The sequence below is a fragment of the Burkholderia sp. AU38729 genome, from assembly GCF_020419725.1.
Taxonomy (GTDB): domain Bacteria; phylum Pseudomonadota; class Gammaproteobacteria; order Burkholderiales; family Burkholderiaceae; genus Burkholderia.
In genome coordinates, this window is sequence record NZ_JAIZQO010000006.1 from 284,070 (window position 1) to 341,740 (window position 57,671).

A 57,671-nucleotide genomic window follows, 5' to 3' on the forward strand; every position below is an offset into this window, starting at 1 on the left:
CCTGCCGGTGCCGCGCGCGGCGGACCGATGTGGCTGGCTCGCTTACTTTTTCACCCACACGTCGTACGGGTTCTCGGGCATCTGCGCGAACGGGCGGAAGCGCAGGCCCTGGACGGCCTTCGCGGCGGCGATCTGGTCCTCCGGTTCGTACAGCGGCACCGCGTACGCCTGCTCGTTGATCGCGAAGTGCTGCAGCTCGCCGTACAGCGTCTTGCGCTCCGCGACGTTCTGCGTGCGCGCGGCCGCCTGCAGCCAGCGCGTCAGTTCCGGCGCCGCCGCGCGGCTGTAGTTCAGCGCGCCGCCGCGATCGACGGGCAGGTAGTGGCCCTCGATGTCGATGCCGTCCGGCGGCGTGTTCGAGTTCGCGATCGAGCCGAACTTGCCGGTCTTGCGCGCCTCGACGTACGTGCCGTCGTCGACGTACTGGATCTTCAGGTCGACGCCGAGCCGCTGCCGCGCCTGCGCCTGCAGCGCCTGCAGCAGCACGTCGCGCTGGTCGCGCACGGTCGCCTGCGCCTGGATCACCGCGATCGTCAGCCGTTCGCCGTTCTTCGTGCGGTAGCCGCCGCTGTCGCGTGCGCGCCAGCCGGCCTCGTCGAGCAACTGGTTGGCAAGCTTCGGATTGTTGCCGTAGGTCTTTTCGATGCGCGCGTCGTAGAGCGGGTCGATCGGCGACGTGATGCCCCATGCGCGCGTGCGCTCGCCGCGATAGATCGACTGCACGATGCCGGTCGTATCGAGCCCTTCGAGCAGCGCGCGGCGCACCTTCACGTCCTGCGTGGGGCCGTAGCCGACGTTCAGGAACAGCGAGTACGGCGTGCCGGTGTTCAGCGCGTGCTGGTAGGTGAAGTCCGGGTTCTTGCGGATCAACGCCGCGTCGTTGCCGGATACGCCTTCGATCACGTCGACCTGGCCGGACAGCAGCGCGCCGGTGCGCACCGACGATTCCGGCAGGAACCGGTAGACGATCCGGTCGAGGTAAGCCGGGCCTTGATGGCCCGCTGTCGGCGGCGCCCAGCGATAGTCGGGATTCCTCGCGAATTCGATTTCCTGCCCCTTCACGTAGCGGCGCAGGATGAACGGGCCGGTGCCGGCGACGTCGGTGCCGCCCGACTTCAGGCCCGGCCGGTCGAACGCGTTCGGCGACAGCAGCGCGAACCGGCCGGCAAAGGTCAGGAATGGCGCATACGGCGCGTCGAGCGTGATCACGACCGTGCGCGCGTCCGGCGTCTTCACGTCCGCGACGTGCAGGATCTGCCCCGCGAGCTGGCTGCCGCCCGAATAGGCCGGATTGCGTGCGTTCAGGAAGTTGCGCGCGACGGCCTGCGCGTCGAGCGGCGCGCCGTCGCTGAACTTCACGCCGTCGCGCAGCGTGAACGTGTAGGTCTTGCCGTCGGGCGACACCTTGTAGCCGGTCGCGAGCCACGGCACGAAGCTGCCGTCCGGCTTGCGCGCGAGCAGGCTCTCATACACGTTGCGCAGCAGCAGCTCGACCTTGTCCTGGCCGTTCAATTGCGGATTCAGCGTGCGCGGCTCGGATTCGACGCCCCAGGTCAGCGTGCCGCCCGTGACGGGCGTGCCCTGGGCGAACGCCGCGGGCGGCAAGGCGAGGGCGAACAGCAGCGCGGCCGATGCCGTGCGGCGCGACGCGCGGAGCGTGGAATCCGGAAAAGCGAAGGTCATGCGGGGCAATCCTTTACAAGTGGCATGGCGGGTGGAACGGGGCACGACGAAGCGCGGTGCGGGACAGGTGTCGAAACGGCGCGCGTGGAACGTCATGCGCTGGCGCGAAGACGCTCGACGCCCTGAGCGGCATCCGCCGCCGGCGGTTCCCGGTAGAGATCCGGGATCAGGATCTTTCTCAGCCAGACGAGCGGCGTGCCGAGCGTGTTCGTCGAGCGGTCGAACGCGACATAGCCTTGCCGCTCGTAGTACGGCTGCAGCCACGGATGATTGGTCGCGGTCGCGAGATAGGTCGCGGGCGCCTTGACCTGTCCGGTCAGGAATTGCGCTTCGACGTGGCCGAGCAGGGCGAGGCCGAGCCCCTGCCGCTTGAACGCGGGCGCCACCGCGAACCAGTGCAGGAACGGATACGGCGTGCGGGGGCGCTCGCCGGATACCCACGGGAACCGCACGGTCAGCGTCGCGGCAGGCGCGCGGCGGCCGTCGGCGTCCGCGCGCTCGAGCACGAAGGTCGTTTCGCGCGCAACGGTCTGCGCGACGTGCTCGATCGGCGAGCGAATGATGTTGAAGTGCACGCCCTGCGGCACGAGCGGCGCATACGCGTCCTGCAGCAATGCATAAAGGGCCGGCACGTCGTCGGCGCCGGCAATGCGGATCGTATCGGTCATCGTGCGGCGCCTTCGAGATCGGGTTGACGGGTGACGGCGGCGGTGTGCGGTGCATGCGGCGTTTCTTCGGTCGCGCGTCGTGACGCCGCCAGGTCATTGCCGTCAGCCGATGCACCGGCCAGCAGCCGCAGCGACACAATCCTCGGTGCTGCATCGGCAAGCGGCGTGTCGACGACGAATTCCGCGATCCCGTGGCGGCGATGCAGCACGTCGAGTTCGCGCAGCACGTCCTCGCGCGTGCCGTGCACGATCCGCGTCTCGCGGGCGTCGATCCGATGCGGCCCGTCGCCCGCCTGACGGATGTACGCGTGCGCCTGTTCGAGACTGCCGACGTTGACCGCCGGCGTGTCGCCCACTTGCACGCGAAAGCCCTGATGCCCGCTCGCGAGTCGCGCGGCCGCTTCGCGCGTGGCGGCGACGATCACGGATACGGCGAGCAGCGGCGTGCGGCCCCCGGATGCGCGGCGGTATGCGTCGAAGCTCCGTTCCAGATCGGCGGTGGCTGCGTTGAGGTGCGACGCATAGACGAACGCCCAGCCGAGCTGGGCGGCCAGCGCGGCGCTTTCGGCGCTCGCGCCGAGCAGGAACGGTTGGGCGGCGACGGGCGGAAACGGTGTCGCGTGCAGCGTGGCGGCTTCGTTCTCCGCGTCGCCCGGCGGCGTGTGGTTACCGTCGAGATGGCGCTTCAGCTCGGCGGCGAGTTCGGCGAACGACGCGCGTCGCGCCGGGTCGTAGCCGGCTTGCAGCGCGCGCGTCGACAACGGCAGCCCGCCCGGCGCCTTGCCGATGCCGAGATCGACACGATCCGGTGCAAGTGACGCGAGCAGGTTGAAGTTCTCGGCGATCTTGTACGGGCTGTAGTGCTGCAGCATCACGCCGCCCGATCCGACACGAATTCGGCGAGTGTGGGCGAGCACATGCGCGATCAGGATTTCCGGCGACGGGCACGCGAGCGCGGCCGTGTTGTGATGCTCGGCGAGCCAGTAGCGGTGATAACCCGCGTCGTCGGCGAAGCGGGCGAGCGACACGCTGCGCGCGAGTGCGTCGGCGGCGGTTTCGCCCGGTGCGACGGGGCTCTTGTCGAGCACGCTCAGGCGAAACGGGAGGGCGGACAATGCAGCGGCGGAATGAGGGGCGTCGGACGTCATGAGGGTGCGACCGGCGCGGTTCGAAGCGGCACGATCAACGGGTTAGGCATGCCGGATTATTTTTCGACGCCGTTTGCCCGGTCAAACAATCAAGAAGAATATCGAAAGCCGAAAATATTCGTTCCGGCCCACCGGGTGGCTTGCGTTATGGTCGATGGCTGCGCGCCTTGCGGCGCACGCATGGACCCCGCCGGACGCCCCGGCGCGCGATCGTCGGCAGCATGGTGCCGGCGCGGGTCCGTCGATCGAACGCAATCGTGGGGAATACGAATGAACGAGCGAATCATGTCAACCGGCCGACCTGACGCGCATGCCGGAGCCGCATCATGAGCGAGACACGCAGACGGCTGAAGACGCTCGTCGGTGCCGCGAGCGTGCTGGCTGCGCCGGGCGATGCGGATCCCGCGCAAGGCATGCGTCGCGCGGCGGCGCTCGCGCGCAAGGCGGAAGCCGAGAAGATCACCGGCCTCTTCACGGCCGACCTGTTGCAGGCCGATCCGGCCGGGCTCGCCGGCAGCACCGGCAGCCAGGAGCCGATCGTCGCGCTGGCCGCGCTGAGCCAGGCGACGTCGTCGATCGGGCTCGTCGCGACGGTGTCGACCACGTATCACCATCCGTACAATCTCGCGCGGCTGATCGGCACGCTCGATCACGTGAGCGGCGGCCGCGCCGCGTGGAACGCGGTGACGTCGTCGGTCGGCGAGGAGAATTTCGGCGACGCCGCATTGCCCGACCCGGAGCAGCGCTATGCGCGCGCCGCCGAATTCGTCGAAGTCGTCAACGCGCTGTTCGACGCGAACGCTCCCGACGCGGTGCGACGCACGCCGAGCGGCGGCGTGTCGGTCGATCCGCTCAAGCTCGGGCCGATCGATTATCGTGGCGCGCACTTCCAGGTGCAGGGGCCGTTGAACGTGCCGCCTTCGCCGCAGCGGCGTCCCGTGCTGTTTCAGGCGGGGCAGTCGGCGAGCGGCGTGACGCTCGGCGCGCGGTTTGCGGAAGTCGTCTACACGTCGCAGCCGACGCTCGAGGATGCGCGCACGTTCGTCGGCGAACTGCACCGGCAGGCGGCGGCATTCGGCCGGGCAGGGCGGCTGCCGCTCGTGATGAACTCGTTCCACTCGGTGATCGGCGAATCCGACGCCGACGTCGCGCGACGGCTGCGCGACAAGCATGAACGCATTGATTACGAGCAAGGCCGGCTGAAGCTCGCCGACATGCTCGGCGGCGGCGTCGACCTGCGCGACCTGCCGCTCGACCAGCCGTTGCCGGGATCGCTGCTGCCGGCGATCGACAGCGTGCATCGCCGGCGCGGCCGCGTCGCGATTTTCGTCGGCTATGCGCGGCAGCGCCTGACGTTGCGCGAGCTGATCATCCGCGCCCAGGAAACCGGCCACTGGTTCGTCGCGGGCACCCCCGAACAGCTCGCCGATGCGATCGAAACGCGTTATCGCGCGGGGCTCGTCGACGTGCTGTCGCTGCACGGGCTCGGGCAGCCCGACCAGGAGGACCTGCTGCTCAACGGGCTGCTGCCCGAATTGCGCCGGCGCAACCTGCTCGATACCGATTACCTCGGCGACGATTTCCGCACGAACCTGGGATTGCCGGCCTTGCAGCGCGAGACCGCGACGGCTTGAACGGCCAAACGGCGAGCAGGCGGCGCGTGTACGATGGCGGGACGGCGCTTCCGCCATCCTCGCGCCGCAACATCGACGCAAGGATGCTGATGTGAATCACGAGATCACGACGCTCGCGCAACTCGAGGCCATCTACGGGACGCCGCACGAACGTGCACTGTGGAAGGAAATCGACCACCTGAACGACGACTACCAGGCGTTCGTGCGCGCGTCGCCATTCGTCGCGCTGTCGTCGGTCGGGCCGCACGGCACCGATGTTTCACCGCGCGGCGATGTGGCGGGATTCGTGTCGATCGTCGATCCGAAGACGCTCGCGCTGCCGGATCGGCCGGGCAACAACCGGATCGATACGCTGCGCAATATCGTGGCCGATCCGCGCGTGTCGCTGCTGTTCCTGATTCCCGGCGTCGGCGAGACGTTGCGCGTGAACGGCCGCGCGACGATCAGCGCCGAGCCCGGCTTGCTCGCGCGCTTTGCCGTCGACGGGAAGGCGCCGCGCACGGTGGTGCTGATCCACATCGACGCGGCTTATTTCCATTGCTCGAAGGCGATCGTGCGTTCGCGGCTCTGGGATTCGGGTACTCGGATCGAACGTGATCAGCTGCCGAGCGCGGGTGCGATGCATCGGCGATTAAGCGGCGGTACGTTCGACGGCGAATCGTACGATCGCGACCTCCCGGCGCGCACGGTCGCCGGGCTGTACTGAGTGCGCGAGAGGCGATCCGCGCGCGCATCGGTGCGGATCGTCCGCCCGGATCGGGCGTCGCATTTCGCGATCGCATTGAACGACTGAAGTCGGATGAGACCCGGCGGCGGAGGCCGGGAACGGCTACTTCACGCGCCGGCATCTGCCTGTTGTTCGCCCGGAAACCGCGACCCGCAGCGATACCTGGCCGCGGGCCGCGCTTCGATGCGCGATCACGCAGCCGTCAAGCGTGACGCCGCGCACCGCATTCGCCGCAGAACAGGTCGTCGGCGGCCATCGGCTTGTGGCACTGCGCGCAGGCTGAGGCATCGTCCGCGGCGGCCGATTCCGCATCCGACGCCGGCAGCGATGCCGTCCCCGCTGCGGCCGCCGTGCTGGCAGCATGCGAGTCGCGTGCTTTCGCAAGGTGATCGGCCGCGCGTTCGCGTGCCTGTTCGGCGTGGCGTTTCGCGTCCGCGACGTGCTGGCTCAGCTTCTCTTCCGTTGCGGAGAAATCGACACCGCTGACCGTCTGCAGATAGATGAGGCACGTGCCGTTGACGAACGTCAGGAATGGAATCACGAGACCGATCGCGATCAGCAGGCCGTTGCCGAAGCCGTACGCGCCCAGGTAGGCCATGCTGCGGTAGTCGAATCCGCCTCCTGCCGCATCCATGCCAAGGCCGTAGGTGCTGGCATGCCGGCCGAGGCCGCTCATGCCCATCAGGCCGCCCAGCGGGCTGGTGCCGGTTGCCGCCGAGATCGACGATGCGATCGCGGCGCCGGTGCCGAGAATGCCGAACACGATGGCGGACAGGACACCGACGAGCAGCAGCAGCCCGAACATCCGGACGATCACGCCGAGCAGCTGGCGGCGGCCGATCTGCAGCAGGCGCGCGGCGGTCTGCAGCGTCGAGTTGCCTTGCCAGATGGCGGGCGCGGCGAGCGGATAGCCGACGTACCCCATGCCGGCGAAGATCGCGCCCGCGGCGATCGCCGCGACCGGATACGCGATCGCGTACAGCAGCGGGCCGACGCCGGGGATCTTGCAGATCAGGAACACGATCAGCAGCGCGAGCAGCAGCAGGATCCAGCCGACCACGAGCAGCACGCCGATGCCGACGAGGCGATGGACGCTGAACGTCGCCTGCAGCAGCGCATCGACGAATCCGACCGACTCACCCTGTGCATCGCGCATCAGCACGATGCCGACCGCGGAATAGCCGATCAGCGAGATCGCGAGCGTCGCGATGACGAACAGCAGGCCGAGCACGGGGCTGTGACCGATCACCTGGATCGTGAGCATGACCATCAGCATGCTCGCGACGATTGCAAAGGCGCACATCGCGAGTGCGCGCCAGTTCGTGACGGCCTCGGCGGCGCGCAGCAGGCCGAACTTTCCCGACACGGGGGCTTGATCGAGCGTTGACATCGTTGAATCTCCTTGCAGGTGCGGGCCGGTCAGTGAGCGGTGGGGGCGTCGAGCAGCGCGACGACGGTGACGCCGTCGACCTGCGCGAGCTGGATGCTGGATTGCCGGGTCGAGCCCGGCTTGCCGTTCAGGTAGACCTGGCTTTTCAGCGTGTACGTGCCTTGCGGCGCACCCGACGGCAGTTTCAGCGTGAAGCTGTTGTCGAATTCGCCGCTGCCCGGCGTCGCGTTGACGATCTTCTCGCCGCGCTTGAACTGCTCGCCCGACGGCGCGTAGACGGTCACGACTTCCTTCACTTCCTGGACGGGCTCGTTCGTGCCGGACACCGCGCGAATCTGCGAGGCCAGCTTGATCGGCTCGCCGGCCTTGACCGCCGAGCGCGGCGTTACAACCGTGGTGTAGGCGTCGATCTTCGCGTAGGGCGGCAGGTTGTTGCGGTTGTTCGCGCGGTAATCGCGATCGACTTCGGCCGCCGTCTTCGTCTGCCGCGTCGCGACTTCGATCACGGCGCACGCGGCGAGCCCGGCAACCGCGCCGCCGATCGCGCCCTTGGTGCCGCCGATCAGCGCACCGACCAGCGCGCCGCCGGCGCCGAGCGCGGTACAGCGCAACACGGATTCGGACGAAATCCCGCCGGTGCCGTTCTGGGTGGCGCAGCCGCTGGCGAGCAAGGTGACCGCGCAGGCCGCGGCGAGGGTCTTCTGGATTGTCATGTCGGTTTTCTCCGGCGCTTCATTCAAGTGTGCTGTTGTTGCGCAGTGCATCCATCTGCCGCGCCTTTGCCTTGGCGATCAACGTCTTCGCCGGACGGTTGCCCGGCTCGATCGCCAGGACGCTTTCCGCTGTCGCGATCGCCTTGTCGTACTGGCCGTGCGTCAGGTCGCCCTGCGCGCGTTTCAGCAGGCCGTCGACGGCGGGCGCGGCAGGGTTGGCCGCCGCGGACGGGCGGGCCGGCGGTGTCGGGTGCGGCTTGTTGCGCGGCGCCTCTGCAACGGTGGCGGGGGCCGGGGTGGTCGGCGTGGGCGTGTCGTCCTGCAGTTTCGCGAAGGGCGACGGTTGCTGCGCGTTCGCGGATGCCGGCGGCGCGTTCGACGCTGGTGGCGTCGCGGGTACCGGGGCCGTCGTGACATTCGTGACGACGGCCGGGCCCGACGCGGGCGCGGTCATGGCGGCGGCCGTATCGGTCGGCGCGGACGCCGGTGCGTCGGGCGGTGTCGTCGCAACAGTCGCGCCGGTGGAGGCGGAACCCGGTTCCGTGATGTCCGATGCGGCGTTGGCCGTGAACGCAGGAACCGTGGATGCAGCAACCGGTTCGGGCGTTGCAGGTGCGCTCGCCTGGCGGCCGTGCCACCAGAACGCACCACCCGCGCAGGCGACGGCGACCGCGACGCCGGCTGCGACGATCTTGAGTCTTGCAGACGTAGCGTCGTTCGTCGTCGGGGTCTGCGGTTTCGGCGGCGGCACGACACCGGAATGGGGACGCATGGGTTCGGCCGACGCCGACGTTACATCGTCATCCGGTACGTCGTGAAGCTTGGCAGTCGCATCGACCCCGTCTGTATCGTCGTCGGCGAGTGCCGCAGCGGTATTCGTCGATACGCCCGCAGGAGCGGGTTGCGCATCCGTACCGACAGGCGAGGCTTGCGACGCAGCGACCGCGTCGCCCCGCTGGTCTGCCGCTGCGATAGGCGTGGCAGTGGCCGCGGCGTCGTGCGATTGCAGCGGTGCGTTCGCACGACCCGATACCGGATCGGCGATGTTCGCGACGTGCGCGAGGTCGTTCCCTGCAGTGTTCGCCGCGATCGATTCGACGCTGATGTCCGCTTGCGTATCTTGCGCGTCGACGGTGACGTAGGCAGATTCGTGAGCGGATCCAGCGGCCACGTGCGCGGGCTGCAGTGCGGGCTCGGCCGGCGGCGCGGGCACTTCCGCCTCGATCGCACCGGCGTCATTGACCGATGCGACGGGTGTCCCGCACTTGTTGCAGAAACGCTGGTTCGGCGTCAGCGCGGCGTGGCAGTTCCGGCACGGTGCGCAGGCCGCTTCGGTCCGGATGGCCACAACCGGCGTTCCGCATTGCTTGCAGAACTTGAGACCGCCGGGCAGATCGGTTCCGCAGTGGGTACACGCAGTCATAATTCAGTAATCCTATTCTTTTGATCGATCGACGTGACGACGCCGTGCGGGCATGCGCACGTTTGTCCGAATCACGGGATGGCGGCGTACCGGCCGCGTGCTACGAAGGCGAGCGACGCGGGACGGGCCGTTCAGCGCGCGATATCAGTCGGAATGGGTTCGGCCGCGCGGAAAGTGTCGGCGTAGAGAAGAAGAGATCCGGCCGACGTGATTGGAACGTGTGGCCCAACGGATCCGGATGCCCCGGTATTGAATGGCGAGTTCAAGCTTTCCCCGTATCAGTCGCCGGATTGAATCCGGCTGACTGTTTTCATTATTTCGATTGATAATACAAATGGTCTTCTGCAGCGGATATTACACTGAAATTACGCGGCTTTGCCATCTGTCAGGCACGTGACGGAGCGTGTATTCGCGTGCAAAGCCGACCGGATGCGCCGCGCGCACCGTCACCAGCCTGGTGGTGTATTCATCGCGGTGACCAGGCGGTTACCCTGCCTGCCGTGGCGCACGCAGTGTCGAGATTCACTCTACTTGGAATTTCCCTCGCTCAATGTTGACCTGTGAAGTGACTTCAAGGTTGTGGTCGAAACCGGTCCGCCAGCGTTAGGGTTGCTCTGTGGCTCGGTTCGGCCAGTTGCGGTCACTGGCCTATCCTACAAAGCGGCCACTGAAAAGGCCGGTTCGCTCTGAAACCTGCCGCACGAACTCAACGTTCCGAATCAATATTGAACCAAGGCCTCAAATAGCCAACAAGCCGGTCCTCGGCGAAAAAACGCTCAGCGACCGCGTTCTCCGGGAACGTGTCGCACCAAGAATAGCCCACGGCCTTATTGATGAGGGACAGTGGATCATCTTCCCTCGGGAAAATGTGCTCGATACCGAACCGCAATTGGCACGCCGTTGTCCTTGCTTTTCCTTTTTCGTTGTCCGTTGCTGCGTGATGTGCGCGGCCGGGCGTGCCACGCATTAGGTGCTGCCCGAATCGTTTCTTTAGATTGGTCGCCTTGCCAACGTATAGGCACGGATACGGAACGTCGCTCGGCCACCAGTCGTGGTATTCCACCTCGACCCGACTGTTGTTCGGGCCGTGTAGGCGAATGCGGCGATTGGCTGACAACAACTGCCCCTTATTCGCCATCCACCAGAAGGCATAGACACCGGCACTGTCTGGCACGACGATCTTGCCACTCGCATCCACGAGCATTTTCACCGGATGAACCGCTTCGTTTGCAACCATAGCTGCCGTTAGTGATTGCCATGCAATTTCCACCTCTCCGGCGCGATTTCTATCGTTCATGTCCTTTTCGGCCGTAGCCGTTCCCCGCGTCTTTGACGCGCGATTTTAACCCCAGCCGGTGATAGCACTAGCATGATCAAACTGCTCGCGAGCCGAACAGCGGACACTCCGTGACGCGATAGAAAGACAAACGACCGCTGCACCTCGGAGACCGCCGGAATGCGTACGTCGATCGAGGGGCCGTCGCGGGTCGACGCCTTATGCTGTTTTGCATCGCGCGCACGCCCGAAACAATCGCCGCTCTCGGTCGCCGGGTGCCAGCTAGCCGGCCATGAGCGGACCTGCGCAATCGTCACACGTCAGCCTATGACGCGACTCCTTCGTATAGGATGCTGAACATTGGACATCGCTCGTTGTCCAGCGCGTCACGCAACAAACAACAACAGGAAGCCCTGAATGACCACGCTGCGCCGCTACACTAATATTCCCTCGTTGCTCCATATTCTAAAAAACCGCAAGCTCACGTTGCTCGATCCTAAGAAATGGGACGACACTAACGACTCGGCTGGCATGGAGCTTTACCGCAGGCAAAAAAACCTCAAATCAATTGTCGCTTTATGTTTCGCCACTGGCGATGAAACATATCACCACTGGCACGTGTTTGCGGGCGGTGCTGGTGGGGCGTGCATCGTTTTTAACAGGGATAAACTGCTTGCCACCTTCGACCAACAAAACGTCAAATATAGGGAGGTAGACTACTGGACGCTGAAGGCTCTGGACAACAAGAAACTTGCTCTTGACGAACTACCGTTCACGAAACGGTGGGGCTACAGGCCGGAAAAAGAGTTCCGTGCGATCCACGAAAGTGCAGAGAAGAAGCTTTCATTTTTCGACGTGAGCATTCCGCTGGATGCGATTTCAAGAATTACGCTCAGTCCTTGGCTGCCTCAATCGATCGTTTCGACAACGCAGGACATCTTGAGAGGCATCGACGGGTGCGGAAATCTTCAAGTAAGGCGTTCGACTCTTACAGGCAACAAAACTTGGAAAGACGCATTTAAAGAAGCTGCTGAAAAAGTGGCCGGCGAATAAGAGTGGCTAACACAACCCGGACATCAAGCCATATGTCCGTATCCTGGGCGCATGACAAGACGCAAAGCGGGGGGGCTTACGGCGGCCGTTTTGACTCTGCGGATTCAACCCGTCGATGAGAACCGGTCGGCCGTGCGCGAACAGGCCAAGCTGCCCTTGAAGGTTCAAGGTTGAATGAACGGCAATGCGGATAGTTCAACGTCGAGTGAACCGCGAATTCAACCTTAAATGAGCGGGTTTGCCGGTAGACAGTGTACGGCCAGCGGGTCTCACCCGCGCACTTCGGAACCCGATTGCCGTTGGCGTCATGCCCGAGCCCGCCACCTTCAGGGTGGTCGTTGCGCCGCTCGACCGTGCAACCGCAGCCGCCATTCCGCGACCTGATTCACCTGCGCATCGAGTTGCCGTCAGGTAGGGCAAATATCCCCGCGCCGTTGACGGGACGTGGCGTCGCACTGGCTTGATACGCCGCCGAGGGCATCTGCCGGATTCTCCTTGGCATTGCAGTCACCGAGCGACTCCCCGGCCTCGCGTAGTCACCTCCCAACGAGTCACCGATAGCCCGTGCAACTACTGAGTTGCTGCCGAAAATGGTTTATGGTCAAATGACCATGTCAAGTGACCCATATGTTTGTTTCATCCCCAATTGGCAGCCGCCGCCCGATCGCGGATGGTCCAGGCGTGGGCAACGTTTTGCGAAGGCGTCCGGGTGGCGCGGAGATTGACGCGCATCGGCCACCGGAAGTTTGGCGAAATCCCGGGAGATGAAGCAGGCGTCCGCGTATCGACGCCTGGGCAGCTTTCGCCCATCGGCTGAAAGCGCCAGGGTTGAAAAACAAGAATTTCTGGAGACGTTGCTCGTGAATGAAATGCACAGCAGGACGAACCAAGCGATCGATCCTTCGGCGCTACGCGCCCAACTGCGAGACGGCTCCTTGCTGGAGACGCGTGCGTGGCTGGCGTCGGGATGGGCGGAGGGCACGGATGGCCGATCGTTTCCCGTCACGAATCCGGCCACGGGCGACATTCTGGCGCGCGTGGCCAGCCTCGACACCGCGGCGGTCGAGCAAGCCATTGCCTCGTCGGCGCTGGCCCAACAAGCCTGGCAGAAGCGGACCAGCCACGAGCGCGCAAAGCTACTGCGCGCCTGGTACGACCTGATCGTGGCGAATGCCGACGATCTCGCGCTGATCATGACGTCGGAGCAGGGCAAGCCGCTGGCGGAGGCCCGCGGCGAAATCATATATGCGGCTTCTTTCGTGGAGTGGTTCGCCGAAGAAGCGAAGCGGGTCTACGGCGACGTCATGCCTCACCCGCAAGGCGACAAGCGCATCGTCGTCATTCGTCAGCCGATCGGCGTGTGTGCCGCGATCACGCCGTGGAATTTTCCTGCCGCTATGATCACGCGCAAGGTCGCGCCGGCACTGGCCGCAGGCTGCTCCATCATCGTGCGCCCCGCCGACCTGACGCCGCTCACGGCGCTAGCGCTTGCCGTGCTGGCCGAGCGCGCGGGCATTCCCGCCGGTGTCCTTCAAGTGGTGTGCGGCCCGTCGCGCGAGATCGGCGCGGTGCTCACGGCCAGCCCGGTCGTGCGCAAGCTTTCGTTCACCGGCTCGACCGAAGTCGGCCGCGTGCTCATGAGCCAGTCGTCCGCGACGATCAAGCGACTCTCTCTCGAACTCGGCGGCAACGCACCCTTCATCGTGTTCGACGACGCGGATCTCGACGCGGCGGTTGAAGGTGCGATGGCGTCGAAGTACCGGAACAGCGGCCAGACCTGTGTATGCGCGAATCGTTTTCTCGTCCAGGCCGGCATTCATGACCGCTTCGTCGACGCGCTCACGCGGCGAGTCCAGGCGCTCAAGGTCGGAAACGGCATCGAACCGGGGGTGCAGCAGGGGCCGCTGATCCAGCAGTCCGCCTGCGACCACCTGAATCAGCTGATCGACGATGCGCTCGGCAAGGGCGCGCGCATCGTCACGGGCGGCAAAGGCCATCCGCTTGGCGGCACGTTTTTCGAGCCGACCGTCATTGCCGATGCAACGCCGGCCATGCGCGTCGCGCGCGAGGAACTCTTCGGGCCCGTCGGCCCGGTGTTCCGCTTCGAGGATGAAGCGGAAGCGATCGCGATGGCCAACGACACCGAGTACGGGCTTGCCGCCTATCTCTATACACGCGACCACGGCCGCATCTGGCGTGTGGGCGAGGCACTCGAGTACGGCATGGTCGGCCTGAATACCGGCGTGATTTCCAACGAGGTCGCGCCGTTCGGCGGGGTCAAGCAATCGGGCCTGGGCCGTGAGGGTTCCCGTTACGGCATCGAGGAATACCTGGAAATCAAGTACCTGTGCACCCAGGTCTAACGGCCACCGTCCGCATCAAGGAAACGTCAATGGAAATGCTCCCGCAGTCGATGCTCTTCGAAACTGTTCCGTCCATTCTCCAGGAATGGGGTTGTGCGCGCCGCCTGGGTCAGGTGATGGCGGCATGGACGGAGCGCCGCCATGTCCTGATCGTGACCGACGCCGGGCTGCACGAGGCCGGTGTGCTGGAACCGGCGAAAGCGTCGCTGGCGGCCGCGGGATTCCGCGTGGCGGTGTTTGACGAGGTCGTGGCCGACCCGCCGGAAAACGTGGTGTTGCGCTGCGTCGAGTTTGCACGCAGCGCCGAGGCCGACGTCGTCATCGGCCTGGGCGGCGGCTCGTCGATGGACATCGCAAAACTGGCCGCCGTGCTCACCGTGTCGCGGCAATCGATCGCGGAAATGTACGGAATCGGCAACGTTCAGGGTGCGCGCCTGCCGCTGGTGCAGATCCCGACGACGGCGGGCACCGGGTCGGAAGTCACCAACATTTCCATCGTTTCGGTTAACGAAACAACCAAGATGGGCATCGTCGCACGTCAGCTGTATGCCGACAAGGTGATCCTGGATGCCGAATTGACGGTCGGCCTGCCACGCAGCCATACCGCTGCGACGGGCATCGACGCGATGGTTCACGCCATCGAGGCCTATACCAGCAAGCACAAGAAGAATGCCCTCTCCGACGCGCTCGCACGCGAGGCGCTGCGATTGCTGGTGAGCAACCTGATCCCGGCTTGCGAAAACGGCGCGGACCGGCGCGCCCGCGAGGCCATGCTGCTGGGCGCCACGCTGGCGGGGCAAGCGTTCGCCAATGCCCCGGTGGCCGCGGTCCATGCGCTGGCGTATCCGTTGGGGGGCCATTTCCATATCCCGCACGGCTTGTCCAACGCGTTGATGCTGGCACCCGTGCTGCGTTTCAACGCCGACGCGGCGGCTTCGCACTATGCGGAACTGGCGGACGTCGTCGGCGCGGGTGGAACGGGCGACGCCACGGCGCGCACGGCGGCGTTCATCGCCTTCCTGGAAGACCTGATGGATCGATCCGGCGCGCCGCGACGTCTGCGCGACGTGGGTGTCACGCAATCGAGCCTGCCGACCCTCGCGGCCGATGCGATGAAGCAGCAGCGCTTGCTGTTGAACAATCCGGTCGTCGTCACCGAGTCGGACGCATTGCGCCTGTACGAACAGGCCTACTGAACCGACGCCGGCCAATCCGCAGTCGCCGTAACGTTAATAGAGAGAATGCACCGTGAACAATGTAGAAAGGATTGAGCACCACGAGATCGTTATCCTGGGTGCAGGCTTCGGAGGCCTCGGCATGGCCGCTCGCATGAAAATCGCGGGCATCGACGACTTCGTCGTGCTGGAGAAGCGTCCCGATCTCGGTGGCGTATGGCTGGACAATTCGTATCCCGGCGCGGCATGCGATACCGAATCGCACCTGTACTGCTACAGCTTCCATCCGCATTTGCGCGTGAGCGCGATGTATGCCGGCCGCAACGAGCTGCTGCACTATCTGAAATCGCTTGCCGCGCGGTTCGACCTGACGGAACACCTGCGATTCAACCTCGAGATTCGCAGTGCCGAATGGGATGCCGGTGCAAGCCTCTGGCGGTTCGCGCTGAATGACGGCTCCCGGATGACCGCACGATTCTTCGTGCCGGCATGGGGGCAATTGAACCGTCCGATGATCCCCGCGGTTCGCGGCCTGGCGGATTTCAACGGCGAGTATTTCCACTCCGCCGAGTGGCGGCACGACGTGGACCTGAGCGGCAAGCGGGTGGCAAGCATCGGCAACGCCGCCAGCGCCGTGCAGTATGTGCCGCTCATCGCGCCGAAGGTCGATCACCTGACGGTATTCCAGCGAAGCGCGAACTGGATCATGCCGCGCAACCAGATCGTCTTCTCGGCGGAGCAGCTCGATACCTACGAGCGCGAGCCCCATCTGTTCGAAGAAAGCCGGAAATCGCTGCACGCTTTCCGCGAGTCCGGGTTCGAGCGGACGCGGATGGGGTCCAGCGCGCAGCAGGAAGGCAAGAGTCTCGCGCTGGCGCACCTGCATCGCCAGGTGCCGGACCCGGTCCTGCGCGAGAAACTGACGCCGGACTATGAATACGCGTGCAAACGGATCCTGCGATCGGACGACTACTACCCGGCACTCATGCGCGACAACGTCGCGCTGGAGACGGCGGGGGTGGAATCGTTCGTCGACGAGGGCATCGTGACCCGGGACGGCCGCCTGCTTCCGTTCGACGTGGTCGTGTTCGGAACCGGCTTCGAGAGTCAGGCTTTCCAGGGCAGCCTGCAGGTTCGCGGCACGGACCGCACGTTGGCCCAGGCGTGGGAGGACGGCCCGGAAGCGTATCTCGGCATGACCGTGCCGGGCTTTCCGAACATGTTCATGCTGTATGGGCCGAATACGAACCTGAACCACAACTCCATCGTGTCGATGCTCGAGATCCAGCAGAACTACATCATCGACGCGATCGGCGGCATGGCTTCGGCCGGCGTGAAGGCGGTCGACGTCGATCGGGCCGTGTTCGACGAATACAACAGCAAGCTGCAATCGGCGATGGTCGGCTCGGCGTTTTCGGCGGGCTGCTCGAGCTGGTACAAGAACGCGCAAGGAAAGGTGATCAACAACTGGCCGGGCACGGTGGACGAATACCGCGCCGTGACGCAATGGGATCAAAGCGTGTTCGCTGCGATCTGAGCGGGGATGCCCATGACATCGGTGCACTGGTTGCCGCTGACCGAGGTGGCTGACGATGCGCGGGACGCCGTTCGGGCGTTCCGCGAACTGGGCGGGCGACACTACGGCAGCTTTTCCGTCGACCAGTCGCGCGTGAACTTCGTGCGGGCCTGCGAATTGAACGGCCTCGCCGCCGACGCAGCGGTTGCCCACGACGATATCGATGTTCCCGTCGCGGACGGCAGCATTCGGGTACGGCTCTATCGTCCGCCCGCCGGGGATCGCGTCGAGGACAAACCGCTGATCGTCTTCATTCACGGCGGCGGGTGGGTGATCGGCAGCGTGGACACGCATGACGGCATCTGCCGTCATCTCGCACGGCACGGCGGGTGTGTTGTCGCTTCCGTGGAGTACCGGCTAGCGCCGGAGCAGCGGTGGCCGGTCCCGCTCGAAGACTGCGAGCGGGCATTGGACTACCTCGCGGCCAACGCTTCCGCGCTTGCCATCGATGTGTCCCGGGTGATCCTGGCCGGCGACAGCGCCGGCGGCAACATGGCGACCCTCATCGCCAATGCGGCATCGGCGGCGGGACCCGCGATCATCGGGCAGATCCTGTTCTATCCCGTGACGGACCTGACGGCGTCGCTTCCGTCCTACCAGCGCATTCAAGGCGGATTTCCGCTGGTCGCCGAGTCGATGCGCTGGTTCCGGGAGCACTACGTGCCGGCCGGCACGCCGTTCGATCTTCCACGCCTGTCCCCGCTGCTGCATGCGGAAGGCCGGCGGCAGCCGCCGATGTTCATTGCCACGGTGGGGCTGGATCCGCTGTGTGACGAAGGCGTTGCCTACGCATCGTGCGCGGCCCGCGCGGGGAGCACGGTCGAGCATCTCCATCTGCCCGGGCATCATCACGGCATCATCACCGCGGCCCGCACGATCCCGGCAGCGAGATACCTGCTGGATCGCGCCGTTTCCTTTGTCCGGCGGCTTGCCGAACCAGACGGCTTCAAGGCTTGACGCGTCGATCGTCGCGCGGGTCGGCGCATTCGCCCCTTGCGACCGGTCGGGTAATGGAAACTCCTGATTCAAATTGTCCCTCGACTGCATAGACTGGGAACCGTGGAACTTGGTCAATTGATCATGTTCGGGGTGACCGGTCAAACCGGGATGCACACCTCAATGACCCGCGTGCATGCCTGGCCGGGTGCAGCGGGGGGCACGTACTGGTTTGAAACGTTGTCGCCGGCATGCACGTGCGAGCGTCTTTTTCTTTCGTAGTCACATGACCAAGTCAATTGATCTAGTCGTGCGGCGTTACGGATATTTTCAATAACGGGTCATCGGAGGGATCTCATGACTAAGAATCAAGCAGATTCGGGTTTGCCTGAGCACGTAGAGGTACTAATCATCGGGGCGGGGATCTCGGGGCTCGATGCCGCTTGTCATCTTCGCATGAACTTGCCGGACCGCTCGTTCGCCATCCTGGAAGCCATGGATGGATTCGGCGGTACGTGGTGGACCCATCGCTACCCGGGCGCGCGTTCCGACAGCGATCTGTACACGTACGCATTCGGATTCCGCCCGTGGCAGGGCCGCTCGATCGCCACGGCGGAGGAGATCCACAGCTATCTGGGCGATGTCATCAAGGAATACGACCTCGGTTCGAAGATCCACTACGGGCATCGTGTTCAAACGGTGAGCTGGTCGAGCGAGCAGAAGCGCTGGACGGTCGAGGTGTCGCGCAAGGATACCGGCGAACACTTCTCGATCACCACGGACTTCCTGTGGCTGGGGGCGGGGTACTACGACCATCGGCAGGGCTTTACGCCGAAGTGGAACGGGTTCGACCGCTACAAGGGAACGGTCGTGCATCCGCAGCACTGGCCGGAAGACCTCGACTACGCCGGCAAGCGGGTGGTCGTGATCGGCTCGGGCGCGACCGCCGCGACGCTGATTCCAGCGATGGCCGGCACCGCGGCGCATGTGACGATGCTGCAACGGTCGCCGACGTTCTTCACGGCGGTTCCGTGGACCCACCAGCTGGACGCGACGCTGCGTGAACTGAGCCTGCCCGAGGAGTGGCGCTCCGAGATTCTGCGGCGTGCACACCTGAAACAGACGTTCGACCTGATCAACCTGTCCGCAGCGAACCCGGACGCCGTTCGCGACTGGTTGATCAACGAGACCCGGCAACAGCTGCCGGAAGGGTTCGACGTCGACAAGCACTTCAATCCCAGCTATCGCCCGTGGCAGCAGCGCGTGGCGGCGGTGCCGGAGGGCGACCTCTTCACGGCGATCCGGGAGGGCAAGGCGTCCGTCGTGACGGACACCATCGAATCGTTCGACGAAAGCGGCATCGTGCTGGCGTCGGGCGAGCACCTGCAGGCGGACATCGTCGTGACGGCGACGGGCTTCGACATGAGCGCTTTCGGCCAGATCGCGTTCCACCTCGACGGCGAACCGGTCGACATGTCGAAGCGGGTCTCGTATCGGGGAATGATGATCGAGGGTATCCCGAACATGGCGTTCATCTACGGCTATTACCGGTCGAGCTGGACGTTGCGCGCCGATCTCGTGTGCGAATTCACCTGCCGCGTCCTGGCGCATATGGACAAGGTGGGCGCGAAGACGGTGGAGCCGTGCCTGCGCGCCGAAGACGCGGACATGCAGCGGCTGCCGTGGACCGACCCGAACAACTTCAATGCCGGGTACGTGATGCGCTCGCAACACCAGATGCACTTGCGTGGCGATCGCATGCCGTGGCAGCACCACTTCGAGTACGAGGAGGAGCGCCAGACCATTCCGGAATTGAGCCCGGATGCCGAAGTCCTCGTGTATCGCTGATCTCCGCGCAACGTTCGAATAAAGGTGAAGTTATGGCACTCGATTTGTACCTCGCTGGTTTTCTCGAATCCCTTGCCGGGTCCGGCGCGAAACCGCTGTCGCAGTCCAGCCCGGAAGAGGCGCGTGGATTGATGCAGCATCTGGCGCGCGCCGTTCGCGCACCGGAGGCCGTGGTCGACGTTCACGGCGTGGAAGACCTGACCGTTCCCGGCGCGACCGGATCGCTGCGGGCGCGGCTGTACCGTCCGACCCAGGAGCGCAATCTGCCGACGGTCGTCTATCTCCATGGCGGCGGATTCGTGATCGGCGATCTGGATACCCACGACAATATTTGCCGGGAGCTGGCGCGCGGCGCCAACGCGGTCGTCGTCTCGGTGGAGTACCGGCTGGCGCCGGAGTATCCGTATCCGGCCGCGGCGGACGATGCGATCGCCGCCACCCGATGGGTGATCGCGAACGCGGGTGAGCTGGGCGGCAGCGACGTCGTCGCGGTGGCCGGAGACAGCGCCGGCGGCAATCTGGCCGCGGTCGTGACCCAGCAACTGCACGCCGACGGCATTGCGCTGTCCGCCCAGTTCCTGATCTACCCCGCGGTCGCGCAGGATCGCGCCGGCTTTCCTTCCTTCAAGGAAAACGGCGCAGGCTACTTTCTCGACCTCGAGACGATCGCCTGGTTCGAGCGACATTACGTGCCCGACGGGACCAACCGGGAGGATCCGCGACTGGCGCCGATCCGTGCGAAGGATCTTGCCGGGTTGCCGCCCGCGGTCATCCTGACCGCCGAATTCGATCCGCTGCGCGACGAGGGCGAGGCCTATGGCCGCTTGCTCCACGCGAGCGGCGTGAAGGTCGACACGATCCGGTGCGACGGCATGATTCACGGGTTCTTCGACATGGGGGCGATCTCCCCGGGCGCCCAGGCGTGGATCGAGAAGGGCATCGCGAGCTTTCGAACGTTACTCGGCGCCGCGCAGCACCATTGATACGTTGGCGGAAGCGACCTGATTTCGCTTTTCGCCATTTCGTGGCCGCACGCGGTTCGATGGATGACCTCCAACGGTGCCGATGCGGCCGCGCAGTGCTGATGCATGACGGCATGAAGCCGATCGCGCGGCGGCTCGCTGAGGCCGCGACGCGAATGGCGGAATCGATGCATCAGGTAGTTGCTTGTGAAGCGTGCAGGCATCTATCGAGGACACAGACCCGTGAAGAACTCATTCGATTATCTTGTTGTAGGCGGCGGCTCGGCCGGCAGCGTGCTGGCTTCGCGTTTGACCGAAGATCCCGACGTGACGCTGTGCCTCTTCGAAGCCGGCGGCACCGGCGATGGATGGCCCGTCACCGTGCCGGCCGCCCTGGTGCTGATGATCCCGTCCAAGCTGAACAACTGGGCGTTCGAGACGGTGCCCCAGAAGGGGCTGCAGGGGCGACGCGGCTACCAGCCGCGTGGCAAGGCGTTGGGCGGATCGTCCGCGATCAATGCGATGGTGTACACGCGCGGCCATCATGCCGACTACGACGATTGGGCCGCGCTCGGCAACGAAGGCTGGGGCTGGAACGACGTCTTCCCGTATTTCAAGCGAAGCGAGCACAACGAGCGGCTCGGCAATGAATGGCACGGGCGCGACGGCCCGCTGTGGGTCAGCGACCTGAGGACGGACAATCCATTCCAGGCGCGTTGGCTGGACGCCGCACGAGAGTGCGGCCTGCCCGTCACGGACGATTTCAACGGTGCGGAGCAGGAAGGCGTCGGCATCTACCAGGTGACCCAGAAGAATGGCGAGCGCTGGAGTGCGGCACGCGCCTATCTTTTTCCGCACCTGAAGACGCGCGGCAACCTGACGGTGGAGACGGGCGCGCAGGTCCGGCGCATCGTGTTCGACGGCAAGCGGGCCGTGGGCGTCGAGGTCACGCGTGGCGGGAATGTCGAGACGGTCTGGGCGAAGAAAGAGGTGATCCTTTCCGCCGGCGCGCTTCAATCGCCGCAGTTGCTGATGTTGTCCGGCGTCGGGCCGAAGGACGAACTCGAGCGTCACGGAATCCAGGTCGTCGCCGATCTCCCGGGCGTGGGTGAGAACCTGCAGGATCATCCGGACTTCGTCGTCAGCTACAAGACGAACAGCCTGGATGCGCTCGGCGTATCGATGCGCGGCGCGATCAAGACGCTGGGCGACATCCGGCAATACCGGAACTCGCGAACCGGTACCCTGACCACCAACTTCGCCGAAGGCGGCGCATTCCTGAAGACGCGTCCCGATCTCGATCGCCCGGACGTTCAGATGCATTTCGTCGTCGGGCCCGTCAGCGATCACGGACGGAAGGTGCGGCTCGGACATGGTCTTTCCTGTCACGTGTGCCTGCTGCGGCCGAAAAGCCGTGGGTCGGTCAAGCTGCGAAGCGCCGATCCGCTCGATGCGCCGTTGATCGACCCGGCATTCCTCGAGCACGACGACGATCTCGAGGTCCTGGTCGACGGGTACAAGCTGACCCGGCGGTTGATGGCCGCGCCGGCGATGGCCCGGTTCGTGACGGAGGACGTGTTCGCGTCCCGGTCGCGATCGGACGACGACATTCGTGCGTTGCTGCGCGAGCGGACCGACACCGTGTACCACCCGGTCGGAACGTGTCGCATGGGGAACGACGCGCTCGCGGTCGTCGATTCCCAGTTGCGCGTACGGGGAACGGAAGGCTTGCGCGTGGTGGATGCATCGATCATGCCGACGCTGGTGGGCGCAAACACGAACGCGCCGACGATCATGATCGGTGAGAAAGCCTCTGATCTGATCAGGAGGATCTCCCGATTCCCGTCCGCGATACCGGAAAACGCGGTGTGAGTGGCCTTCTCGCCGACGTTCGTCGGCACGAAGGCCTCAACCGCACGTGAACGTCGCGAGCATGATGTGTGCAGCGACGTCCATGACCCGAAGGCAAGGGCTCGCCGCCCGGTTGCGGCAAGACTGGACGTTGCCGCGGCATCGCGCGCTTTCTGGCGTCGAGCGCTCGCGCGGTGAGTCCTGGTGATGCGGCCAACCGCCGATCATGAACGCATCCTTGCTCGTTGAAGCGCAAGGCGAGCACGAGGCAAGCGATGCCGCCACCCGACGCGCGGATGCCGGGTGGCGACCTGTATGCGCCAACCACCGGAGAAAGACCGCTGCTTGCTTCATGGCGATGAGTCGCCGCAACCGACGAACCAGTCGGCCGATCGATCTCGCTCGGCGTCCGGCCTCGTCCGGGCGCGGGAAATATTCTTCCCTAGCCTCTATCCCGATGGCGTCGGCGTGTGTCATGCCGAACGCCGTCTTCAATTCGACGAGCCATGCCTGTGAACGGGGACCCCCGTGCGGCGCCTGAACGCGGTCCGGAAGGTGTCCGCTTGCACGAAAGGCAACGACTCGGAAATTCAATCATGCACTCGCTCATACTCATCGCGGATGACGCACCGGAAATGTCGTCGACGCTCGATACCTGCCTGACTCGCCATGGCTTTCGAACATTCCAGACCCACCCCGCCCAGACCGTGCTGGCTACGCAACTGAACCTGAAGCCGGATCTGGTCATTCTCGACGTCCGTGAACTGCGTGCGGATACCCTGGACATGCTCGCCAGGCTTCGACGGCAAAGCGATGCCCCCATCGTCGTCATTTCGGCGTGTGACCGGGAGGGGGAGCAGCTGCGCGCACTGCACGCCGGCGTCGACGACTACATCGTCAGGCCGTTCGACCCGGACGTGGTCGTCGCGCGATTGCTCACGATTCTTCGGCGCTCCGGCACGCTCGCGCCTGAACGTCGTCTCCGGGTGGGTACGCTCGAAGTCGATACGGAAAGCTATATGGCGTGCGTGAGAACGTCCTCCGGCGAAACGCCGGTCTCCGTGACACTCGTCGAATTCCGCCTGCTGGCTCACATGGCCAGGCTGCCGAATCGTGCATTTACGCGCGTCGAACTGCTCGATGCGTGCATGGCGGACGTCAGCGCATCCACTCGCACCGTCGACAGCCACATGAGCCGGTTACGGAGAAAGCTGATGGCCGCCGGCGCGTCGGGCATCGTGGAAAGCGTGCACGGCATCGGCTATCGACTGCGAAAATCCGGCTGACGGGGGAGGGTGCCGCGCGTGGCGTGACACGGCGGCTCGTCCGTCAGCCGCTTCTTCTTCGAGTGATCCGTGCCCCCGGGTGGGAGAACTCGATCGCCGTTTGGCTCGACCCTCCATCCGAGGTCAGGCAGGCTTCGACACGGCGGGCCGCGATTCACGATCGCGGCCCGCCGCGCGCTTCAGACATCCGGCCGTTACTGCGCGATGACCCCGTCGCGAGAGAAGATCAGCCACTTGTCGCCGGTCGACGGGAGCGCCGCGGTGTACGTCGTCCCGGTCTGGGTACGCAGGCGCTGGAACGTCTTGCCATCATCGATACTTTGAGCCTGCAGCCCGTCGACCCCTATCGCCAATACCGTGGCGCCTCGGGACGCAAGCGCGGTAATGGAATTCCGGGTGTCGAGCGTCGCGCGCGACCAGGTATGGCCGTTGTCCTCGCTTCGCATCAGCGTGCCGCGCAGCCCGCCGACCAGCAGCACGCCGTCGGGCAGCGCCACGCCGCACCAGAACGACCCCTTGTAACCGGTCTCCACGCTTTCCCACGTGTTGCCCTTGTCCCGGGAAATCAGGAGTTGCCCCTTCTCGGCCGTGGCGAAGATCTCGCCATTGCCGTTCGAAAACAGGCCGAACAGATTCAGGTCCGACTTCTTGCCGTTCGGGAGCACGGCTTCCTTTTTGGTCCAGGTCTTGCCGCCGTCATCGGTGACGAGGATGAGCGACCAGAGTCCGACGGCCACGCCGTGGTTGGCGTCGATGAAGTGCACGCCGAACAGCGGGCGATCCTCGCTCGTCACGAGACGTTGCACCTCCCACGTCTCGCCGCCGTCGGTCGTCTTCAGGATCGCGCCCCAGTGGCCGACTGCCCACCCTGTCCTGGCGTCGATGAAACTGACGGACGTCAGCGTCGAGCTCACGGGCACGGACTTGGCCTGACGGTACGTCGCACCGCGGTTGTCGGACAGCAGGACGATGCCGTTCGCGCCGACACTCACGACCCGCTGGCCGGCCCAGGCCGCATCCAGCACGGGGGACTGGGTCGCGATGCTGGACTGGACGGCCGGCACGGGCCGTAGTTCCGATGCGGATGCCGCGCCTGGCATGCTGCCCAGCAGCGCGCCAAGGACGACGGCGCCGGCCGACAGGGAGAGAACCTTGCGATACAGGGTCATGGAATCCTCTTCTTCTTCAATGAGCGAGCAGGCCGGGGGCACGGGCGGGCTTGCGCCGCGGGAAGATGCGCTCGAGCCAGACGGCGAACGCGGGCAGAACCGTCATGGCCATGACCATGTTGACGATGAACATGAACGCCAGGAGCTTGCCCATGTCCGCCTGGAACTTGAGCTCGGAGAACGACCAGGTGGCGACGCCGATCGCGAGCGTGATCGCCGTGAAGATGGTGGCCGTCCCGATCTCGAGGATCGACTGTTCGAGCGCCTTGACGATGCCGACGCCGTTGGCGAGATGCAGCTGCAGCCGGTTGTAGATATAGAACGCATAGTCGACGCCGATACCCACCGCCAGCACCATCACGGGCAACGTGGCGACGGTCAGGCCGATCTGCAGCTCCTTCATGAACCAATACCCGACGAAGGTGCCGATCGTCAGCGGCAGGCAGCAGGCGAGCACCGCGCGCAGGTCACGGTACGTGACGAGGACGAGCAGGACGATGGTCGTATAGACGTAAAGCATCATCGGCAATTCGCTGCGCTCGATTTCGTCGTTGACCGCGGCCAGCACGCCGGCGTTGCCGGACGCGAGCCGGATCTTCACGCCCGGCAGCTTGTCCGTATCACGGAAATGCTTCGCGGCGTTGATCACCTGGGTGATCGTGGTCGCCTTGTGGTCGGCCAGATAGATGTTCACCGCCGTCATGCTGCAGTCCTTGCGCATCACGCCGGGCGTGCGGGCCACCTCGCCGGCCAGCGATGAATAGTTGTCCGGATCGATGGGGATCGCGGACATCTTCGGATTGCCTTCGTTGTATCCCTCGTTGTATTGCCGCAGCAACGACGAGAACGAAACGACCGACAAGACGCCGGGGACGGCACGCATCGACCAGACGAAGCGATCCTGGTAGGCGCCGACCTCCACGTTGTTGCAGGACTGGGGCGGCGCTTCGAAGACGATCGAAATCCAGTCCAGGCCGACGTCATAGCTCGACGCAATCGAAACCGAATCCTGGTTGAACCGGGCGTCGGCACGCAGCTCGGGCGCGCCGGCCTGCAGCGTGCCGACCACGCGGTCCCGGCTTTCCCAGGCCGCCACGGCGAACACCACGACGGCGGCCAGCAGGACGATCGCCGCATTGCGCGGAATGGCGACTTTGGCGAGCACGCGGAGCACGCGGCCACGACGAACGGCATGCAGCTCCGCATTCTTTGCATAATTGCCGTCGACCTTGAGCAACGACGCCGCCAGCGGCAGCATCACCAGGTTCGTGACGATCTTGTACGCCACGCCGAGCGAAGCGGTGATCGCGAGCTCGCGCACCATCGGGATCGGAATCAGGATCAGCGTGACGAAGGACACGAACGCGGTCACCAGCGCGAGCGTGCCGGGAATCAGCAGCCCGCTGAAGCTGGACCGGGCGGCTTGCTCCACCGACTTCCCGTGGGAGATCTCGCGCACGATGAAATTGATCTGCTGGACGCCGTGTGAAACGCCGATCGCGAACACCAGGAATGGAACCAGCACGCCCAGCGGGTCGAGCCCGTAGCCGAGCAGATGCAGCGTGCCGAACTGCCAGACGAGCGAGACGAGCGAGCAGGTCAGCGGCAGGATCGTCAGGCGAATGGAGCGACAGTACCAGTAGACGGCCAACGCGGTCAGGAGCAGGGCGATCGCGCAGAACTTCAGGACGGACGACGCACCGTTTGCAATATCGCCGATCTGTTTCGCGAAACCGATGATCTGGATTTCATAGTTCGCATCCTCGAACTTGGCGCGCAATTGCGTTTCGAGCGCCTTGTCGAATGCCACATAGTCCACCCGCTCGCCTTTGGCATCCAGCTCGTTGAGATCGGCGGTGACCATGGCGCTGCTCTGGTCGCGCGACACGAGGCTGCCGACGAAACCGCCCTGGGCGGTCGAGCGCGAAATGGCGCCGACCGTGTTGCCGTCGAGCTGATCGGGCGTCACGGTGCCGGGAATGAGCGGGTCGGCCCGAAATCCGTCTTCGGTGATCTCGTTGACGAATGAATTCGGTGTCCAGAGCGATTGAACACTGCTGCGAGATACGTTCGGCAGGAAGGTGACCGCCTGGGTGACTTCATACAGGCGCTTCAACGCAGCCGGCGTCCAGATGCTGCCCTTGCGGGCCTTGACGACGACGATCAGGCGGTTGGCGCCGAGCAGGTCACCGCGATACTCGTTGAACGTCTGCGTGTATTCGTGGCCCAGCGGCAGCTGCTTCTCGAACCCGGCATCCATGCGCAGCTTGACGGCGAAGCAGGCCATGACGACCGTGAAAAGCACCAGGAGCCCCAGCACGAGACGCCTGTGACCGAACAGCGTATTTTCCAGCGAATGAAGAATTCTTGGCAGCTTGCTGGGTCGGGCTGCGTCGGAAACAGGCGGTTGATTCATATTGACCTCAGAAATTTCGAGATGCGACGATTGCCACGAAGTCCCTGTCACGTAGCGGGTTGGCCAGCGGGTTGGTTGGGCCCATGAAACGGGTGTAGTTCAATCCGACCTGCCAGTTCGCCGGGTTCTGTATGAAGTTCACATACAGGTTCATGGCCGTCACGCCGCGCATGAACTGGGCATTCACGTTCGGCGTATTGCCGAAGAGGCCGTACCGGACGAATATCCCCGGATTGACCTGCCACCCGGGAATGACGGTGCCGTCGTACACCCAGTTGAAATCGACGTCGATCCCGCCGGAGTATTTCGTTCCCTGGGCACTACCCGGCGTGTTGAGTGCGCCGGTCGCGAACAAGTCGTTGAATTCGTTCCCCCACAGAAGCGCGCCAGGCGAAATCGGCGATCCGCCGTAGCTCTTGTGAAGCCCCGGATAAGCGATGATCACCGTCTCGGTCGTCAGCGTGGCGGTCTGGGCGCCGAGCAGCTTCAGGAAGGCGCCCGAATTGCCCGGTTGCAGCGAATAGAGGGTCGTCAGGTGCCACTGGAAGCGCTTCTCGTCGACCCAGCAGTTCCCCCCTTGCGCGACGCATCCGCTGGCCGGATTCAGCGGAACGGCGTCTCGCGGCCGGTACGAGAGCTCGGTGCCGATCGCCCAGTCGCCCACCGGGAAGTTGGCGCTGACACCGATCATGTGACGGTCTTCCGGAAACCGGAAGACCGTCCCGCCCGTCGAGCTCAGCGAGACTTGCGGGAACTTGTCGTGGTACGCGATCGTGTAGAAGCCGAGATTCAGGTCCGTTCCCGCCGGCTGGTAGCGAATGGAAAAACCATACTGCCCGCCGTTCTTCGGATGGATGGTCGAGGCGCCGTACGTATTGTTGCCGGGCCCGACGATCTGGTTCGACCAATAGCTGCCAACCGGCGGCAGGTAATTCTGGTTCCAGTTGCTCTGGAAGTACCCTTCGACGTTCACGCCGTGACCCACGCCGGATGCGACGCTCACGATCGGCGCAGGCAGGATGATCTCCTTGACCTGCGCGCCGGGCTGGGACGCGCGATTCACGTCGATCGCATTCGTCGCATTGACCCCGCCGGTTTCCCAGATGCTTTCGCCCCAGCTGACGACCTGGTTACCTACGCGGATGCGCGCGATCTGGTCGCCGACGTTGAACTGCTTGCTGACCCACAGGTCGAGCAGGCGCGGCTTGAAGCGGATGTTCTTCTCGGCATCGGACGGGAGCCCGCCGCTCAGGTTGGGCGAAGGGTTGTAGAACAGGTCCTGTCCGCTGGTCGCGCCTGTCGTGCGGGTGCCGGAGTAGTCGTATTGCCAGGTGCCCCGTGCCATGAACGTGAGCCCTTGCGACGGCATCTTCAGGACCAGCTCGTGGTTGCCCTTGAGATAGCTCGTGAACGGATCGCCCTTGCCGTAGTTGATGTCGCCCTGATCGGAGAGGCCGCTCAATTGACCGAGCCGGCCGCCACCCGTCTGCGCACCGGTGGCCACGTTGTAGGTCGGCGACACGAGATTGCTGCTCGGCGACGCGGTGCGAATGCCGACGCCTGCCGATATCGTCGAATCGAAACTGCCTTCGACGTTGCCGATCGTGAACGTGAAGGCATGCGCGCTGCCGCACCCGACGGCGACAAGCGCCGCGATTGCCGCGCGCACGAACACCACGCTGGAGCGGGGCTGTAATGAGGAGGTGGTAGCCATTTTGTCTCGGCCCCTGTCAACGCTCGCTCAACGCACGGAGATTATCGGCGTTGTAGAAGCTCGGCTTGTAGTGTTGGTCCGCCGACGAGTCGACCGACCACTTCGCGTCCCGTCCGGCCGCGAGCATCGAACCGTCCACGAGATACCGGCCGTCGACGAGGTTGTATTGCGCGAATGCGAGCGTGTCGCAGCTCCCCGTTTCGTACACCGGAATGATGTAGCCCTCGCGAACCTTCGAGACGTTGCCCTGCGCGTCGTAGTCCACCGCGCCGAGGTAGCTCCAGCTGTCTTCGTCGACGTAGAAAAGGCGCTTGGGCGCGGTATGGCGCATCCCCTGCTTGACCGTGGCTTCCACGACCCACACGCGATGGAGTTCGTAGCGACGCTTCGCCGGGTTCACGAAGTCCGGGCCGTACGCATCGTCAAATTTGTCCGAGAAGTCGTACATGCCCAGGTCGTTATAGGTAACGATCATTTCCTTCTTGCCGAGCAGCTTCCAGGAGAAGCGGTCCGTCTGTCCGGAGAAGACCAGCGCTTCATCGATGTTGTACTGGTTGTCGAAGCCGATCTGCGGCGCATCGTACGCATACGACGGCATGCGACGGGTCCGGCGCTGCCCCGGGAAGTAGTAGAAGACTTCGGTCGGCTTGTCGGCATAGTTCGTGAAGATCGCGGCCTGGCCGGCAATGGCCGCCGGGGACTTGTACGCGTAGTAGGCGTTGCCTTCGATCTGATTGACCTTCGCGAACGTCGTGCCGGCCTTGTCGCCCCACGGCTGGTAGATCCACGCGTCGGACACGTTCTTGATCCAGTCGGACGCGCCCTTGCGCGGCGAGACGACGGTGATGATGTCGCGCATCTCGACGCCGGCGCCGCGGTAGTGCAGCTTCGCGTTCCACATCACTTCCGCGCCGGTCTTGGGCGCAGGGAACGGGTAGCCGGGCAGGTGGGCATCGGCGAGTTCCGATCCGTCAGCCGACATCTTGGCGAAGCCCGCGTTGTTCTTCGTGTTCTCCGCGACGAAATCGGGGACGCCGCACGTGCGCCGGGACGGATAGACCGGCATCGTGAAGCCCTTCAGGTTCTTCAGCAGTGCAATCTGGCCCGGGTTGAGCTTGTCCGCGTACTTGTCGACATTGCTGGCGTCGATCGTGTACAGCGGCTTGTCGGACTTGTATTTGAAGAAATCCGCGCGGCGCTTGCCGTAACTCCAGCCTGCCCCGACGTTGCCCACGGGGGTCCAGGCGGGAATGCCGCTCGCGGTGCCGGCGATTTCGGCGCCCGACGGCGTATGTGAGGCATCCGTCCCTTCCGCAAGCGCACCGGTCAAAGACATCGCGACGGCGGAAGCGATGACGGACAATTTCGCTGCCGATCGGATGAGCGAAGCGGATTTCTTGAAAGCATGAGTCTTGACCACGGCTATCTCCTTGACCTTGACCAGGTAACGTGCGCCCGCCAAAGGGTTGTGCATAGGTGAAAACGGATGAAAGGTCCGATAGTCCTGCCCGTTTATTAGCTATGCGAAATGAATTGGGGTGTGCTTGTACTTTGTTTTACTGAATCACCGAACTCCAGGTCATCGCTATGACGTAGAAGTTCGTATTGTCCGGCGCCTGGGCGTCGCGCCGGACGGTTTGTCAATGCATGCAGCTATTGGGCGCCCGCCAGGGCCGGATACGGCTTGTTCGACCGGACCGGCTTCGTACGCGCCACTGTCGAACGGCTTCTGGTTTCCGGCTTATGCCGGGACCGACGAGAAGTACTCCGCCCGTTGCGCGTGCCATCCTGCCCAGCGCTTCTCCCAGTAGAGGTTGTGAATCTTCTCGGAGATCGGGCCGGGGCCGTTGTGGTTGCCAAGCGGTTGATCGTCGACGGCGCTGACGGGCATGATCCCGCCTGCCGACGACGACGTGAATGCTTCGTCGGCCTCGCGAAGCTGGGTCGCGGTGTACGTGCCGATGTTCACCTTGATGCCGAGCTCGACGGCGATATCGAACACGCTCTGGCGCGTGATGCCCAGCAGGCAGCCTTCGGCGGGGGTGTAGAGCTCCCCGTTCTTGGCGAAAAACACGTTCGCACCGGCTGCCTCGGTGAGGTTGTCGTGTTCGTCGACGAGCACCGCCCAGTCCTTCTCCTGCGTCATGGCTTCGAAGAGCGCGAGCTTCATGTCCATCCAGTGGAAGTTCTTCGCCGTGGGGTCGACCGCCTTCGCGGAAATGCGGTTGTACCGCTTGCTGATCAGCAGGTTCGAGCCGCGCGTGCGGACCTCGTCGTCGGCCTGGAAGAAGAACGGTACGGCGAAGGCGAACATCGCGTTCTTCATCGCGCTGCGGTCGCGGCGGTCGACGCTCAGCGGGCCGCGGGTGACGCACCACCAGACGTACGCGTCCTTCAGGCCGGCATTGCGCACGAGCGTGTGGAGAATTTCCCGGACCTGGTCACGATTGAACGGATTCTCGAGGAAGAACTTCGCCGACGACTCTTCCATGCGCGCGAGGTGATCGTCGAGCCGGAAGAAGTTGCCCCGCGAGACGGTGACGACATCGTAGGCCGCGTCGGCGTGCAGGAACCCTGCGTCGACGAGCGGGACGGTCGCTTCGGTGATGGGAACGTACTTGCCGTCACAGAAGGCGCTGCCATCTTCATAGCGGGGTTCATGCGGAGCGCGAGCATGCAGCGGATTCTCGTGCATGATCTGCTGGACTTGAATGATTGCCATGGTAATTACCTTTCGCTCCCGAGGGAGAGTTGTCGTTCGATGTTGACGTCAAAAGCGACCGGATCGCGGTGCGCTTCCTTGCGGATTGCTTGCTTCCAGGCTATCCGCCGTGAAGTCTGCCATATGACTTGATCAAGTGACCGTGTAGTGGAAAGTATTGCTCGAAAAATTCCTTGTCGATGAAGGTTAACCCTCTGTGATGCCTGCCTCGATACGCGAGCGGCGAGCAGACTCGTGCTTGCCGGCCTGTGATCGTCGAACGTCCGTGCCGGTAGCCAAACCGATTCACCTGAGATAAGAGACTTCGGCGTGTTGCGCGCTTCGCCGGAAGCCGCCTCGTGGCTTCGTCTCCATCATCATCCGGTCACACGCGCTGCAGATCTTTTGCAGCAGCATGACGGTTCGTTCCATGAAGCGTCTTACTTTGGCTTGCCGGTGGCAATACTGATTATTACCGAGTCATGTGACTTGGCCAAATGATCAAAAAAGACGTTAGTATGGATCTTCCCGGGCGATCCAGAAGGCTGAAGATTCGCCCTCGATACCAAAATGACATGGAGCGAGCAGATGCCGATTTTCGAAGCAGACCATCTCCGCAAGGCGTTCATAGGCGGCCGTTGGGTGGGGCCGGTGAACGGTGGCGTGGAGCACGACATCATCAACCCGGCGACGGGCGAAGTCTCCGGTGTGTTGCTGTTCTCGGACGAAGCCGATGTGAACCTGGCCGCGCAGGCGGCGCGCGACGCGTTCGCGGCATTCTCGAACACACCGCTCGTCGAGCGGCTCGCGATGCTCGAGCGCGTGATCGCTGCCTACACCGAGCGGTTGCAGGATATGGCGGACGCCATCACGCTCGAGATGGGCGCGCCGATGGACGCCATTTCTCGCCCGCTTCAGGCGGCACTGGGGCTCTGGCACCTTCATACGACGCTGGAAGTGGCGAAGCAGTATCCGTTCGAACGCACCCAGGGCACGTCGCGGATCGTGAAGGAGCCGGTGGGGGTGTGCGGGTTGATCACGCCGTGGAACTGGCCGATGAACCAGGTCATGTGCAAGGTGGCGCCGGCGCTGGTGGCGGGTTGCACGATCGTGTTGAAGCCCAGTCAGAATGCGCCATACTCGGCGATTGTTCTCGCCGAGATCCTCGAGAAGGCCGGCGTTCCTCCCGGCGTATTCAATCTCGTGCAGGGCTCCGGGCAGCGCCTGGGCAGGGCCATTGCGTCCAGCCCGCTCTTCGACATGGTGTCGCTGACCGGTTCGACGAGCGCCGGCGTGGAGGTCGCACAGGCCGCTGCGACGACGATCAAGCGGGTGACGCTGGAGCTGGGCGGAAAGTCGGCGAACATCATTCTGGATAGCGAAAACTTTCAGCAGGGTGTCACGCATGGCGTGCTCCAGATGATGGCCAACTCCGGCCAGACGTGCACCGCGCCCTCGCGCATGCTGGTGCCGGCGCATCGGCTCGAGGAGGCGGAGCAGATTGCGGTCGCGGCGTGCGCGCAGGTCGTCGTCGGTGATCCGCGCGATCCCGGTACGACCATGGGGCCGATGGCAAACCAGCGCCAGCATCGCAAGGTGCAGGAGATGATTCAGACGGGCATCGACGAGGGCGCGGTGCTCCTGTCGGGCGGGCTCGGCAATCCCTCCGGGCTCGAACGAGGCTACTACGTCAAGCCGACGGTCTTCAGCCGCGTGAACAATCGCATGACGATTGCAACCGAGGAGATTTTCGGCCCCGTCCTGGTGATCATCCCGTATCAGGACGAATCGGACGCGGTCGCCATTGCCAACGACTCGCCGTACGGATTGTCCGGCTACGTCTACGGCGACACGATCGAACAGGCGGAGCGCGTCGCGAGACAGTTGCGGACCGGGATGGTGCATTTGAACGGCGCGCCCGTCGACATCGCGGCGCCGTTCGGTGGGTACAAGCAGTCCGGCAACGGACGAGAGTGGGGCTACGCCGGTATCGAGGAGTTCCTGGAGACGAAGTCGATGTTCGGCGCGGCGCCGGGCGCCGTCAGCTAGCGGGAAGCGACGACGGGCGTCCGGCTGTCCGCGGACGTCCGTCTACGGAAAGGCGGCAGGATCGAGGCCGGTCACGAGGCATCGTGCGGATGGGCAGTGTCGGGTTGCCGGCGATGGTGCAATGACACGCCGCGTCGGCGCTCAGGCCTGCACCGTCGAGCTCGAGAGAGAGGTGGCAAACGCCTCCAACGCTGAACTTACACTATCCAGGTTCGCCTTGAGCTCGCGGATATTCGTGTCGCCTTGCCAACTGTTCAGCAATCCATCGATCAGGATGATGCTCATTCTGGCGACGGATTCAATCGCATCAGGGTTGACTTGTGGCGCGCACTTGCCGAGGTAAGCGATCGTTCGCTCGATGGTCTCGACATAAGTTTTCAACGCGAAATCGGGGCGATGACGCTCTGCCCACTGGATCAGTTCAGACTGTGCCCGGGCGTACGACGGATGCTGCACGAGCCAATCGACATTCTTGCGCAGCTGCCATCCGGCGAGTTCGCCGAAAGAATGAAATTCCCTGTCGGCGAGAGCATTCGCCGCGAGCAGGTCGAACAGGGATTCGTACACCGCGTCGAACAGATCGTCTTTGGTATGGAATACATAATGCAGCGATGCCAGAGGGCAGCTTGCGGCTTCGGCGATTCGCCGCGTGGTGGCTCCAGCGACGCCGTGCGCGGCGATCACTTCAACGGCAGCGTCAACGAAATCTTGTCGCCGCAACGCAGCGCGAACTCTTGTCATTGGTAAACTCCGGTACCCGAAAATCCTCTTCCGTTCACGTCATACACAGGTGTAGTGTTTATCCGTGATACATGGTCAAGTGACCATAACGCTCGTGAATTATGTCGGCTTCTTGAAAGTTTGTCCATGAATGGGCCGGGCCGCGGATGCCGTGAATATTCAGTTCGCTTTTTTACGCTGATTCTGGAAGTTTTGATCGTATGACTTGATCATTTGATCGATCAACGTTAAGCAGACAAAGAGACGCTGTCGATGGAGGTAAACCCGTGAGCGCAAGAACTGCGACGTAAGTCCGAGGGCTGCCTGCCAGGAGCGTCGGGTTTCGATGCGAATGGAAACGGGGTGCTTGGCCGCAGCCGGTGTGGATTCTCGGTGATGCCCGTTACGTCGCGTCGAACGTGCGGGGTCGAACGCGAACAAGGGCTCCTGAAAGCACCTTCGAGCAGAGCGTGCGCGCAGGGCGGCGCATGGGTGAAATTGCAACGTCATGCGCCGCGAGCCGTGCGGTCATTTGAAGCGGCGACGCTGCCGCTGTGAGGGCACCGGGGGGGAGCCGGTGCCTCCGCGCAGGTGGCAGCGGTTCAGTGCTTCCGTACCGACTTGCGAGGGGTCTTGGCGGCAGGGCGCGCGTCCGACAGTGTCGCCGCGTAGGCGGCCAGCATCTTGCAGGCGTGGTCGACATCGGTTGCCAGACGCTTCGAATCTTCCTGGGCAAACCACGAGAAGAGCAGGCCGTCGACCAGGACGATGGTCAGCCGCGCAATGGCGTCCAGCACCTTGGCATCTGCACGGGGCTCGGCGGTGGTCAGATTGCTGCGGGCACCTTCCTGGGAGATGCGAAGCGCGTTAACGGCCATGTCGGGCTGATGCCTGAGCGCCCACGTATACAACTCCGACTGGGTCTTCGCGTATGTCGGGTTGGCTTCGAACCAGGTCATCACGGAGCGCAGGTTGAATTCCGCCAGGTCCGACAGGGTGCCGTGCTCCGGAGGCTCGGGGCTATCCGAGCGGATCAAGTCGATCAGGGACTCGTAGACGGCGAACAGCAGCTCGTCCTTTGAGTGAAACACGTAGTGCAGGGACGCCAGTGGGCATCCTGCAGCCTCGGCGATGCGACGGGTCGTGGCACCCTTCACACCGTGCTCTGCAATCACCGCGACAGTCGCCGCGACGAGGTCCTGGCGGCGGACTTCAGCCCGTACTCGCTGCATAGGCCAGCGCTCCGTTTTATGTCTTCGTCCAAAGGCGCTACCCGTGCAGGGTAGTCGAATCCTCGGATATTAGCATGACGATGGGCGGCATTTCGCTAGCCACACAAGGCATCGTCCCCCACGGATATTGCGCCGCCGTGGCGTCGTGAGACGTGCCGTTCGCAGGTACGTGCCGGGCATGGTGATGGCGTCGATGCGCCGCGGCGCAGGACGAACATCACGGCAGCAATGCGACTCGGCGGCAGGCTCCCTGAACCAGAAGACGGACTCGCCATCGTGGATCGGCCCGGCGCATCAAGCGGTGCTCCGCTAGTCGAGCGGTGCTTGCGTTCCTGCTTCGATGAGGCCGTCGCAGAGCAGCGCAGGTACGGTGACTCTCACACGTGCACGGTAAAGCAGCCGTGCGGATCGTGGAATGGGCGCCACTGCGTTGGCTCGTGCGGCGCCTGCATGACGAGGCTAATGGAAACTCCGTATTCCCAATGTCCTGTCGAAGCATAAGACTCGTGCCTGTAGATTCGTGGTCATTTGATCAAGTCAACCGTCTGCACCGCGATCGTGACGCTGAGCCTCATCTGGTGCGGCGAATTCCCCGCGCCGGGGCATGCGCATCACCACCGTGCGCGTTAGCCGCCCTTCACGAAGGGCGAACACCCGGATCCGATTGGCATACGGCTTGCTTGATAGTCATATGACCAAGTCTAATGATTCGTGTGGTTGACTTGAACGAAGGATGTTTCTCGGTAGTGTGGTCAACGACAACGATAGGGAATACGAATGAGCCATGTGATTGCCGTCTTGGGCCTGGGGGTGATGGGGTCCGCCATTGCCGCCACCCTGATTGACGATGGTGCGGAAGTCGTCGTCTGGAACAGGAAGGCTGAAAAGGTGCAGCGTCTGCGCGAACTGGGCGCCCGGGTTGCCGAGCGTGCCACGACCGCCTTTGATGAGGCGGACGTCATCGTCGTCGTGACGGCAACACCGGTTGACCTCGCGGCGGACTTCGAGGCGCTGGGCGAGCGCCTGAAAGGGAAAACGGTGGTCAATCTGGCCACGGGTCGCCCGTCCGAGGTCCAGAAGCTGGATCAAATCGTGCGTGGCGCCGGAGCAAACTTCATCAGCGGAACGATCCAGTGCTTCCCGCCGGATATCGGCCGCGAGAACGCCGTCATCCTTTTTGGGGGCGACGAGAAGATCTGGCGCGAAGTGGAGCCTCTGCTCCGGAAGATTGCTCCGCAATCCACCTACGTCGGTGCACGACCCGACGTGCCGAACGTGCTCGATGCCGGGTTGACGGGCACGTTCGTTTTTGGTGCCGGCGCAGCCTTCCTGGAAGGTCTCAGATTCGTGGTGAACTCGGGCATTTCGATCGACGAGATTCGCGACCTGATCCCAAACTATCTCGCCGGTCAGACTCACTTCATCGAAGGCCTGTTCGAGTCCGTGGCGGCTTCCGACTATCAACCGCGCGGAGCGGACCTCGACATCTACGCACGAGCGACCGAACTGTTTCAGCAGGCGCAGGAAGATATCGGGCAGCCGCCGCGAATCCTGAAGGCGCTACGCGAGCGAATCCTGTCATCCATTGCAGAAGGCAGTGGTGACCGAGGATACGCCGCGCTTTTTAATCATTGACAATTTGTTGGAGGAATCATCATGTCGTTGCAGCGCCTTTCAAGTGGTAGCACTCCTGAGGATCTTGCCAATGCAGTCAGGCAGGATGGTGGAGCGATCGTCACGAACTTTCTCGATTCCGATTTGCTTGCGCGAATCCAGCGTACGCTCTTCGACACGCTCGAGTCGGCTCCGAACGGAGTAGACGATTACTTCGCCGGTACCCAGACGCGTCGCGTCTCGCGCCTCTTCGCGCGTACCGACTGGATGGCCGAGGTTGCGTTGCATCCGCTCTATCTGGGTGCGGCGCGCAGCATCCTGCAGACGCCGATCAAGATCTGGAGCGGCGAAAACCAGGTCGATGTCGCGCCCGATATCCAGGTGGGGGTGACGCAAGCCATCCAGATTCTGCCGGGGCAGGGCCTTCAGCCGTTGCATCGTGACGATTCCGTATGGCTCTGGCGGCACCCGAACTATGGGCGCGAGGCCCGGTTCCAGGTGATGGTGGCCGTATCGGACTTTACGGCGGAAAACGGCGCCACGCTCGTCATCCCGGGCAGCCACAAGTGGGACGACGAGCGCATGCCCACGCAGGAGGAAGCCATTCCCGCGACCATGTCGGCCGGCGATGCGCTGTTCTTCATCGGCTCCACGTATCACGGCGGCGGCAAGAACACCAGCGATGCGCCGCGCACCGGCCTGACGATGTCGTATGACCTGGCGATCCTCCGGCAGGAAGAAAACCAGTACCTCACGCTGCCGATCGAACGCGTGAAGCGCTATCCGGAAGAGCTGCAGCGCCTGCTCGGCTGGACGTACGGCACGACTTTCGCCGGCTTCGTCGAGCGTAACGGTCAAATGTCGGATCCGAACGACCTGTTGAAGATGAAGGATTTCCTCGAGGTCGGGCATTTCGATTAACGCACGGGTTGGGTGATGGAATCCTGGCCCGGTTTTCACGCGGAAATCGGGCGATTCCATCATCTGGAGGCATCGTGGCCGCTCGACGGGATGCCTGGATCGGTGCAGAGCGAGCGATTCTGATATTGCGATTTTTCGGTTGGATGCAGCAGTCTTCGAAACAGTGCCAGTATGAATGCGAGCAAGAGGGCGATTCGATGCCTCGTCGCGATCTCGTATTCGTGCAAACGACAAGGAGTCGATCGTGAGTGTCGAAATCAAGGGAATCCGAAAAATCGCGCTGCTTTATACAGGGGCCGTGGTCTGGACTCCAACCTATCTGCTCCCATTCAGCATCGAAGAATCGATGGCCCGGTTCGGGCTGTCCGAAAGCACCGCTGGCTGGCTCGCGTCCGCGGTGCTGCTCTGTCTTTCGCTTTCCATCATCTTTTTCGGTCGTCACACGGCGACGTTGAACAAGAGAACGGGTGCGCTCGCTGCGGCAGCGCTTGCCGTTCTGTCGACGTGTGCGATGTTTTCACATAATTTCTATGTATTCGTCGCCGCGAAGCTGGTTCTCGGCGCCGCGTTGGGCGTCAGCTGCGTGTGCGCGTATGGGGTGATTGCACACGTCAAGCACCCGGAGAAGGTCGCGGCGCAAGTCGCCGTTGCGATGGCCATCATATTTTCCTGTGCGATGTACGTCGTACCGATCCTGAATGTGAAGATGGGTCCTATCGGGGTGGATGCCGTCCAGCTCGCCGTGGTCGTGGCTGCGCTGTTTTTCGGCGCGTTCATGCATCCTGCCGTCAACGCAAGCGAGGAAGCGGTCGGGAAGGACGCCATCAAATCCAGTGACGTCCGAGGGATCCTGATCAGCGCATTCTTCATCTACGTCTCGCAGACGGCCCTCATGGGATTTGCCGCTGAGGTCGCTGCGACCCGGGGCGTCGAAGCGGAGCAACTCGGCATGCTGTTCATGCTCAATGCGGCCCTCCAGTTGCCGGTGGGGGTGGCAGTCAACTGGCTGGGCGATCGCTTTGGTCTGTTCAAGCCGATCGCACTTGGACTCGCGCTGTTGATCGCATGCAGCCTGGGCATGTATTGCGTGGGCGGCAAGTGGGCGTTTCTCGTGTCGACGGCGCTCGTCAGTGCCGGCGCCACGCTGGTGGCGCCTTATATGGTGGGGGCACTTTCGCAAATGGATGCCAGCGGAAGAAGCACTGCGACCTGTGCGTCGGCAATCAATCTTGGCCTGACGGTGGGCCCGGCGATTGCCGGCACGGTGTTCAGCGTGGCCGGTTTGCGCGCGGTCGGCTGGCTCTCCGTCGGGTTGCTGGTGGTGCCGATCTTTCTGACCAGCGTGGCGATCCGGCAGTTCAAGGCAAAACATGCCGAAGCCGCGGTCGCCTGACGTGCGCGGCGAAGCGATCAACCGAGCGCGGCCGCACTGACCGCACCGGTACCTGGGCGGCGCCAGCATGCCTGACATGCCGGTGCGGCGCAGACATCTCCCGGAAGCGCCGTCTCGCGTCGACAGGCAGCGCAAAAAACTGCCGTGAACGTGGACGACGAACGTGGCGGCAGACAAACATCTCGACGATCACGGAATTTTTCATGGAACTCAAATTCTATCTTTATTGCCTGGCTGATCTCGCGTTGATCGTGACTTCGTTCATTTGTGGCGTGAAGTACTTCCGGAAGCGCAACGGCCTTCTTGGATTCGAGTCGCTGGTCGTGACGTTCTCGGCGACGAATTTAATGATCAATGCCTTGACCGACAAGGCGATTTTTTTCAGTATCTCGCTTTTCTGCGACGCGTTTTCAAGAGGCTTCGGCGTGCCGATCATCATCGTTGCGGGGATGATGTCGGTTACGCATCGATATAAGCCATCGATTGTCGGCGACGTGTTGTATGCGGTGGGTGCGCTGGTGGGGACGGTTATTTTGTGGACCGCGGATTTCATGGTTGGACCCAAGCCGTATTTCTATCTGGTGATGTGGTCGTTGTTCTCGCTTTACCTCATTTACGTTGTCAAGAAACTGGCGAATGCCGGAGAGTATCGTAATGCTGCGAGTGTGATCCTGACACTCGTATCCACGCAGATCATTGCGAGCATCTACGACTTCTTCCATATCCCCGGCGACAGCGATCATATGATTTTCTACATATTTGCATTGCTTTCGTGGTCCTATATGTCGGTTTCGTTGTATTACGCCTATTGTGCGCTGGAACGGGTGCAGGAAAAGGAAGGGAATCTGATTCGAGGTTATACCCTTGGCCGCCTGGAGCGAAAGCCGCAGTAATTGTCGCGTTCCTTCGGGAATGTATTTGAATATTCATTCGAGAGATCGGATATGGCTACCTTGATCGTGAGTTATCCCGCTGTAGGGGGTATGGAATTTGATCGCGAGTACTATCTTGCCACCCACACCGCGCTCGTACGGGCGGCGTGGGGCGAATGTGGCCTCCAGTCGGTGGAGGTTCTGTTTCCGGCTCCGGGCCCACAACCTTTTGCCTGCGTCACGCTGCTGCGTTTCAGCGATCAGGCTGGAGTCGACGCCGCGCTGGCTTCGGCCAGAACAGCCGAGGTGGTCGGCGATGTGCCGAACTTCACCAACGTCCAACCAGCGATCTTCCGCGCCGGCGACTGACCGAGTCGTCGACGACCGAACCTGATTGACGAGGGCAAGAAGGTCTGGGACAAAGTGTCCGCGTGAACCCATGCACTCGGGCCTTGACGACGAAGAAAAGACCTTCGAAGCAGAATGCCGGCCGGCCACGGACGGGATGAGCGACTGGAACTTGACGAAAACGCGGTTCGGGAGTGGATCGAGCCTGGCCTGAAGCCGGACGTATCGATTGCTCGCACGGCCACTCAGGGCTTTGACGCCGGGAGCATTCACCGGGCAAACCAGCCTTCGGCCGTGGGCCGAAGGCGCATGGAACGTCCGGTATTAACGCTGCACCGTGTCCAGGATATCCAGGCGGCTCACTGCCGCCGCCTTCTGCTTGATCGCGCCAAACGCCGTTTCGGTCGCCTCGAGCGTACGCGCGATGTCTTCGTCGGTATGGCTCGCCGTAAAGAACATGTTGTGCCACGGGTGGAGATAGGCGCCATTCTTGATGACTTCCGAAGCCCACGCCCGGCCGCGCGACACGAGCTCGTCGTCACCCGCGAACAGCATCTGGGGCATGACGCTCGGCCCGGTCTGCTTGAGTTCGAAGCCATGCCGCACGGCTTGCTCGGCGAGGCCGGCGCGCAGCTTGTCCGCCAACCGCCTGGTGTGTTCGAGGTAGTCGGTTTCACGTACCAGGCGCAGCGTTTCGATGGCCGCGGCCATCGGCACGGCCGAGAGCCAGTAGGAGCCCGTGACGAAGATCTTCGTCGCCGCCTCGCGTGCCTTGTCCGAACCGAGCACCGCCGCGATCGCATAGCCGCCGCCGATGGCCTTGCCCCAGCAGCTGAGGTCCGGGTGCACGCCCCAGTCCGACCATGAGCAATCACGCGACAGGCGCAGCCCCGTGCGGACCTCGTCGACGACCAGAAGCGCTTCCTGCTCGTCCGCGAGGCGACGGCACTCCTTCGCGTATTCGATCGACGGGAAAAACTGATCGTAGAGCACTTCGTGCCGGAACGGCGTGGCGTAGATGGCCGCTACGTCGCCGTCGACGCTCTTGACGGCGGCATTGAGGCTCTCGATGTCGTTGTACTCGAAGTAGACGACGTGAGCGCGGTCTTCCTTGGTAATCCCCGTCGTATAGGGCACGTTCCACGGGGACGCACCATGGTACGTGCCGCGCGCCACGAGAATCTTGCGCTTCTCGCGATATGCGCGCGAGATCACCATGGCCATCGACGTGGCGTCCGAGCCGTTCTTGCAGAACATCGCCCAGTCGGCATGGCTGACCTGTTGAGTGAGCGCCTCGGCAAGCTGAACCATCACCTCGCTGGGGCCCGTCGCCGTGTCGATCTTCTGCAACTGGAGGGCCGCGGCTTGCTCGATCCGCTCGTTGCCGTAGCCGAACAGGTTCGTGCCGTAGCCACACACGTAGTCGATGTACTTGTTGCCGTCGACGTCCCAGAGATGGGACCCTTTCGCTTTTGCGAAGTACAGCGGGAAATCTTCCGTCAGGTACTTGACGCTCTGGTGACCGTACATCCCGCCCGGGATGACCTTTTCGGCTCTTGCGAACCACTCGTTCTTCCTTGCCAGCCTGTCCATGTGCGACTCCTTGTGGAAAATTCGTTTTCGGAACGTCAGATCCGATATAGATTCATTTGACTGAGTCATTTGATCAAATGCGTGAACCCCGGAATTTTGGGGAATGCTGCCGCCGAAATCTCGCGTCCGGGCGTTGGATCGACGCGCCGTCCAGCCTCGCGCCGCGAATGCAGCGCCGCAGCGTCACCCACTTCTGCTTCTGTCGTCACCTTTGTTGAATTGGTCATTTGACCAAGTCCAGTGTCTACAAATGTCATCCAGACGGAAATTGGCGTTTTCCACTAGTCCGGCACAGCAGTGGCTCAACGTCTCGCTCGGCATGCCGCGGCGATGGGCGAGGCGAGTTGAGCAGCGGCAGTTCGCCGGCGTGCGCGGTGCTACGTCGCTATCTGATCCGCATGAGGAAAACCCCCGCTCGACCTTCAAGCAGGGATGCGGGGCGATCACGGTGAGGATGGGGGCTGGGGGGAGCGGCGGTGTACTTCCGCCAGAAGGTGTCGCGGCGGGCGATCGTGGTGCGTACGGGCGTGTTCAGTCGCACGATGCACGCATGGCAGGGGCAGACTGATCTACGCAGTCGGAAGTATCCGCAGCGCGCGGGCCCGCGCGTCAGCGATGCATGGACCCACTAAGCGTCGGGCCGGATCGAGACAGAAAGCCGACGATCGAAGCGCGAACAATGCGCTACGCGGATCGTGCTGGATACGATCCGCGCGCCAGGCCACGCCGGCAGGTTCGATCTTTCCAGATGGAGGCTATTGGCTCGAGTCGTAGTGCTCGATATGGTAGAGAACCATGAATCCCGGGCTCAATACAAGAAGGAGCCCGGCAACGAGAGAGATTGCGACAAATAAACGCTTCACCATGATCACGCTCCTGAGTTGGATGAGGTGCAATAGAAAGTCGATTCTTGAGGGCCATCCCCGGAAAAGCGCAATCCCCGCATTGTTCGCAAGATCGCAACGCGATTCGTCAGGTCGATCTTCATGGGGTGTCTCGCTGGCGGTGATGCTGTCGTGGCCCGCGCATGTGCGTCACGGAATCCGTGGAGGGCGGGGCCCTCCCGGACGGATGCAGGCGTCTGTTCGTGGCTCAGAGACCGAGATGCGTCGCGATATCGTCGTAGTCGACTTGCCACAGGCCCGGCGTGCCGGCGGGATATTGCGAGCGGAAGCCGATGATTCGCTGAACGCGTTTCGACAGGCGCCTCACGGTGTCCATCTCGACGATGAACGGATACGCTTCCTCCGGCGTCAGGTAGGACGGTTGCATCGGAATCGTGAGCCCGCGCCGGCGCTCGTTCTTCGTCACGTTCGCGCCGCCGCCGTGGATCACCTTGCCGCTGAACAGCAACGCGTCGCCGGCATCCATCTCGGCGGCAATGGTCATGTCGGGCGTGCCCTTGCTGTTGAAGTAGTCCTCGTCCCAGTTCTGGCTTCCCGGAATAATTCGGGTGGCACCGTTTTCCTCGGTGAAGCGCGTCAGCGCAATCATGAGGTTGGTGAACACCGTCGGCCCGTTGACGCCGAGCGCGCACAGGGGCGGAAAATTGCCGACATCGCGATGCAGCATCTGTGCCGTGTTTCCCGGGCCGATGTCGATGACCTGCGCGGTCGAAAGCCACCAGTCGCCGGACTCTTCACGGTAGAGCACCTCGCCGAGTTCATGAAAGAGGTCGTCATCCAGAACATCCCCGAACGTCTTGCTGTGCGTGACCATGTTCGTCAGGCGCTTCGTATAGGTGCCGTGGAATTCCTTGATCAGTTCGTTGTCGTGCGACGACCCTTCGCGAAGCCGCTCGAGCGGCGCATCGACCTCGCGATTGATGTTCGCGACCTGCTCCTGAGTCAGATAATTCTTGATCCGGACTCCACCATATTGATTCATGAGCGACACGATCTCTTGCGCGCTGGTCTGCTTGGAGACGGTGGGGAGCGCGTCCTGAATGGTCTGAATATTTGCGTTCATGTTTGCCTCAAAGTTGCGTGGACGGGTAAATCAGACGCGGTGGCACGTTCTGATTCGGTGGTGATCCAGACATCAAGTCGAGTGTTTGACTGAGTCATTTGACTTCGTATGCCTTCGCTTTCTGCGATACGTTCCTGTCACGCCGGTTGACGGAACGCGCACGTTGTTCCCGACGTTGTCGCGACCACCGGGTGGCCCAGTACGTGTTCCCGGAAGCGACAGACAGGAGGGCATTCGCCGGGTTTTTCGGTGAACTGGCGTATTCGCGACGAATCAGGTCAAATGACCAAGTCTTATGATCGAGGAAGTTAACATGGCGTTTTTCGACGGTCGATCATGGTTAACCCGTCGCGTTTGAATGGTGTAGGGATGAAAGGAGAGCGGTCGTTCAGGCGTGGATGCGAAAGTTGTGGTCATGCCTGGCGTGGTGTGGCGAGACATGATTCGGAATCGAATGGCCACGCCGGCGACGACGTTCCTCGACACGTTCAGTCTTACGCTCAGGTTCGCGCATACGGGCGGGCTCAGTGTGGCGCGAACCACGTGATCGGGCACGCAAGCTGCTCGCTCGTCATCAGCGCCTGCGTACGGGACCGGTTCCCGTGCCGTTGCGTGCGCCACGATCGACATCCTTCCCCGGCGCAGCTGCACGGCGACCGGCGCGCGATCCGCGGACGATTTTTCAAGCCCTTGTCAATTCTGTCCCGGCATCGCGACGCGTGACGGCTTCTGCACGACGAAGCGCCGTGAGATGCGCGAGCACCATGGCTCTAAGGCATGCCGGTATTTTCACAGGAGCTCGCGCGCTGAGCCAGGCACGGAAATCGCTCCGGCCCGCAATGGAACGCTGCACGACACATGCCCGTCGTGTTTCGGCGAGGCGCTTCACTCAGCGATTTCGCGATCTATTGTCATGAGGGCAACGCCATGCACACATTCACGAACTGGAGCCCATTGGTCTCGCTGATCGCCGGGATTCTCATTCTGGTGGTACCGCGCCTGCTGAACTACATCGTCGCGATCTACCTGATCGTCATTGGATTGCTCGGGCTTTTCGGCGGACATTTCCACTGACGCGCCGCATCGGCGTCTAGATACGTTCGACGTGTACCTCGACTGAATCCCGGGGCACGGTCAATCGCGTGCGGCCAAGCAGTGCATCCGCGGGCGCGGTGCCGTCCGGGTTCAACGGCTTCACCTTGTTGAACGTGACGGAAAAGGATTCCGGTGTGACGGTGGCCGATGCATAACCCTGCGCGTCGTGGTCGGCGTGGCACAGATCGGGGTTGTTCGCCGTCAGGAAGCGGTCGAGCCTGGCCGGGGTCGCCACGATCGACGCGAGCGGTGTGCCGTTCCACGCGGCTTTCAGGTACGTATAGAAGGACAGGCTGCTGATGCCGGCGCAGACGAAATCGACGATGACCGGCACCCCCGTCGCGGGATCGGGATCGTCCCGCACGACGCCGCCCTGAAAGGCATGCAGGTCGCCGGTGATCGCGACGACGTTACGGATCCCGTGCTCCCTCAAGTAAGCGAGCAGTTCGTGCTTGTGCGCCGGATAGCCGTCCCATGCGTCGCAATCCACCACGAGGCGGGCCGCCGGCGCCGCGGGTGCGCCCGGCATCGCGAACCACAGGCGGTTCAACATCACTTCGTTGCCCCATACTTTCCAGGTGGCCGGCGAGTCCTTCATCAAGGTTTTCCACCATCGTGTCTGTTCCGGGCCGAGCATCGACGGCGGGCGGCCGAGCTGCTGGGTGTCGCGCGCCTCGTCACGTTGCAGCACGTCCTGCTTGACGAAGTAGCGCGAGCCGGCCGCATCGTCCCCGTGCACCGGGTCGTGCCCGTGCGCACGTGCGATAGCGGCTTCGCTCACGACGTGGTCGTCGCGATACAGCCGCTCGTCCGTCATCACCAGATGCATCAGCGTGCCGAAACGAAAATCGCGGTAGATGCGAATGTTCGTGTACGACGGATTGTCCGGCTCGAAGCGCACATCGTCCCAATCCACCGGCATGTATTCCGCCCACGCGCGACTGGCGCTGCGGCGCCGCGCGGTTTCCTGCCGCTCCTCGTTGGTGTAGACCTGATGGTCCTGCCAGCAGTCGTCGGAAAATTCGTGGTCGTCCCAGATCGCAATCATCGGCAGGCGCTGGTGCAGCGTCTGCAGGCGCGGATCGGTTCGATAGGTGCGATAGAGCGTCCGGTAGTCGTCGAGCGTGTCGGCATACGCGCGGCCGTCCGCGAGCAGCTTGCCGCCGCTCAGGTGCAGCGGAGGATGCGCCGGTTCGGCGCGGCCGGGAGGAGCGGTTCCGACCGTTTCATAGATGTAGTCGCCCACGTGCACGACGAAATCGAGGTCGCGCTCGTCGGCCAGCAGCGTCATCGCTTGCCAGTGGTTGACGCTCCAGTCCTGGCAGGTGAGCCACGCGAAGCGAACCCGTCCGTTGGCCTCGTTTGCCGCCGGCGCGGTGCGCGCGACACCCGTCACGCTGACGTCGTCGCCGGCGACGAACCTGTAGTGGTAGGTGGTCTTCGGCGAGAAGGCCGTCACCTTCGCGCGCACGGTGAAGTCGTAGAGGGCCAGCGCCCGCAACGGGACGCTGGCGACGAGCGTCGAGAAATCCGCCCGCGTCGACACTTCGAGTCGCAGCGGGATCGCGCGCGCAACGCCCTTTGCATCGTGCTGTACGCCGCTGGATACCGGAACGCATCGCGTCCAGAACACGATGGAGCGATCGCGCGGATCACCGCTGGCAACACCTTGCGGGAATTGAAGGAGGGGCTTGCGCTCGGGGCTGCCCCGCAGGGGCGCCGGTGAAACGTCGTGCGTGACGGCGGCGGCGGCCGCAATGGTAAAAAAAGCCGACGACTTGAGGAAATGGCGACGATCCATTGATCCTCCCGATCGACATCCCGTGGAGGCGGGAAGCGCTGCGGCAGGCGCCCGCTTCTCGCGCGCGACAGCTTGCCACGCTCCCGCGGCGCGCGGCAGGGGAGCAGTCGATCCGGAACGTTACTGCGAAGCGCGACGACCGGAAAGTCGTGAGAACCCCATTTCGAATTCCCGCACGCCATCCGGCGGAATGCTCATATATGCAGGAACGCGCGTTGCTGCATACCGGGCAGCAAACTCGGGAGTGAGCAATGCACATCGGCCACAGCGTCGGCAAGGCGGCCGCGTGGCTTGCCGTGAGCGTCACCCTGGCGCTTGCCGCGCTGGTGATCGTCATCGTGACGTTCGACTGGAATCGAGCCCGGCCCTGGATCGATGACAAGGTGTCGGACGCGATCGGACGGCAGTTCGCCATCAACGGCGACCTGCAGGTCGGGTGGCGTCGGCCCGCGAGCGAGCAGGGCTGGCGCGCATGGGTGCCATGGCCACGATTCATCGCACGCAATGTCACGATCTCCAACCCCGACTGGGCGCGCACGAAGTATTTCGTCACGCTGGACGCGATCAGTTTCGAGGTCGAGGCGCTGCCGCTGATGGCACGCCGCATCGTGATTCCGGCAATCGATCTGGTCAATCCGTCCGTCGACCTCGAGCGACTGAAGGACGGGCGAGCCAACTGGACGTTCAAGTTCAAGCAGCCCGCCCAATCGGGCCGATGGACGCTCGACCTGCATGAGATCGCGTTTGCACAAGGCAATCTCGGCTACTACGACCAGCAGAAGCAATTCGATCTGAGCGCGGTGATCGACACGCTTGGCCAGCCAATCCCGTTCGGCGCGGTGATGAAGCAGCAGGAGGCGCTGGCGCACCACGAATCGGCAAAGGCCGTCGGGCCGGCGGGTCAAAGGAAGCTCGCGACACAGGCGCACGCGGGTGCGGCGCAACCGGTGGTGCCTGCATCGGGTGCCGAAGCGGCGTCACGCGCATCGGCCGCGGCTTCGCAAGCGTTGGCCGCGGCTTCGCATGCTGCCGCGACGACATCCGGCACCGCCATCGCCCCGGCCGCATCAGGCCCGGCGGTGGTATCGAACGCCCCTGCGACTGCCGCACCGGGGGCGGCGGCCTCGGCGCCCGCGGCCTCCACCGGCGTCGGCACTTACACGATCGGCTGGTCCGTCAAGGGAACCTACAAGAAGGGCAAGGTCGCCGGCACGGGCAAGATCGGCAATTTGCTGGACGTGCGGGGCGCGCAACGTCCGTTTCCGGTTCAGGCCGATTTGCGCTTCGGCGATACGCACCTGGCGCTCGTCGGCACGCTGACGGACCCGTCTCACCTGGCCGCGGTCGATCTCCGGCTGTGGCTTGCGGGCACCAGCATGGCCAAGCTGTATGACGTCACGGGCATCACGCTGCCCGAAACCTCGCCCTATGCGACCGACGGCCGGCTGGTCGGCCAGTTCCGGGCGTCCGGGAACGTCTTCAAGTACGAGAACTTCACGGGACGCGTCGGCGGCAGCGATCTCGGCGGCACGCTGGTGTACGTGTCGCGCGAACCGAGGCCGTTGTTGTCCGGCACGCTGGAGTCGCGGCTCCTGCAGTTCTCCGACCTCGCGCCGCTCATCGGCGCCGACACGAATGCCAGCAAGGCACGGCGGGGCGCCGCGGTCGCCCAGCCCACGAACAAGGCGTTGCCGGTCGAGACATTTCGCACGGACCGCTGGAAGAAGATCGACGCCGACGTTCGATTCACCGGTCGGCGCATCGTCAAGACCGCGAGCCTGCCGATCACCGACCTGTCGACCCACATCGTGATGCAGGACGGCGTGCTGACGCTCAACCCGCTGAACTTCGGTGTCGCGGGCGGGACGCTCGCGTCGAACATCCACCTGGACGGCAGCGGCGTACCGCTCAAAGGGCGGTTCTCGCTGCAGGCGCGGCATCTGAAACTCAAGCAGCTGTTCCCGACCTTCCCGGTGATGCAAACGGCGCTCGGCGAGGTCAACGGCGATGCCGCGTTGTCGGCCACCGGCAATTCGCCGGCGGCGCTCGCCGCGACTGCCAACGGCGAGGTGAAGACGTTGGTGACCGACGGCACGGTGAGCCTCTTGCTGATGGAAGCCGCGGGGCTGAACGTCGCCAACGTGGTGTACGAGAAACTGTTCGGCACACGCGACGTCAAGATCAACTGCGGCGTGGCCGACTTCGTGGCCACCAACGGCGTGCTCGACTCGCGCGTATTCGCGCTCGACACCGAGGATGCGGTGATCGGCATGGACGGCAACGTGAACCTGCGGGACGAGACCATGAACCTGACGATCCATCCGCATACCAAGGGATTCCGGGTGATTTCGCTCCGCTCGCCGCTGTACGTCACCGGATCCTTCAAGCAACCGCACGTCGGGGTGAAGGCGGGCGCACTGATCGCGCGGGGCGGGGCCGCGGTCGGGCTGGGCTTGCTGAACCCGCTCGCCAGTCTGCTCGCGCTGCTGCAGCCGGGCCGCAGCCGCCCGTTGCCGTGCGGGCAGATGCTGGCCGACATGGAGCGGCGCCCGGTCGCGCCACCGCCGGGCGTCCGGCAGAAGACGAAGGCGGCGCCGGCGTACATGAATGCGCCGTCGGCGGCTTCTTCGGCCTCCGCGCCAGTGGATGGCGAACTCCGGCATGCGAAGTGAGTGAGGTGTGCGGTAGCAACGCGGACGCTTCGCGCCGACGTGGGTGCAGCCAGCGCGCGTCGTCGATACGCAAGCGTTGCGGCTGCTCATCGGCCAGGCCGCCTAGACGGCCCCGGCAAAGGTGCGGCGCAGGCCGACCGCGGCTTCCCATTGCGCGCCGATTGCCGTTTCCAGCGCGTCGCGGGACCGCAGGTGCGCGTGGCGCGCGGCGAGCACATCGCTCATATCGGCCTGGCCTGCGTCGTACAGTCTGGCCGCATTGCGTGCGGCCACCTTGCCGGCCGCCTCGGCGCGTTGCCACTCCTGCATCGAGCGATCCGATGCGGACCATCGGGCCAGGCTCGTCTCGACGTCGACGAGCGCCGCCAGCATGGCCTTTTCGTATTCGGCCATCGCTTCCTGCGCGCGCGCATCGTGTACCGCGACGTTGGCGCGAATCCGGCCGCCGTCGAGGATGGGCAGCGTCACCGACACGCCATAGCCGACCGCCACGCGAGGCGCGGCGCCATCGCCGACCGCGGCCAGCCTTTCCTTCGTTCCGGCCCACTCGATCTGGAGCCGCGGATAGACCTCTTTCCGGGCGGCGCCGGCACGGGCGAGCGCGGCGTCGAGCGCACGCGCCTGACGCTGCACGTCGGGCCTGCGCTCGAGCAGCGTGGCGGGCAACACCGTCGCGGGCGGCGCGGGCAGTGCGGCCGGCACGGCTTGCGCGCCGAGCGCGGGCGCCTGGGGGCTGCCGACGAGCAGCGCGAGCTGGTGCAAACGCACCCGGTGTTCGCCATCGAGCTGGGCAAGCGACGCCTGTTCCTGCGCCAGCTCGGCACGCCAGCGTTCGACATCCAGCGCCGTCACCTGGCCCGCGGCGAATTTGCGCGCCGCCACGACCGCCTGCCTTTGCGCAACCTCGAGCGCCTCGCGCTTGAGCGCTGAGCGCCGCTCCAGCGTGCGCAATTCGAAGTAGGCGGTACTGACGTCCGCGGCCAGCGCGATGCGGGCCGCGCGGAGCGCCTCGCGAGCGACATCGCTGTCGGACCGTGCGGCGTCCACCAGCAACGCACCGCGTCCGAACAGATCGACTTCCCACGCGGCACGCAAGCCGACGCCGCTGCGCTCCGCACGCGGATCGACGCTGTTTTCGCGCCCGCGTTCGCCACGCGCCATCGCATCCAGCCGCGGACGGCGCTCCGCCTCGGCGCTGTCGCCGAGCGCGCGCGCCTGCGCGAGGCGCGCCGCGGCGACCTTCAGGTCGCGGTTGGCGTCGAGCGCGCTGTCCACCAGTCGATCGAGCACCGGATCGCCAAAATCCCGCCACCACCTGTCGCCGACGGCGCCCTGGTTCCCGGGCGACGTCTCGGCCCATTGCGAGGGCGCCGCAACGGCGGGCGTCGTGGCAACGTGGCTGGGCGGGGCGATCGCACAGCCGCCGAGGGCGAGTGTCGCGGCAAGAGCAAGACAAGTCAGCGCGCGGTGCGCGGAAATGGGGCGGGAAACAACGGTCGTCATGGATTTACCTTGAGTCTTGACATGGAGTTCATGAAACTATACTGTACGTATAGTTTAGTTTCAATCCCAAGGAGATGCACCATGTCGACTTCCGAGCGACGAGCCGGCCGCAGCAGTTCACGCGACCGTCTTCTCGATGCCGCGGCCGAGCTCGTGGCCAGCCAGGGTATCCAGAACCTGACCATTGAAGCCGTGGCCGCTGCCGCGAAGGTCACGAAAGCGGGCCTTGTCTACCATTTCAAAACGCGCGACGACTTGCTGGCTGCGCTGATCGAGCGGGTGGTCGGCGAACTGGACATGCTGGACCTGCGGGCGCAGGAGGCGCGTGACACGCGTGACACGCGTGACGCGCGTGAGGCGGACGATTCCGCGAAGCCGTTGAAGTCGTCGCTGGCCGAACTGTCGAAGCTGACCTTCGACATGCCGGAAGACCGCCGCCTGCTGCTGGCCAACCTGCTGGCCGCCACGTCGTTGTATCCGCATCTGGCCGGTCCCGTGCGGGATTTCTACACGCGCAGCTATGCACGGGTCGCGCAAAGCGGCCCCGATGCGGGGCAGGTGCTCGCGCTGGTCGTCGCCCTCGACGGCATCGCCCTGCTCGAATTGCTCAATCTGCACCGGTTCACGCCCGAGCAGCGCCAAGTGTTGCGCGACACGCTGGAAAGCGCGATTCGCAAGCTTCCCTGAGCTCCCTCATTCATTTCGAAGGTTTTACGATGCATTCCCGTTCCATGCCTCAAGCGGGCAGGCTGGTACTCTGCGCGCTCGTCTCGGCAACGCTGCTGTCGGCATGTCAGCCATCCGCCGCGCCGGTTGCCGACGTACCGCGGCCCGTCAAGGTCGAAGTGGCCGGCGGTGCCGGCCAGGCACATGCCGACACGTTCGTCGCGACGCTGCGCGCGCGTCAGCGCACCGACCTCGGCTTCGAGTCGTCGGGCCGTGTCGTCGCGATGCTGGTCGACGTGGGTGATCGCGTCCGGGCCGGGCAGGTGCTCGCGCGACTGGACGAGTCGCCGGCACGCTGGCGGCTCGACAAGGCGACGGCCGATCGTGCCGCCGCCGTCGCGACCCTGGCCGAGCGTCGCACCCACCTGCGTCAGCAGGAGGAACTCGCCCGCGACGGAATCATTTCCGCGCCCGCGTTGCAGGCCGCACAGGCATCGCATCAGCAGGCCGCGAGCCAGCTGGGTGTCGCGGAGGCCGCGGTGGCGAGCGCTCGGCGCGATCTCGCGTTCACGCGCATCACGGCGCCGTTCGACGGCGAAATCGTCGCGCGTCAGGTCCAGCCGTTCGTGGATGTCGCCGCAGGCCAGCGCGTGCTGCAGATGGAAGCCGGCCGCGCGCTGGAAGCCGTCGTGATGCTGCCGGACACGATCGCCGCGACGCTTGCACCCGGCGCCGAAGCCCACGCGGTCAGCGGCACGGATCGCGTGACGCTGACCATGGAACGGCTGTCCGGCCGGAGCGACAACGGCTCGCTGGTGCAAGCCATCTTCCGGGTCCAGGGCACCCCTTCCGGGCTGCGCAGCGGCGGCGTGCTGTCCGTGGCGCTGCCGCGCGGTGAAGCGCATGACATCACGCTGCCGGCGGCCGCCGTCATGGCCGGCACGGAAGCCGGCCGCGGCAGCGTCTTCGTCATCGACGGCGCCAGCCAGACGCTGAAGCGTCGCGCGATCCGCACGGGCGGGCAGCTGCTGCCGGGCGGGCGCGTCGCCGTGACGCAAGGCCTGCGCGCCGGCGAGCAGGTCGTGGTCGCGGGGACTTCCGTCCTGAACGAGGGCCAGTCCGTCGTCACGTATCGGGCGCAGACCCTTCTGCAGGGAGCGCGCTCGTGAAGCTGACCCAGGCCGCACTCAATTCCAGCCGGCTCACCTTCTTCGTCGCGCTGCTGATTCTCGTGACCGGCGCGTTCACGTTCCTCACGTTCCCGTCCCAGGAGGAGCCCTCCACGACCGTTCGCGACGCGCTGGTGTTCGTCGCGAACCCCGGCGTGCCGGCCGAGCGGATGGAGCAACTCGTCGCCCGCCCGGTGGAGGAGCGCCTGCGCCAATTGAACGAACTGAAGCACGTCACGAGCACCGTGCGTGACGGCAGCGTGATCCTCCAGGTTTCGTTGCGTGAAGACGTGCATGCACTGATGCCGGTGTTGCAGCGCATGCGCGCCAAGGTCGAAGAAGCGGTGCCGCTGTTCCCGGCCGGCACGCTGCCTCCGCAGATCGACGACGACTTCGGCCGCGTGGCGATCGCGTCCATCGCGGTGACCGCGCCGGGTTTTTCGATGAGCGAGATGCGCGAACCGCTGAAGCTGCTGCGCGAAGGGCTGTACCGCGTGCCGGGCGTGCAGGGCGTCAGCTTTCATGGGCTGCAGGAGGAGCGCGTCTATATCGAATTCGACCGCGCCAGAATGGCGGGGCTGCATTTGTCCACCGCGTCGGTCATGCAACAGCTGCAGAAGCAGAACGTCGTGCAGTCCGGCGGCCGGCTCGTGGTGTCGGGCCTGAACAGCGCGGTCGTCAGCTCCGGCGAAATCCGCTCGCTGCAGGCGCTGCAGGATTTCACGCTCACCGTGCCGCCGGCCGGCGCGCGCGCGGAAGCCGCGCCGGGCACCGTGCGCCTGGGCGACATCGCGCAGGTGCAGGTCCGGCCCGTCGACCCGCCCGAGTCCGCGGCGATCTTCCGCGGCGAAGACGCGGTCGTCCTCGGCATCTCGATGCGCAAAGGCCAGAACGTCAAGGCGGTCGGCCAGGCGCTGCGTGCGCGTCTGGACGAATTGAAGCAGCAGTTGCCCGCCGGTTTTTCGCTCGACTACGTGACCTTCCAGGCGGACGTGGTCGAGCGGGAAATGGGCCGCATGAACCAGGTGATGATCGAGACGATCGTGATCGTGATGATCGTCGTCGTGCTGTTCCTCGGCTGGCGCGCCGGCGTGGTGGTGGGCGGCATCGTGCCGCTGACCATCCTGGCCACGCTGCTCGTGATGCGCTCGCTGGGCATCGAACTGCACATCGTGTCGATGGCCGCGATCATCATCGCGCTGGGCTTGCTGGTCGACAACGGCATCGTGATCGCGGAGGACGTCGAACGCCGCCTCGCCGCGGGCGAGGAGCGCCGTCACGCGTGCGTCGAAGCAGGCCGTACGCTGGCGATCCCGCTGCTGACGTCGTCGCTGGTCATCATCTTCGCGTTCTCGCCGTTCTTCTTCGGCGACACCGCCACCAACGAATACCTGCGCCCGCTCGTGGTCGTGCTCACGCTGTCGCTGCTCGGGTCGTGGCTGCTCTGTCTGACGGTGACGCCGCTGCTCTGCTATTTCTTCCTGAAATCCGGCCATCACGGCGGAGGCGATGCGCACGAGCACGATGCCGACGCGACGGTCAAGCAAAGCCGCTTCTACGGTGCCTATGCGCGCCTGATTCGCCGCGTGCTTGACCACAAGGGGCGGTTCCTGGTCGTGATGACTGCGTTGCTGGTCGGTGCGCTCGCGATCCTGGCCACGCGTCCGGCCGGGTTCCTGCCGGCTTCCGACCGGCCGCAGTTCCAGGTCGAACTCGAGCTGCAGCCCGGGAGCGATGCACGGCTCACGCGCGACGTGGTCCGCGACCTGAGCCGTTGGCTCGACGATCGCAAGCGCAATCCCGAGGTGACGACCAGCATCGGCTATGTCGCCGACGGCGGCCCGCGTGTCGTCCTGGTGCTCAATCCGCCGCTGCCTGCGTCGCATATCGGCTACGTCACGGTCAGCGTCGCGAAGCCGCAGGATCTCGACGCCGTGATCGCGCGAACCCAGGCGTGGATGACGCAACACCATCCCGAAGTGCGAACCGATGCGAAACGCTTCTCGCGCAGCGCCCACGACGCCGGCACGGTGGCGTATCGCGTGTCGGGTCCCGACGAAGCCGTGCTGCGCGAGATCGGCCGCAAGATCCAGGCGGCGTTGCATACCGAGCCGGGCATCGTGCAGATCCACGACGACTGGGGGCCGCGCGTGCCGCGTGTCGACGTCGAGATCGACCAGAACAAGGCACGGCGACTGGGCGTCAGCAGCGAGGACATCTCCACGGCGCTGGCCACGCGCTATACCGGCGTCAACGTGTCGGTGTTGCGAGACGGCGATACGCTGGTGCCGCTGGTCGTGCGCGGCGCGCAAGCCGAGCGCACGCGGCCCGAAGATCTCGCCAATACGCTGATCCATCCGGCTGCGGGCGGCGCGCCGGTTCCGCTGTCCGCGGTCGCGACGGTCACGTTGAATACCGAGCCGTCGACGATTCGACGCCGCGACCTGATGCGCACGCTCACCGTGAAGGGCCGCAATGCCCACGGCACCGCGCAGCAGGCGGTCGATCAGCTCGCGCCGACCATCGGCCGGATCGCGTTGCCGCCGGGGTACCGGATCGAGCTGGGCGCCGAAATCGAGGAGTCCGCCGAGGCCAACGTGGCGCTCAGCGAGTATCTGCCGCACGCGGTGGTCGCGATGCTGGTGCTGTTCACCTGGCAGTTCGGCTCGTTCCGCAAGCTGCTGCTGATCGTCGGGATCATTCCGTTCGCGATGATCGGCGTCGGGCCCGCGCTGATCATCGCCGGCGAACCGTTGGGATTCATGGCGAACTTCGGCCTGCTGTCGCTGGCCGGGATCATCGTCAACAACGCGGTGCTGCTGCTGGAGCGTATCGAGGTCGAGCTGGCGGCCGGCAAATCGCGCCGCGAAGCGGTCGTCGCCGCGGCCGTGGCGCGCCTGCGGCCGATCGTGATGACCAAGCTGACCTGCATCGCCGGCTTGATTCCGCTGCTGCTGTTCGCCGGCACGCTATGGACCGGCATGGCCGTCACCATCATGGGTGGGCTGCTGCTCGGGACGCTGATCACGCTCGGCATGGTGCCGGTGCTGTACGAACTGCTGTTCAGCGACAGGCTGTCCGGCTGGAGCCGGAAGTTCTTCGGTTCCGGCGCCGTCGATGCGCCCGGGAAATGTTGAAACGGATCGCCTGACCCTATAGCGCCCGTCGATGCGGGCGCATTGGAACCCGGGGGTGACCAACAGGACAAGGTCCTCCCGATTTTTTATGAACGAGGTCGCGAGACCTGCCTCTTTTTTTGAATGGAGCTTCACGAATGAACAAGACGCTGATCGCTGCAGCAGCTGCAGTATCGTTCTCCACCGTCGCACACGCGCAAAGCAGCGTCTCGCTGTACGGCGTGCTGGACGCGGGCCTGACCTATCAAAGCAACGTCCAGACCGCATCAGGCCAAGGCAAGTCGCGCTTCTCGATGGGCTCGGGCATTGACCAGAGCCGTTTCGGCCTGCGTGGCTCGGAAGATCTCGGTGGCGGCCTGAAGGCAATCTTCACGCTGGAAAGCGGTTTCAACCTCGGTAACGGCAAGTTCGCGAACGGCAACGGCGGCATGTTCAACCGCCAGGCTTTCGTCGGCCTGTCGAGCCAGTACGGCACGGTCACGCTGGGCAAGCAATACGACGCGACGCAAGACTACCTGGCACCGCTGACGGCAACGGGCTCGTGGGGCGGCACGTACTTCGCGCACCCGCTGAACAATGACCGCCTGAGCACGAACGGCGACGTCGCGCTGAACAACACGATCAAGTACACGAGCGTGAACTATGCCGGTCTGCAGTTCGGCGGCACGTACTCGTTCTCGAACAGCACGAACTTTGCGAACAACCGCGCATACAGCGCCGGCGTGTCGTACCAGTTTGAAGGTCTGAAGCTGGGTGCGGCGTACTCGCAAGCGAACAACGCCGGTCTGTCCGCGACGGGCGCGGTGAACCCGTCGGTCGATTCGATCAATGGCACTGCATACGGAATCCAGGGCCGCAGCCGCACGTATGGCATCGCGGCAACGTATGCATTTGGCCCGGCACTGGTTGGCGCGGCATGGACGCAATCGCGCCTCGATAACCAGACGAACGGTGCCGGTACGCTGCGCGCCGACAACTACGAAGTCAACGCGAAGTACAACCTCACGGCGGCTCTCGGCCTGGGCGCAGCCTATACGTATACGAATGCGAAACTGAACGGTAACAGCACGCACTGGAATCAGTTCGGCGTGCAAGCCGACTACTTCCTGTCGAAGCGTACGGACGTCTACGCTCAGATGGTGTATCAGCGTGGTACGAAGGGTGCCGGTTTGGGTTCGTCGATCTACAACGGCGATATCAACGCGT

The 57,671-nt window shown here is 64.1% G+C and carries 42 protein-coding genes (1 of these 42 only partly in view); 23 read left to right on the forward strand and 19 right to left on the reverse strand.

What is annotated here, in order from left to right; translation table 11 throughout:
• Nucleotides 1-42: 42 nt before the first annotated feature.
• The 3 genes from LGM56_RS18180 to LGM56_RS18190 all read right to left on the reverse strand — a co-directional run bounded on the left by LGM56_RS18180 (nucleotide 43) and on the right by LGM56_RS18190 (nucleotide 3,499).
• Nucleotides 43-1,683, reverse strand: coding sequence for an ABC transporter substrate-binding protein (locus LGM56_RS18180; protein WP_089498447.1), 1,641 nt, complete (start codon nucleotides 1,681-1,683; stop codon nucleotides 43-45).
• A gap of 92 nt (nucleotides 1,684-1,775) precedes the next feature.
• Nucleotides 1,776-2,351 (reverse strand): GNAT family N-acetyltransferase, encoded by a 576-nt coding sequence (locus LGM56_RS18185; RefSeq protein WP_226206161.1) that lies wholly within the window; start codon nucleotides 2,349-2,351, stop codon nucleotides 1,776-1,778.
• Nucleotides 2,348-3,499, reverse strand: coding sequence for an MsnO8 family LLM class oxidoreductase (locus tag LGM56_RS18190; RefSeq protein WP_226206162.1), 1,152 nt, complete (start codon nucleotides 3,497-3,499; stop codon nucleotides 2,348-2,350). Before LGM56_RS18190 ends, LGM56_RS18185 begins: the two co-directional genes overlap by 4 nt.
• Nucleotides 3,500-3,825: 326 nt before the next feature.
• Between LGM56_RS18190 and LGM56_RS18195 the strand changes: the two genes are divergently transcribed.
• Nucleotides 3,826-5,133, forward strand: coding sequence for an NtaA/DmoA family FMN-dependent monooxygenase (locus LGM56_RS18195; RefSeq protein ID WP_226206164.1), 1,308 nt, complete (start codon nucleotides 3,826-3,828; stop codon nucleotides 5,131-5,133).
• Between the two features lie 91 nt (nucleotides 5,134-5,224).
• Nucleotides 5,225-5,839, forward strand: coding sequence for a pyridoxamine 5'-phosphate oxidase family protein (locus tag LGM56_RS18200; protein ID WP_226206166.1), 615 nt, complete (start codon nucleotides 5,225-5,227; stop codon nucleotides 5,837-5,839).
• A gap of 223 nt (nucleotides 5,840-6,062) precedes the next feature.
• On the opposite strand, the gene LGM56_RS18205 is transcribed toward LGM56_RS18200, so the two are convergent.
• The 4 genes from LGM56_RS18205 to LGM56_RS18220 all read right to left on the reverse strand — a co-directional run bounded on the left by LGM56_RS18205 (nucleotide 6,063) and on the right by LGM56_RS18220 (nucleotide 10,683).
• Nucleotides 6,063-7,250 (reverse strand): hypothetical protein, encoded by a 1,188-nt coding sequence (locus LGM56_RS18205; protein ID WP_226206168.1) that lies wholly within the window; start codon nucleotides 7,248-7,250, stop codon nucleotides 6,063-6,065.
• A 29-nt stretch (nucleotides 7,251-7,279) separates the two neighbouring features.
• Nucleotides 7,280-7,963 (reverse strand): hypothetical protein, encoded by a 684-nt coding sequence (locus LGM56_RS18210; protein ID WP_226206170.1) that lies wholly within the window; start codon nucleotides 7,961-7,963, stop codon nucleotides 7,280-7,282.
• Nucleotides 7,964-7,982: 19 nt separating this feature from the next.
• Nucleotides 7,983-9,386 (reverse strand): zinc ribbon domain-containing protein, encoded by a 1,404-nt coding sequence (locus tag LGM56_RS18215; RefSeq protein WP_226206172.1) that lies wholly within the window; start codon nucleotides 9,384-9,386, stop codon nucleotides 7,983-7,985.
• A gap of 706 nt (nucleotides 9,387-10,092) precedes the next feature.
• Nucleotides 10,093-10,683 carry a GIY-YIG nuclease family protein gene (locus tag LGM56_RS18220; RefSeq protein ID WP_226206175.1) on the reverse strand — a complete coding sequence of 197 codons (591 nt, stop codon included), beginning with the start codon at nucleotides 10,681-10,683 and terminating at the stop codon, nucleotides 10,093-10,095.
• A 396-nt stretch (nucleotides 10,684-11,079) separates the two neighbouring features.
• Between LGM56_RS18220 and LGM56_RS18225 the strand changes: the two genes are divergently transcribed.
• From LGM56_RS18225 to LGM56_RS18265, 9 genes are all read left to right on the forward strand, one after another.
• Entirely contained in the window at nucleotides 11,080-11,715 is a 636-nt protein-coding gene (locus LGM56_RS18225; RefSeq protein WP_226206177.1) for a DUF2971 domain-containing protein, read from the forward strand.
• 869 nt (nucleotides 11,716-12,584) lie between these two features.
• The gene (locus LGM56_RS18230; RefSeq protein ID WP_226206404.1) at nucleotides 12,585-14,078 is read left to right on the forward strand and encodes an NAD-dependent succinate-semialdehyde dehydrogenase; all 1,494 of its coding nucleotides are present in this window, start codon (nucleotides 12,585-12,587) and stop codon (nucleotides 14,076-14,078) included.
• 29 nt (nucleotides 14,079-14,107) lie between these two features.
• Nucleotides 14,108-15,274, forward strand: a complete 1,167-nt coding sequence (locus LGM56_RS18235) for an iron-containing alcohol dehydrogenase (protein ID WP_226206178.1) — start codon at nucleotides 14,108-14,110, stop codon at nucleotides 15,272-15,274.
• 52 nt (nucleotides 15,275-15,326) lie between these two features.
• Nucleotides 15,327-16,790: a flavin-containing monooxygenase gene (locus LGM56_RS18240; RefSeq protein ID WP_089498453.1), complete on the forward strand. Its 1,464-nt coding sequence runs from the start codon at nucleotides 15,327-15,329 to the stop codon at nucleotides 16,788-16,790.
• 12 nt (nucleotides 16,791-16,802) lie between these two features.
• Nucleotides 16,803-17,786 (forward strand): alpha/beta hydrolase, encoded by a 984-nt coding sequence (locus LGM56_RS18245; RefSeq protein ID WP_226206180.1) that lies wholly within the window; start codon nucleotides 16,803-16,805, stop codon nucleotides 17,784-17,786.
• Nucleotides 17,787-18,122: 336 nt separating this feature from the next.
• Complete coding sequence (locus LGM56_RS18250; RefSeq protein ID WP_089498455.1) at nucleotides 18,123-19,613, forward strand: flavin-containing monooxygenase; 1,491 nt, start codon at nucleotides 18,123-18,125, stop codon at nucleotides 19,611-19,613.
• Between the two features lie 32 nt (nucleotides 19,614-19,645).
• Nucleotides 19,646-20,596 carry an alpha/beta hydrolase gene (locus LGM56_RS18255; protein WP_226206182.1) on the forward strand — a complete coding sequence of 317 codons (951 nt, stop codon included), beginning with the start codon at nucleotides 19,646-19,648 and terminating at the stop codon, nucleotides 20,594-20,596.
• 222 nt (nucleotides 20,597-20,818) lie between these two features.
• The gene (locus tag LGM56_RS18260; protein WP_226206184.1) at nucleotides 20,819-22,447 is read left to right on the forward strand and encodes a GMC family oxidoreductase; all 1,629 of its coding nucleotides are present in this window, start codon (nucleotides 20,819-20,821) and stop codon (nucleotides 22,445-22,447) included.
• 575 nt (nucleotides 22,448-23,022) lie between these two features.
• On the forward strand, nucleotides 23,023-23,712 hold the full coding sequence (locus LGM56_RS18265) for a response regulator transcription factor (RefSeq protein ID WP_089498458.1): 690 nt from the start codon (nucleotides 23,023-23,025) through the stop codon (nucleotides 23,710-23,712).
• A 194-nt stretch (nucleotides 23,713-23,906) separates the two neighbouring features.
• Here the strand turns inward: LGM56_RS18265 and LGM56_RS18270 are convergent, their stop codons facing one another.
• From LGM56_RS18270 to LGM56_RS18290, 5 genes are all read right to left on the reverse strand, one after another.
• A complete protein-coding gene (locus LGM56_RS18270; protein WP_226206185.1) occupies nucleotides 23,907-24,881 on the reverse strand; it encodes a WD40/YVTN/BNR-like repeat-containing protein in 975 nt (324 codons plus the stop codon).
• Between the two features lie 16 nt (nucleotides 24,882-24,897).
• Nucleotides 24,898-27,297: an efflux RND transporter permease subunit gene (locus LGM56_RS18275; RefSeq protein WP_226206187.1), complete on the reverse strand. Its 2,400-nt coding sequence runs from the start codon at nucleotides 27,295-27,297 to the stop codon at nucleotides 24,898-24,900.
• A gap of 7 nt (nucleotides 27,298-27,304) precedes the next feature.
• Complete coding sequence (locus LGM56_RS18280; RefSeq protein ID WP_089498461.1) at nucleotides 27,305-29,011, reverse strand: DUF1302 domain-containing protein; 1,707 nt, start codon at nucleotides 29,009-29,011, stop codon at nucleotides 27,305-27,307.
• 16 nt (nucleotides 29,012-29,027) lie between these two features.
• A complete protein-coding gene (locus LGM56_RS18285) occupies nucleotides 29,028-30,347 on the reverse strand; it encodes a DUF1329 domain-containing protein (protein WP_089499045.1) in 1,320 nt (439 codons plus the stop codon).
• 405 nt (nucleotides 30,348-30,752) lie between these two features.
• Nucleotides 30,753-31,733, reverse strand: a complete 981-nt coding sequence (locus tag LGM56_RS18290) for an aminotransferase class IV (protein WP_226206189.1) — start codon at nucleotides 31,731-31,733, stop codon at nucleotides 30,753-30,755.
• Nucleotides 31,734-32,300: 567 nt separating this feature from the next.
• Between LGM56_RS18290 and LGM56_RS18295 the strand changes: the two genes are divergently transcribed.
• Nucleotides 32,301-33,761, forward strand: coding sequence for an aldehyde dehydrogenase family protein (locus LGM56_RS18295; protein ID WP_089498463.1), 1,461 nt, complete (start codon nucleotides 32,301-32,303; stop codon nucleotides 33,759-33,761).
• 141 nt (nucleotides 33,762-33,902) lie between these two features.
• On the opposite strand, the gene LGM56_RS18300 is transcribed toward LGM56_RS18295, so the two are convergent.
• On the reverse strand, nucleotides 33,903-34,502 hold the full coding sequence (locus LGM56_RS18300) for a TetR/AcrR family transcriptional regulator (protein ID WP_089498464.1): 600 nt from the start codon (nucleotides 34,500-34,502) through the stop codon (nucleotides 33,903-33,905).
• Nucleotides 34,503-35,083: 581 nt separating this feature from the next.
• Nucleotides 35,084-35,713 (reverse strand): TetR/AcrR family transcriptional regulator, encoded by a 630-nt coding sequence (locus LGM56_RS18305; protein WP_089498465.1) that lies wholly within the window; start codon nucleotides 35,711-35,713, stop codon nucleotides 35,084-35,086.
• Between the two features lie 777 nt (nucleotides 35,714-36,490).
• Here LGM56_RS18305 and LGM56_RS18310 point away from each other — a divergent pair.
• The 5 genes from LGM56_RS18310 to LGM56_RS18330 all read left to right on the forward strand — a co-directional run bounded on the left by LGM56_RS18310 (nucleotide 36,491) and on the right by LGM56_RS18330 (nucleotide 40,882).
• Nucleotides 36,491-37,348 (forward strand): NAD(P)-dependent oxidoreductase, encoded by an 858-nt coding sequence (locus LGM56_RS18310; RefSeq protein WP_226206191.1) that lies wholly within the window; start codon nucleotides 36,491-36,493, stop codon nucleotides 37,346-37,348.
• A gap of 21 nt (nucleotides 37,349-37,369) precedes the next feature.
• Nucleotides 37,370-38,248 carry a phytanoyl-CoA dioxygenase family protein gene (locus LGM56_RS18315; RefSeq protein WP_226206193.1) on the forward strand — a complete coding sequence of 293 codons (879 nt, stop codon included), beginning with the start codon at nucleotides 37,370-37,372 and terminating at the stop codon, nucleotides 38,246-38,248.
• Nucleotides 38,249-38,492: 244 nt separating this feature from the next.
• Nucleotides 38,493-39,641, forward strand: a complete 1,149-nt coding sequence (locus tag LGM56_RS18320) for an MFS transporter (RefSeq protein WP_226206195.1) — start codon at nucleotides 38,493-38,495, stop codon at nucleotides 39,639-39,641.
• Nucleotides 39,642-39,844: 203 nt separating this feature from the next.
• Nucleotides 39,845-40,534, forward strand: a complete 690-nt coding sequence (locus tag LGM56_RS18325) for a hypothetical protein (protein ID WP_089498468.1) — start codon at nucleotides 39,845-39,847, stop codon at nucleotides 40,532-40,534.
• A 51-nt stretch (nucleotides 40,535-40,585) separates the two neighbouring features.
• Nucleotides 40,586-40,882: an EthD family reductase gene (locus tag LGM56_RS18330; protein WP_226206198.1), complete on the forward strand. Its 297-nt coding sequence runs from the start codon at nucleotides 40,586-40,588 to the stop codon at nucleotides 40,880-40,882.
• Nucleotides 40,883-41,185: 303 nt separating this feature from the next.
• Here the strand turns inward: LGM56_RS18330 and LGM56_RS18335 are convergent, their stop codons facing one another.
• The 3 genes from LGM56_RS18335 to LGM56_RS18345 all read right to left on the reverse strand — a co-directional run bounded on the left by LGM56_RS18335 (nucleotide 41,186) and on the right by LGM56_RS18345 (nucleotide 44,422).
• Nucleotides 41,186-42,454: an aminotransferase class III-fold pyridoxal phosphate-dependent enzyme gene (locus LGM56_RS18335; protein WP_226206200.1), complete on the reverse strand. Its 1,269-nt coding sequence runs from the start codon at nucleotides 42,452-42,454 to the stop codon at nucleotides 41,186-41,188.
• 65 nt (nucleotides 42,455-42,519) lie between these two features.
• Nucleotides 42,520-42,681, reverse strand: a complete 162-nt coding sequence (locus LGM56_RS18340) for a hypothetical protein (protein WP_226206202.1) — start codon at nucleotides 42,679-42,681, stop codon at nucleotides 42,520-42,522.
• Nucleotides 42,682-43,546: 865 nt separating this feature from the next.
• Complete coding sequence (locus LGM56_RS18345; RefSeq protein ID WP_089498471.1) at nucleotides 43,547-44,422, reverse strand: phytanoyl-CoA dioxygenase family protein; 876 nt, start codon at nucleotides 44,420-44,422, stop codon at nucleotides 43,547-43,549.
• Between the two features lie 927 nt (nucleotides 44,423-45,349).
• Here LGM56_RS18345 and LGM56_RS18350 point away from each other — a divergent pair.
• Nucleotides 45,350-45,496, forward strand: a complete 147-nt coding sequence (locus LGM56_RS18350) for a DUF3096 domain-containing protein (RefSeq protein ID WP_076841491.1) — start codon at nucleotides 45,350-45,352, stop codon at nucleotides 45,494-45,496.
• A 16-nt stretch (nucleotides 45,497-45,512) separates the two neighbouring features.
• Here LGM56_RS18350 and LGM56_RS18355 read toward each other — a convergent pair whose 3' ends face one another.
• On the reverse strand, nucleotides 45,513-47,318 hold the full coding sequence (locus tag LGM56_RS18355) for an alkaline phosphatase D family protein (RefSeq protein ID WP_226206204.1): 1,806 nt from the start codon (nucleotides 47,316-47,318) through the stop codon (nucleotides 45,513-45,515).
• A 251-nt stretch (nucleotides 47,319-47,569) separates the two neighbouring features.
• Here LGM56_RS18355 and LGM56_RS18360 point away from each other — a divergent pair, with 251 nt between their 5' ends.
• Complete coding sequence (locus LGM56_RS18360) at nucleotides 47,570-49,990, forward strand: AsmA family protein (protein WP_226206206.1); 2,421 nt, start codon at nucleotides 47,570-47,572, stop codon at nucleotides 49,988-49,990.
• Nucleotides 49,991-50,092: 102 nt separating this feature from the next.
• Here LGM56_RS18360 and LGM56_RS18365 read toward each other — a convergent pair whose 3' ends face one another.
• Nucleotides 50,093-51,493, reverse strand: a complete 1,401-nt coding sequence (locus LGM56_RS18365; protein ID WP_226206208.1) for an efflux transporter outer membrane subunit — start codon at nucleotides 51,491-51,493, stop codon at nucleotides 50,093-50,095.
• A gap of 81 nt (nucleotides 51,494-51,574) precedes the next feature.
• On the opposite strand from LGM56_RS18365, the gene LGM56_RS18370 reads away from it, so the two are divergent.
• From LGM56_RS18370 to LGM56_RS18385, 4 genes are all read left to right on the forward strand, one after another.
• Nucleotides 51,575-52,180 (forward strand): TetR/AcrR family transcriptional regulator, encoded by a 606-nt coding sequence (locus tag LGM56_RS18370; RefSeq protein ID WP_226206210.1) that lies wholly within the window; start codon nucleotides 51,575-51,577, stop codon nucleotides 52,178-52,180.
• A gap of 29 nt (nucleotides 52,181-52,209) precedes the next feature.
• Nucleotides 52,210-53,328: an efflux RND transporter periplasmic adaptor subunit gene (locus LGM56_RS18375; RefSeq protein ID WP_226206211.1), complete on the forward strand. Its 1,119-nt coding sequence runs from the start codon at nucleotides 52,210-52,212 to the stop codon at nucleotides 53,326-53,328.
• Nucleotides 53,325-56,465 carry an efflux RND transporter permease subunit gene (locus LGM56_RS18380; protein WP_226206212.1) on the forward strand — a complete coding sequence of 1,047 codons (3,141 nt, stop codon included), beginning with the start codon at nucleotides 53,325-53,327 and terminating at the stop codon, nucleotides 56,463-56,465. The genes LGM56_RS18375 and LGM56_RS18380 overlap by 4 nt, the downstream gene beginning before the upstream one ends.
• 137 nt (nucleotides 56,466-56,602) lie before the next feature.
• A protein-coding gene (locus LGM56_RS18385; protein WP_226206213.1) for a porin crosses the window boundary here: on the forward strand, nucleotides 56,603-57,671 show its 5' portion. The gene runs 59 nt beyond the window's last position; the window shows 1,069 of its 1,128 coding nt (coding positions 1-1,069); its start codon is at nucleotides 56,603-56,605; its stop codon lies beyond the right edge, outside the window.

Excerpts from the sequence above, each read along its gene's own strand:
- LGM56_RS18185 (WP_226206161.1), bottom strand. The coding sequence starts at position 2,351 with ATGACCGATACGATCCGCATTGCCGGCGCCGACGACGTGCCGGCCCTT.
- LGM56_RS18245 (WP_226206180.1), top strand. The coding sequence starts at position 16,803 with ATGACATCGGTGCACTGGTTGCCGCTGACCGAGGTGGCTGACGATGCG.
- LGM56_RS18295 (WP_089498463.1), top strand. The coding sequence starts at position 32,301 with ATGCCGATTTTCGAAGCAGACCATCTCCGCAAGGCGTTCATAGGCGGC.
- LGM56_RS18350 (WP_076841491.1), top strand. The coding sequence starts at position 45,350 with ATGCACACATTCACGAACTGGAGCCCATTGGTCTCGCTGATCGCCGGG.
- LGM56_RS18225 (WP_226206177.1), top strand. The coding sequence starts at position 11,080 with ATGACCACGCTGCGCCGCTACACTAATATTCCCTCGTTGCTCCATATT.
- LGM56_RS18255 (WP_226206182.1), top strand. The coding sequence starts at position 19,646 with ATGGCACTCGATTTGTACCTCGCTGGTTTTCTCGAATCCCTTGCCGGG.
- LGM56_RS18365 (WP_226206208.1), bottom strand. The coding sequence starts at position 51,493 with ATGACGACCGTTGTTTCCCGCCCCATTTCCGCGCACCGCGCGCTGACT.
- LGM56_RS18280 (WP_089498461.1), bottom strand. The coding sequence starts at position 29,011 with ATGGCTACCACCTCCTCATTACAGCCCCGCTCCAGCGTGGTGTTCGTG.
- LGM56_RS18265 (WP_089498458.1), top strand. The coding sequence starts at position 23,023 with ATGCACTCGCTCATACTCATCGCGGATGACGCACCGGAAATGTCGTCG.
- LGM56_RS18195 (WP_226206164.1), top strand. The coding sequence starts at position 3,826 with ATGAGCGAGACACGCAGACGGCTGAAGACGCTCGTCGGTGCCGCGAGC.
- LGM56_RS18250 (WP_089498455.1), top strand. The coding sequence starts at position 18,123 with ATGACTAAGAATCAAGCAGATTCGGGTTTGCCTGAGCACGTAGAGGTA.
- LGM56_RS18345 (WP_089498471.1), bottom strand. The coding sequence starts at position 44,422 with ATGAACGCAAATATTCAGACCATTCAGGACGCGCTCCCCACCGTCTCC.
- LGM56_RS18210 (WP_226206170.1), bottom strand. The coding sequence starts at position 7,963 with ATGACAATCCAGAAGACCCTCGCCGCGGCCTGCGCGGTCACCTTGCTC.
- LGM56_RS18305 (WP_089498465.1), bottom strand. The coding sequence starts at position 35,713 with ATGCAGCGAGTACGGGCTGAAGTCCGCCGCCAGGACCTCGTCGCGGCG.
- LGM56_RS18270 (WP_226206185.1), bottom strand. The coding sequence starts at position 24,881 with ATGACCCTGTATCGCAAGGTTCTCTCCCTGTCGGCCGGCGCCGTCGTC.
- LGM56_RS18220 (WP_226206175.1), bottom strand. The coding sequence starts at position 10,683 with ATGAACGATAGAAATCGCGCCGGAGAGGTGGAAATTGCATGGCAATCA.
- LGM56_RS18330 (WP_226206198.1), top strand. The coding sequence starts at position 40,586 with ATGGCTACCTTGATCGTGAGTTATCCCGCTGTAGGGGGTATGGAATTT.
- LGM56_RS18335 (WP_226206200.1), bottom strand. The coding sequence starts at position 42,454 with ATGGACAGGCTGGCAAGGAAGAACGAGTGGTTCGCAAGAGCCGAAAAG.
- LGM56_RS18215 (WP_226206172.1), bottom strand. The coding sequence starts at position 9,386 with ATGACTGCGTGTACCCACTGCGGAACCGATCTGCCCGGCGGTCTCAAG.
- LGM56_RS18190 (WP_226206162.1), bottom strand. The coding sequence starts at position 3,499 with ATGACGTCCGACGCCCCTCATTCCGCCGCTGCATTGTCCGCCCTCCCG.
- LGM56_RS18325 (WP_089498468.1), top strand. The coding sequence starts at position 39,845 with ATGGAACTCAAATTCTATCTTTATTGCCTGGCTGATCTCGCGTTGATC.
- LGM56_RS18205 (WP_226206168.1), bottom strand. The coding sequence starts at position 7,250 with ATGTCAACGCTCGATCAAGCCCCCGTGTCGGGAAAGTTCGGCCTGCTG.
- LGM56_RS18235 (WP_226206178.1), top strand. The coding sequence starts at position 14,108 with ATGGAAATGCTCCCGCAGTCGATGCTCTTCGAAACTGTTCCGTCCATT.
- LGM56_RS18180 (WP_089498447.1), bottom strand. The coding sequence starts at position 1,683 with ATGACCTTCGCTTTTCCGGATTCCACGCTCCGCGCGTCGCGCCGCACG.
- LGM56_RS18275 (WP_226206187.1), bottom strand. The coding sequence starts at position 27,297 with ATGAATCAACCGCCTGTTTCCGACGCAGCCCGACCCAGCAAGCTGCCA.
- LGM56_RS18375 (WP_226206211.1), top strand. The coding sequence starts at position 52,210 with ATGCATTCCCGTTCCATGCCTCAAGCGGGCAGGCTGGTACTCTGCGCG.
- LGM56_RS18340 (WP_226206202.1), bottom strand. The coding sequence starts at position 42,681 with ATGACCAATTCAACAAAGGTGACGACAGAAGCAGAAGTGGGTGACGCT.
- LGM56_RS18300 (WP_089498464.1), bottom strand. The coding sequence starts at position 34,502 with ATGACAAGAGTTCGCGCTGCGTTGCGGCGACAAGATTTCGTTGACGCT.
- LGM56_RS18370 (WP_226206210.1), top strand. The coding sequence starts at position 51,575 with ATGTCGACTTCCGAGCGACGAGCCGGCCGCAGCAGTTCACGCGACCGT.
- LGM56_RS18230 (WP_226206404.1), top strand. The coding sequence starts at position 12,585 with ATGCACAGCAGGACGAACCAAGCGATCGATCCTTCGGCGCTACGCGCC.
- LGM56_RS18360 (WP_226206206.1), top strand. The coding sequence starts at position 47,570 with ATGCACATCGGCCACAGCGTCGGCAAGGCGGCCGCGTGGCTTGCCGTG.
- LGM56_RS18285 (WP_089499045.1), bottom strand. The coding sequence starts at position 30,347 with ATGTCTTTGACCGGTGCGCTTGCGGAAGGGACGGATGCCTCACATACG.
- LGM56_RS18355 (WP_226206204.1), bottom strand. The coding sequence starts at position 47,318 with ATGGATCGTCGCCATTTCCTCAAGTCGTCGGCTTTTTTTACCATTGCG.
- LGM56_RS18310 (WP_226206191.1), top strand. The coding sequence starts at position 36,491 with ATGAGCCATGTGATTGCCGTCTTGGGCCTGGGGGTGATGGGGTCCGCC.
- LGM56_RS18315 (WP_226206193.1), top strand. The coding sequence starts at position 37,370 with ATGTCGTTGCAGCGCCTTTCAAGTGGTAGCACTCCTGAGGATCTTGCC.
- LGM56_RS18290 (WP_226206189.1), bottom strand. The coding sequence starts at position 31,733 with ATGGCAATCATTCAAGTCCAGCAGATCATGCACGAGAATCCGCTGCAT.